Raw genomic sequence first — 54,183 nt, 5'->3', positions numbered from 1 at the left:
CCGGGGGCGGGCTCGGCGGGGGGTTCCAGCGCCTCGCCGATGGCCAGCACCAGCCGGTCGGACAGCACGCGCTGCGCCAGTTCCGGCGGCTGGCTGGTCAAGGCCACCGCCTGAGCGCCGGGGGCGGCCGGCGGCTGCGTCGCCAGGATCAGGTCGACACGGTCGCCGGGGCGCAGCAGGCCGCTGATGCCGCTATCCTCGGCCACCTTGACGGTCATGGCGCGCAGGCCTGCCGGCACCAGCGGGCCGAGGCCGGCGCCGGTGGCGCCGCCCAGCTGCGCCGGCAGGATCGCCTGGCCGGCGAAGATATGCTGCAGCGCCACCTGGCCCAGCGCCGGCTCCAGCGTGGTCAGCGCGCCTTCCGCCGGCGGCCGCTCCATGCCAAGCAGGGTCAGCGCCGCCGCGGTCACCGGGGTGCCGCGCGCGATGTCCTGGCTGGCCACCAGGTAGCGGGTCAAAGCGAGCGGCGCCGCGACCGGGGCCAGGGCGGGCACCAGCGGGGCGACGGCGACGGCCTCCGGCTGGCGCGTGCCGGCCAGGCCGAGCAGGCCGGCGGCCACCAGCAGGCTGCCGCCGCCAAGCCAGATCAGCGCGCGGCCGGATTGCAGCAGAGCGATCACGCGGCGGCTCCGGGGCGAAGGGGGGACAGGCGATGACGGCGGGGGTGATGGCGCTGCTGGGGCTGCAGGCCGGCTGGGCGCTGCTCTGCATGGCGCAGGACCTGCGGCAGCGGCGCATCGGCAACGGGCTGGTGCTGGCCGGCGCCGGGCTGGCGCTGGTCGCGCTGCTGCTGCGCGGCGCGCCGGAGCTGGCGGCGCTGGGGCTGGCGGCGATCGCCTGCCTGGGGCTGCTGCTGCCCTGGCGTGCCGGGGTGCTGGGCGGCGGCGACGTGAAGCTGGCGCTGGTCGCGGCGCTGCAGGCGCCGGCGCCGCTGCCGGCCGCCCTGGCGCTGGCGCTGCTGGCCGCGCTGGCGGTCGGGCTGTGGCGCCGCAGGCGGGCACGCCACGGCGCAGGGGGTCCCCGGGGGCGTCCCCTGCCCTTCGCGCTGTTCCTGCTGCCGCTGTGGCTGGCCCTGGCGCTGCTCGTCGAGATGACAGGCGTGCCGGCGGGCTGAGGCCGCTTGGCCAGACCCTGTCGCCGTCCTTGTCCCCGCGCCGTGGAGACTGAGCATTTTGCCCCTACCCCTTCGCCATCCGCCGCCCGGCGCGTCATTTTTCGACGCTCCGGCGACGAGGTTGATCCGCTGTCGCGGCGCCGGGGGCCGACCCTTTTGGTCACTGCCCCTGCGTCCTCACGAAGCCGTGTGTGCCACGGCAACGGACCGGGAAGGAAATGGTTAAATGTCTGATTATGCTGGCGCGGGGCGGCTTTGCCGCCAGTTATTCACGGTTTCGTGGTCGACATGACGCCTGTGTCGACCCGGGTGGCGACAGCGGGCGACCATCGCCCGCTTTGTCGCCGGCACCACGGATTGTCCGGGAATGTCGCAACGGTCCTGGACCGTTCCGCCCCGGTGCTGACCGGCGGTCCGGCGCCGGCGAGGCCGGCCGCCGTCAGTCTTCCGGGAATCCGGTGAAGACGTAGCCGACCGCGCGGATGGTGCGCAGCGTGCCGCCCAGCCGCAGGTCGCCCAGCTTGCGGCGCAGGCCGAGGATGCTGTTGTCCACCGCCCGGTCGCCGAAATGCCAGGGCCGGCCGAAGGCGATCTGCGACAGCGCGTCGCGGCTGACCGATTGCGGGCTGGCCTGGTAGAGCGCGGCCAGGACGCGGAACTCGGCCAGGCTCAGATGCACGCGGCTGCCATCGGGCCGCCACAGCCCGCCGCCGCGCGGGTCGAAGCGCCAGCTGCCGCCGGGCCTGGCGGGGGTGCCGGGCGCCCCTGCCGGGCGGGGCGGCGCCGGGGTCGCGGCCTCCGGCCGGCGGCGCAGCCGCGCGCGCAGCCGGGCCACCACCTCGCGCCCCGAGATCGGCTTGATCAGGAAGTCGTCGGCGCCGTTCTCCAGCCCGAGGATGCGGTCGACCTCGCTGACATTGGCGGTGATGACCATGATGGTGGCATCCGTCGCCTGGCGCAGCTCCGGCAGGCGGGAGACGGTGTCGACCCGGCCCAGCCGCTGGTCCAGCAGGATGGCGTCGGGCTCCTCCTCCGCCATGATACGCTGCAGGTCGTCCCAGGAATTGCCGGCCCGGCCGCGAAAGCCATAGCGGCCGACGGTGCTGCAGAGCTCCTCCGCCCAGGCGGCCTCGTCATCGACCACCAGCACCAGCGGGTCGAGCGGCATGCCTGCGTCGTCGCCGGGGGGGCTCATGACGCGGCCTCCCGTGGCCTGGACGGCGGGGGCGGCGGCAGGGCGGCAGGGACCGTCCCTGCCAGTGCCGGAACGGCAGGATGGGGCAAGTCTTGCGGCGGCATCCGGGGACCATGCGGCACCATGGTCGCACAAGCAACGATCGATCCCGGAGTTGCACCGCGACCTGCGGCAATTTTTCCGCGCGATCAGTCCGCTATGGCTTGTGTTGCGAAGAGTATCGTGCCGCGTGACTTGTACTGTCGCGCGTCATGTCACGGCCTGGCTTTGCACTGCCAGCGCAACGGATCAGGCCGCAGCAGCAACGAATCGTTCAGCGCGCAATCCAGGCAGCCAGGCGCGGCGCCGCGGGGTTCGCATGCGGCGGCAGCAGCGGCAGCGGCACCACCGGCGGCTGGCCGGGGCGCAGCGACGGATCCTGGGCGAAGCTGCGGCGCCACGAGCCGGCCTGATGGACGGCGGCAGGGGACAAGGAAGGCGCCGGATGCGGCACAGCGATGCGGGTCATGGCGGTGGTCTTTGCTGAGGGTGGCAAAGCCCAGAACCGGCCCGCGATGGCGAGGTTGCAGGGAAAGGTTGCAGGGGCCGGAAAATATCCCGACCCCTGCTGCGCCTCAGGTAAATTCCGCGGCCCTCAGGCCGCGCGCACCTCGGCGACGAAGGTGCCGACGCGCTCGGTCAGCTGCTCCGACTGGCGCGCCAGCTCCGACGCCGCGGCCAGCACCTGGGTCGCGGCCGCGCCGGTCTCGGTCGAGCCCTGGCTGACCGCCGAGATATTCGCCGTCACCTGGCCGGTCGCCTCCGCCGTGTGCTGCACGGTGCGGGCGATCTCGCTGGTGGCGCTGCTCTGCTCCTCGACGGCGGCCGCGATCGCCACCGCGATGCTGCTGACCTCCTCGATGGTGCGCGAGATGGCGCCGATCGCGGTCACCGCCTCGCCGGTGGCGAGCTGGATCTGGCCGATCTGGCTGCTGATCTCCTCCGTCGCCCGGGCGGTCTGGCCGGCCAGCGACTTCACTTCCGACGCCACCACCGCGAAGCCCTTGCCGGCCTCGCCCGCACGCGCCGCCTCGATGGTGGCGTTGAGCGCCAGAAGATTGGTCTGCCCGGCAATGTCGCTGATCAGCTTGACCACGTCGCCGATCTTCTGCGCGCCGATGGCCAGCACCTGCACGACGCTGTCGGTGCGCTGCGCGTCTTCCACGGCGCGCGACGCGACCGCGGTGGCCTGGCCGACCTGGCGGCTGATCTCCTGGATCGAGGCCGCCAGCTCCTCGGCGGCGGCGGCCACCGTCTGCACGCCGCTGCTGGCCTCGCCGGCCGCGCCCACCACGGTGCCGGCCTGGCGGTTGGTCATGGCGGCGGTCTCGCTCATCGAGCGGGCGGTGGCCTCCAGCTCCGACGAGGCGGAGGAGACGATCGAGGTCATCTCGCCGACGCGGCCCTCGAAGTCGCGGACGAGGGCCTCCAGATGCTGGGCGCGGCGGGCGCGCTCGGCCTGGGCCAGGGCCGCGGCCTCCTCCATGCGGCGGCGCTCGACGGAATTGGCGCGCAGCACCTCGACCGCATCGGCCATCTCGCCGACCTCGTCGGCGCGGCCGCGATGCGGCACGGCGATCTCGAGCTCGCCGGCGGCGATCCGGCCGACACCCTCGGTCAGCTGGCGCACCGGCGCGACCAGCCGCTTCAGCAGCAGGACGACCGAGGAAATCGCCGCGGCGCCGACCAGCAGCGCCAGCGCGAGCGCGCCGGAGAAGATCGCGAGCGCCCGGTCGGAAGCGGCATCGGCCAGCGCGATGGCATCGTCCAGCGCGGCGTCACGGAGAGAGAGAATCTCGGCCTGCGAGCGCACCGACCAGGGGCGGAACTCGGCGACCGTGGTGCCCCAGTCGACCTTGCCCTGGATCAGCGCGGTGCGGCCCAGCACCAGCATCTGCCGCCAGCGCGGCTCGAGCTCGGCCTGGATGGCGCGCTGCGCCACCACCGCCTGCTGCAGCCGCTCGGCATTCGGCAGGGTGGCGATCAGCCGCTGCGCCCCGGCCCAGGCCTGCTCCATGCGGCCGGTGAACAGCAGCATGTCGTCATAGCTTTGCGGCGTCACCGCCAGCCCGCCGACCCAGGCGGTGACGGGGACGCTGCGGCGGCCGATGAAATCGCGGAAATCCATGGCGGCGCCGGCCACCTCGACCAGCAGCGCCGCGCCCGGGGCGGTGGCGGTGACGCGGTCGGCGGCCTGGCTGGCCAGGCGGCGCAGCGCCTCGACCGACTGGTTGCGCGTCTCCTGCGTCACATTCGGCAGGTTGGCGTCGCGCTGCTCCAGCGGCCGGGCCATCTCGGCCTGGGCGCGGGCGCGCACCTGCTGGATCCGGGCCAGGGTGTCGCGCGCCAGCGATGCCTGGAAGCCGGCCTCGGTGGCGGTCGCGGCGGCGGCCTGCAGGCGGCGGTCGGTCTGCACCGCGGCCTCGCGCAGCACGTCGAGCTGCGGCTGCGGCATGCGCAGGTTGGAGGCGAAGGCGCCGACCTCGACGGCGATGGCGGTCTGGGCGCGCTGCGCGTCGCTCACCGCATTGGTCGAGCGCTGCGCCTCCTCGGCCCGCTGCCAGGCGGAGAAGGCGTTGGAGGACAGCCAGAGCGAGGCGCCGGCACCGGGCACCGCGACCCCGCAGAAGCAGGCCAGCAGGAAGGTACGGATGCGCATGCGGCGAAGTCCTCGAATTTTGTCGTCCTTTGTCGCCTCTGCGCTGGTTTGGTTTCCCAAATCTTAATCGGATCTGGCGATTGTCGCCCCGGGGCAGGCTGCCGCATTGACAAGCCCGCCCCGGAGGCGCCGAATTTCGCGAGAAAAACCAGCGGGGCGGGTCCGGACATGACACGAATACTGGTGCTCGGCGCCGGCGGCACCGGCGGCTATTTCGGCGGGCGGCTGGCCCAGGCGGGGGCGGATGTCACCTTCCTGCTGCGCCCGGCCCGCGCCGCCGCCCTGGCCAGCGGGCTGCACCTGCTCAGCCCCTTCGGCGATGCCCGCATCCCGGTCCGCCGCATCACCGCCGACAGCGTGGAGAAGCCCTTCGACCTGGTGCTGCTGACCTGCAAGGCCTACGACCTGGAGCCGGCGATCGCCGCGGTCACGCCCTTCCTGGCGGCGGAGGGCGCGGTGCTGCCGCTGCTCAACGGCATCGCCCATATGGCGCGGCTGAACGCGGCCTTCGGCGCCGGGCGGGTGCTGGGCGGCACCGCCCGCATCCAGGCGACGCAGACGCCCGAGGGCGCCATCCGCCAGTTCAACGACTGGCGCTTCCTGACGGTGGGCGAGCAGGACGGCACGCTGTCACCCCGCGCCACCGGCTTCGCCGCGCTGTTCGACAAGGCGGTCGGCGCCGACTGCGAGGCGGTGCCGGATATCCTGCAGCGGCTGTGGGAAAAGCTGGTGCACCTGTCCACCGCCGCCGCCATGACCTGCCTGATGCGCGCCACCGTCGGCGAGATCCTGGCCGCCGAGGAGGGCGCCGCGCTCTTCGCCGCGACGCTGCAGCAGACCGCCGCCATCGCCGCCGCCGCCGGCCACCCGCCGAGCGACGCCTTCATGGCGAATTACGGGAAAATCTTCGCCGATCGCGGCTCGCATTACGCGACCTCGATGCTGCGCGATGTCGAGCGCGGCGGCCCGACCGAGGCCGAGCACATCGTCGGCTTCATGCATCGCCGCGCCCGCGAGGCCGGCATCGCCGCGCCGGTGCTGCAGATGGCGCTGGTGCATCTGCAGGCCTATGCGGCGCGGCGCGACGCCGGGCGGCTATGAGGAGGCCGCCAGCCCGGCCGGGGTGAGGTTCGCCGGGGTACGATCGGCCGAAGTACGATCGGGCAGAGTGAGGCCGGGCGGCGGGTCGTCGCGCCGGCCGCGACGCCGCTCCAACCCGCGCAGCAGCCGCCGGCCCGGCAGCTCGACCAGGCGATAGCTGGCCGCCGCCGCCGCCAGCAGCAGGCCGTAGGTGCCGATGCCGGCCACCCCATAGGCCAGCCAGACCGGCAGCCGCGCCGCCAGCACCGCCTCCAGCCCATGGATGGCGCCGGCCAGCTGGTAGTGCAGCAGGTAGACGGCATAGGAGAGCAGCCCCAGCGCATGCGGCAGCGGCGCGCCGAAGGCGGCGGCGACCCGGCCGCGATTGGTCCCCAGCAGCAGCACCAGCGGCGGCAGCAGCGGATAGATCCAGAGGTCGCCCGGCGCCCAGAGCCAGGCCAGCCCCAGCAGCGCCAGCAGCGCCACGCCCACGGCATCGCCGCAGCAGCGGCCGAGCCAGCCCGAGGCCGCCACACGCCAGGTCGCCATGCCGAGCAGGAAGCCGCCCAGGCAGCGCAGCAAGGCCCCCGGCACCTCGCCCTGCGAGGCGTCCAGCGGCCCGCCATGCGCCAGCCCGTCATGGGCGGTGATCCAGACCGCCGCGGCCAGCAGCAGCAGCGCCAGCAGGCAGCCCAGCGCCGCCCGCGCCGCCGAGCCGCGCAGCATCAGCAGCACCAGCAGCGGGAACAGCAGATAGGCCGCCCATTCGGTGCTGATCGACCAGGCCGGCACCAGCGCGCTGCGCGCCAGGCCCCAGGACTGCATCAGCAGCAGGTTCAGCGGCACGTCGCGCCAGGGCTGGTCGATCATCAGCGGGAAGCCGCCGCGCTCCGGCGCGAAGCGGCCGTACAGCGCCAGCGCCACCGCCATGCAGCCCAGCAGCGTGACGACATACAGCGGATAGATCCGCGCCAGCCGCCGCAGCAGGAAGCCGCGCCAGGCCGCTGTCCAGCCGCCCTCGCCGAAGCGCGCGCCATAGGTCATCGCCATGACGTAGCCGCTGAGGATGAAGAACAGGTCGACGCAGAGATAGAGCCGGCGCAGCGCCACATGGCCGATATCGACCAGGCTGGCATCGAGGTTGCCGTAGTAGTGGAACAGCGTGACCAGCAGCGCGGCCAGGCCACGCAGCCCGGTCAGGGCGCGGATTTCGGCAGGGGGCGTGGGCTCGGGCATGGCGCGGGACTTTCCTGGTCGCCGCCAAGCCTGCGCCGCCGCGCCGCCCGGCGCCCGTCACGGCCGCGCGCGTTTCGTGATGATTGAGCAATCAATCTTGAACGCCGCGCAGCGCCGCGAAAGCCGCTTGCGGGGGTGGCAATTTTGCCGCCCGGCTTGCATCCGGCGCGCATCCCGGCAGGATCGCAGCCGACCGCCGCGGAGCCGATGATGACCGAGCAGAAACGCTATATCCCGACGCCCACCGGCTTCCTGATGGTGCTGCGCCAGGGCGACGACCTCTTCGCCCAGCTGAAGGCCCTGGCCGAGGCCGAGGCCATCCCGGCCGCCAGCATCACCGGCTTCGGCTTCGCCGGCCATGTCAGCTTCGGCTTCTTCGACTTCGACACCGCGCAGTACCGGCCGCGCGACTGGCGGGATGTCGAGATCGCCAGCCTGACCGGCAGCCTGGCCTGGCGCGAGGGCCAGCCGGCGCTGCATGCGCATGGCGTGGCCTCCGATGCCGAGTTCCGCTGCTTCGGCGGGCATCTGCTCGGGCTGGTGGTCGGGCGCGGCTCGCTGGAGCTGACCATCACCCTGCTGCCGAGCTGGCTGGAACGCGCCATCGAGCCGGAGATCGGCGCCCAGGTGCTGCAGCTTGGGCTGCAGCCGGGCTGAGCCAATTTTCGTCACGCGAAAGTGGCGGGCGGCAGGCTTGCCCGGCCGCCGCCCGCGCGGGATTTCCAGCGGATCGCTGCCGGAGTTCCGCCCCCGCCATGCCGCATCGCCCGTCCCTCGCCCGCCGCGGCCTGATCGCCGCCGGCCTGCTGGCCCTGGCCACCACCGCCGTCCAGGCCAAGCCGCTGACCATCCCGCCGGCCGATATCCCGCGCCTGGTCGATCAGGCCGCCACCGCCCAGGGCTTCGCCCCCGCCGGCTGGGCGCTGGAGGAGCAGGCGACCGGCGACCTGAACGGCGACGGCCGCGCCGACCTGGCCCTGGTCTTCCACGGCCAGGACCCGGCGCTGATCGTCGAGAACCGCGACGGGCTGGGCGAGCGCCGGCTGGACACCAATCCGCGCCTCCTGGCCCTCGCCTTCGCCGAGGCGGGCGGCGGCTATCGCCTGGCGCTGCAGGATGCGGCGCTGATCGGCCGCCGCATCGACCCGGTCTTCGCCGACCCCTATGACAAGGGCGGCATCAGTGTGGCGCGCGGCGCCCTGCGCCTGACCCTGGTGCGCTGGGCCAGCGCCGGCTCCTATGGCGCCGAGAATCGCAGCCTGACCTTCCGCTGGCAGGAGGGCCGCTTCATGCTGATCGGCTACGACCAGAGCACCACCCAGCGCAACACCGGCGCCACCGAGGCGCTCAGCGTCAACTACTCGACCGGCCGCGCCAGCATCGAGACCGGCACTATCGAGAGCGAGGCCACCCGCAAGCGCTGGGTGACGCTGACGCAGCGGCCGCTGCTGGCGCTGCCGCAGGTCGGCTACGGGCTCGACTTCCGGCACGGCGTGCCCGGGGTGGACTGACTCAGGCCAGGGTGTAGCGCAGCAGCGGCGGCTGCAGCGTCACCACCCCCGCCACCGCCGAGCTGACCTCCAGCGCCAGGCTGCCGCCGGCGGCGGGCCAGGCCGGGGCCAGGTCCAGCACCTCGCCGGCGATGGCCAGCGGCACCCCGCCCAGCCGCACCGCCAGCAGATCCGGCGCCGGCTTCTGGTCGGTGCCCGCCGCCGGGGACGGCGAGGGGCCGAGCACTTGCAGCCGCGCGGTCAGCCCGGCCGCCGCCGGCAGGGCGGCCTCGCCCAGCAAAGCGGCGCCGCCGGCCCCGGCGACCAGGGGACAGACGATTTCGGCCGGACCGGCGCGCAGCAGGCACCAGATCGGCCCCGCCGGCAGCACCGCGGGCCGCAGCAGCGTCACCGACCGCGCCGCCGGCGCGCCCGCCGCCAGGGCGATCGGCAGCGCCTCGGCCAGCAGCTCGCCGGGCCGGCCCTCGGCCTCGGCGGCCAGGGTCACGGTCGCCGTCGCATCCGCCCCCAGCGCGGCCAGCAGCAGGAACAGGCCGGTGACGGTGCGGGCCTCGGGCAGCAGCAGCCGCACCGCCCCCTGCCCGCCCGCCGGGATGCGCAGCGCCGTGCCGCCGCCGGCCGCCGGCAGCGCGGGCGCGCCTGGCGCCGGCTGGCGGTCGGCCGCCCCCGGCCGCGCGGCGCCGCTGTGCTGGATCAACAGCCGCGCCTGCCGCGGCAGCATGCCGCCAGGGAAGGCGATGGCCAGCTGCTGCGCCTGCAGCCGGCCGCCGGGGAAGCGCAGCACCTGCTTTTCGGTGGCCCCGGCGAAGCCGCGCCGCTCCAGCTCGATGCCCAGGTCCAGCGCGCTGATCGCCACCTGGCAGGGATGGTCGGCGCTGCAGATCAGCTCGACGGAAAGTGGGTTGGGCAGGCTGGCGCGGCCGGCGGCGAAGCGCGCGGCCAGGATGTTCAGCGCCTCCCTCAGCGCCGGCCCGAAGCTGCCGGAGACCGGCAGGCTTTCCCCCGTCGCCAGCAGCTGCTCGCCGGCCGGGTCGCCCAGGATGCGGCAGGACAATAGCGGCAGGGCGACATCGGCGCGCAGGGTGACGCCGGCGATGTCCCCAGGGGTCAGCGCCAGGTCGCTGCCATTGCGCCGGCGCCGCAGCACCAGCTTGGCATCCACCAGGTTCAACGCCGCGCTGCCGGAGAGGACCTCCGCCTCGGCGACCGGGTCTTCCGCGACATTGCTGCCGTCGAAGCGGAAGCCGCGCAGCGTGTCGCCAGCCTGCGCTGCCACCAGGCGCAGCCGCAGGATCGGCCGGGCGGTGGCCAGGCGCAGCACCAGGCCGGGACCTTCATTGCCCAGCGTCACCGGCGCCGGGCCGCTGCCCCTGGCCTCGAATTCCCGCGCCGAGAAGGCGAGGTCGAGCACCGAATCATCGGTCAAAAAGAACCCCTGGGCGCCGGCACCGGTCGGAAAGTCGAGGCGGAAGCGGCGCAGGAAGCGCGTCACGCCGCCGGCCGAGAAGGACTCGTCCAGCGGCTGCGGGCTGCCGGCGCCGGCCACCTGGGCGCGCTGCAGCCGCATCTCAGCGCGGGCCCTGCGGCCGGATCACCGGGCCGGGCCTGATGACATTGTTGCGGATGCGCTGGTCGATGGTGGTCGACAGCTCCTGCCGCAGCCCGGCCAGGCCGGCATTCTGCCGCTCGGTCAGGCTGGCGAGCTCCGCCCGCGTCACCCGGTCCTGCTCCAGCAGGGTCAGCCGCTGGTCCAGCCGGCCGCCGCCCATCTCCTGCCGCAGCCCAGCGATATCGGCGGCCTGGCGCTGGCCGAGCGCGGCGAGCTCGGCGCGGGTCACCCGGTCGGTTTCCAGCGCGCGCAGCCGCGGCTCCAGCGCGCCCGAGAAATCCTGCCGCAGCCGGGTCAGCTCGACCGCCTGGCGCTGCTCCAGCCCGACCAGCTCGGCGCGGGTGACGCGATCGGTCTCCAGCGTGCGGATGCGCTGGTCGAAGCTGGCGCCCATCTCCTGGCGCAGCCGAGTCAGGTCGGCGGCCTGGCGCTGCTCGAGGGCGGCCAGGTCGTTGCGGGTGACGCGGCCCTGCTCGGCCAGCGTCAGCCGCCCTTCCAGCCCCTCGATCCGGGAGTCGAGCCTCGCATCGCCCAGGCCGGTCACCTGGCGCACGTCGCGGGCGCTCTCGATGGCGGTGTAGACGGCGAGGCCGCCGCCGCTGATCGCCGCCCCCGAGGCGCCGGCGGCGCGCGCCAGCTCGACCATGGTCTGGCCCTTGAAGCGTCCGGCATTCTCGCCGAGGTAGCGGTTGACGCTGTCGGCGGCGACCAGGTCGCGCAGCGACTGGCCCAGCACGCCGCGCTCCAGCCCCGCCACCGCCCGCGTCGCGCCGACCAGGTTCTTGGCCAGCTGCGCCGCTTCCTGGTCGACGCCCATTTCCTTCAGCAGGGCGGGCAGCCGGTCGTCGCCCTCGATCGCCGCCTGCAGCGCGGTCGCGAAAGGCCCGAGCCAGTTCACCACCCGCAGCGTCACCAGGGCCAGCACCGGGGCGGCCGGCGGCGGCGGCTCGGCCACCGCGAAGATGGTGGCCGGGATCACCGGCAGGCCGGCGGCATTGCTGGCGGCGGGCGCGGCGAAGCCGGCATGCAGCCGGTCGACGGCCGCGCGCAGCGCGTCGCCCGCCTCGGCGCGATAGGCGGCGGCGAGCCCGGCCAGCAGCCGTGGCATCTTGGCGGCATCGAGCCCGGCCGGGCCGAGCCCCGCCAGCGCCGAGGCCAGGCTGGCGCGCTCGGCGGCCGGCAGCGGCGGGGTCAGCGGCGGCTCGAGCTCGATGGTGGCCAGGCCGGAAGGGCCGCTGGCGATGGCGACCGAGGCGCCGCGCTGCGGCTCCGCCCCGTCGCGCGCCGACAGCACGCCCCAGCCGGCCAGGCAGGTCAGCGGGATGCCGGGCAGGCCGTGGCCCTCGGCATCGGTGACCTGCAGGGTCAGCCGCAGCCCCTGCCCCAGCCAGGGCCGCGTCACCGAGGGGCGGATCGACAGCCGCGCCGGGGCCAGCATGGCAGGCCTCAGCCCGGGCGCAGGTTGAGGAACTGGCCCAGCACCGCCATGTCGGCCTTGCCGCCCAGCGCCGTGTTGGCCTGCTTGGCCACCGAATGCGCCTCGATGGCGATGTTCTCGGCCCGCCGCACCGGCCCGTCCTCGCGCAGCAGCTGGTTGGAGAATTCCGCCGTCTCGGCGCGGACATTGTCGAGGATGCGGCCCTCGCTGCTGGTCAGCTTGCCGTCCATCTCGGCGCGGATGGCGCGGCCCTCGGCGCCGGCAGCGATCGGGCCGCTGGCGGCGGCCTTGCCGATGGCGGCGCCGAAGGCGATGTCCTGCGACATCATCGGCGTCACCGCCTGGCTGAACAGCAGCCCCTGCTGCGCCTGCAGCCCGCCGCTGACGCTGTCGACCAGCTGCTCCATGAAGACCGGGCGGCCGTCGCCGGCCAGGGTCTGCACCGCCTGCTGCGCCGCCTGCAGGATCTTCTGCCGGCCCAGCAGGCCGCGGCCCAGCGTCTCCTCCTGCATCACCTCGAAGATGCCCTTGACCGAATCGCCGAAGTCGGGCCCGACGCGGACGGTGAAGCGGTCGCGGTAATGCGTGACCAGGTCGGGCCGCGGCGGCAGGAAGTCGATGACGGTCCAGACATGCACCCAGTCGCGGAAGATCACCTCGATGGCGCCGACCGCCTGGGCGCCATCGGCGCTGGCCGGGTCGGAATCGGGCTTCAGGAAGGCCAGCACCGTGGTCGGGTAGTCGTGCCAGGTCATCCGGTTGACCGCGCTGGGCAGGGCGTAGTTGGTCACCGAGTTGCGCAGGTGGTGGCCATCGACGAAGGACTGCATCACCGTGGTGTCGGCCCGCTCATAGGCGGTGGAGATGGCGCCGAAGGCCGCGCGCACCGTGTCGGAGGCCGGCGTCGGCGCCGACAGGATCTGCTGCGCCACGGTGGCGCCGCCGACCATGGTCTGCATCACCGCGTTGATCTCGAGCTCCTGCTCCTCGGCGAAGGCCTCGGCCTGCTCGGCGCGCAGCAGCACCCGCGCCTCGCCGGCGGCATTGACCTGCACCGAGACGCTGCGCCCGCCCGAGCCGCTGCGCGAGGAAAACCCCGGCGCCGGCTTCAGCGAGCCCCAGAGGGTGACGAAATCGACCCAGGGGCGCGCGGCCGGATTGGCCAGGTCCATGGCCACGCCGTCGATCTGCGCGACGCGGGCGACGATCTCGCCGCGCTCGCCGACGGCGAAGGTGGCGCGCGTGGTCGCCAGGTCGATGCGCCGCAGCCGCTGCCGCAGGGCGGTGGCCAGCCCCTGCAGCGGCGCCAGGCTGGCGGTCAGCGTGGCGATCTGCGCCTCGGCCGCCGCCGCCCGCGTGGTCAGCGCGTCGATCCGCGCGCCGAGCCCGGTCTCCAGCCCGGTCAGCTGCGTCTCGATCGCCGCGATCAGCCCGTTCCAGTCGGCGGCGCGGACCAGCTCGCCGGCGACCTTGCCGGCATATGTGTCGACCAGCTCACCCATGCTCGCCTCCCCTGACGATACGCTCGCCCAGCGCCAGCCGCGTCCTGACCCCGGCCGGGCGCACCCGGTCGAGCCCCTGCTGCAGCCGGTCCAGCACCGGATCGGCTATTTCTTCCCCTGGCCCCACCGGCTGCAGCCGCAACGTCACCGAGAAGGCGGCGCGCGGCTGCCAGCCGATCCAGATCCTGGCTGACGGATCATAGGAAAACACCTGATCCGCCGCCTCCTGCATCGCCGCCGCCAGGAAGCGCGCCTCCAGCGGGGCGGCGGCCTGGTCGGGCGGCGGCAGCAGCCGGCCCTCCCGCGTCCAGGCCGGCAGGCTGCGCGGCACCGGCGGCGCCGCCTCCTCGACCTGCAGGTAGCGCCAGTGCGACAGACCCGCCGGCAGCCGCGGCAGCGCCGGGATGCCACCCGCCAGGATGCGCGTGGCCTCGGGCTTGGACCGGCGCTGCAAGGCCGCCGGCACGTCCTCGCCGGCGGTGAAGACGGCGCCGTCGAAGCTGCCCAGCAGCGCTTCCGCCCCGTCGGTCCAGGCGATGGCCAGCAGCGGGTCCTCGGCCGTGCTCTGCACCGCCGGCGTCGCCGCCGCGAAGCCGCCGGCATTCTGCGCCTGCCAGCGCGCCGTGTCGCGGTCGAAGCGCCAGTGCCGCGGCGCCGCCTCGGCGGCGCGCGGCAGCCGGGCCAGGCTGCCGCCCTGGGCCTGGCGCCAGTCGAGCCCGTCGAAGGTCAGCAGGCCCCGGCCGGTGGCGAACCACAGCGCCTGGCGCTCATCCTCGGCGATGCCGGCGACCGGCATGGCGCCGAGCTCCGGCCAGGCCTGCAGCAGGGTCGCATAGGTGCCGGCGATGCGCTGCGCCCGGTAGCGGGCGATGCCGGCGCTCGTGCCGATCCACAGGCTGCGATCGGCGCCGCGGCGCAGCGCGGTGACCGGCGGCAGGAAGCGCGCGGCGGGCAGGGCGTCGGCTTCCGGGTCCCATGGCGTCCAGTCGGGCACGGTCTCGTCGCCGCTGCCGCCGCCATAGACATGCCAGAGGCCGCGCGCCGGGTCGTGGCGGAACAGCCCGGCCTCGCCGCCGAAGAAGACCGGGCCATCGGCATCGGCCCAGGCGGCGGCGAAGGGCGCCTCGGTCTCGGCGCGCGCGCCCGGGCCGACCAGCGTGATGGCGTCGCCGGTGCCGAGCCGGGCGCAGCCGGTGGCCGTCGCCAGCCACCAGATGGCGCCGCCGCCGCCGCGCGAAAAACCCTGCACCGCCGGGCCGGCGACCGTGGTGGCGGCCAGCGGCGCCACCAGCACCGGCAGGCGCGCCAGGCCCCCGGCTGTGCCAACCAAAAGAGAATCGCCATCGGCGACCAGGGCGTGCAGCAGCGGCAGGTCGTCCAGCGCCGCCGTCCAGCCCGCGCCGTCGAAGCGCCACAGCGCATTGGTCGCGGCGCCATTCACCGCCGCCCAGAGCGCGCCATCCGCGGCCGGCACCAGGGCGACGACACTGCCCGCCGGCGCCCCCGCCGCGGCGGCCCAGGGGCCGGGCGCCGTCGGGTCGGCGGGCAAGGCCGGGGTCGCTGCATGCCGCGCCGTGGCGACGCCCGTCGCGCCGCCCAGCCACGACGAAAAAGCCGGCAGGATGGCCAGCGCCTGGTCGGGCGCCAGCGGGCCGGCATAGGCGATGCCGACGCCGCGCCCGGTCGCCGGGTCGAAGCGCTCGACCAACGGCTGATCGGTCGCGGCAACCCGGCCCGGCTGCGGCGCGACGCCCTGGATCACCAGCAGCGCCGGGCTGTCCAGCACCGCGCCGCTGTCGAGGGAAAACCGCATCAGCGGGCCCAGCATCCCCTCCGGCGCGCCGCGCGACGCTGCCGGCTGCCAGCGGAAGGCCGCGGGCGAAAATTCCTCCAGCGCCAGGCCGCGCTCGGTGAGCCCCTCGGCCGCTTGGCGATCGGCCGGCGGCAGGCTGGCCAGCGCCATGCCCAGCATCGCCGCCCGGCTGCCCAGCCCCTCGCGATACAGCGCCACCAGCCGGGCGACGCGGCGGCGGAATTCCTCCACCGTCTCCTTCGCCGCATCCGGCTCCCGCCACGGCGCCAGGCCGAGCAGCGAGGCGATGCGCGGCAGGTCGTCCAGATAGGGATGCCGGTCGACCTCCGGCGCCCCCGGCAGCAGCGGCTTCTGCCCCGACAGCTGGCGGCCGCGCGCGACGAAGGGCGAGGTCAGGGCGCTGTCGGCATAGCGGAACCAATGCGCCTGCATGATGTCGCCGGCGGCGATGCCGGCGGAATCGAGCTGCGCCCCGGCGGCGCGCAGCAGCGCCGGCAGCAGCTCGGCGGCGCCGGCCACCGACAGTTCCGGCCGCCAGAGCGAGGGCAGCAGCGCCGCGAGACGATCCGCGCCGGCCATCTCCGTCAGGCCTCCGGCTCGAGGGTGACCTGGCCGATGGCAAGGCGTTCGCCGCCGCTGAGCTCATAGCGGTCGGCGGCGGTGGCCAGGATCTGCGTCAGCCCGTTGGCCTGGGCGATGAACAGCGAGACCTCGTAATCGCCGGCGTCCGCAGGCAGCGCCGGCGGCGTCGCCGCGCCGTCATAGCTGGCGAGGTCCAGCCCCTGCCCGATCGGCGCCGGCAGCAGCCGCAGCAGCTTGCCATAGGAGAAGATCCGCGACGGCGTGCCATCCGTCGCCGGATTCTTCGCGACCGTGGCGAGATGCTCGAAGCCGCTTTCCAGCGCGGCGACGATGAGGTTGCGGTCGGGCGCCGCGGCGGCGGCCGGAAAGCGGATGACCAGGTCGGCCCGCGTCGGCAAAGCGGGGTCGGAAATGCTCAGGCCCCGCAGCACCACCGGCTGGTCGGCCAGGCTCAGCTTGCCGCCCGCCGCGTCCAGCACGTCGACCGCCGCGCCGGTCACCAGCCGCTTCTGCGCGGCCAGGATGGAAACATCTTCCACGCCCTCGACGCGCAGCACGCGGCCGATGATCTGGTTGATGCTGGCATCGGACTTGATCGGCAGCGTCGCGAAGAAATCCTCGATGGACTTGCGCACAGCCTCGTGCGCCGCGGCGATGGCGGTGGGCGCCAGGCCAGAGCGCGTCACCAGGCCGAGGTCGATCTCCACCGCCGTCGGCACCGCCGCGCCGGTCACCTCCAGCCGGATGCCGGCCGGGCGCGCATCCTCCAGCGCCGCCAGCAGCTGCTCCTGCCGTTCCGGCGTCAGGCCTTCGGTCACGGGGGTGACGACGACGACGCCGGGGCGGTCGGCCGGCTCGGTCACCTCGCCCTGCACCAGCTGCCGCGCCAGCGCGCCACGCAGCGCGCCGAGCGTGGCGCGCTCGCCGCCGGTCAGCGCGCCCTGGGCCCGGGCGCGCAAGGCGGCGTCGGTCTCGGCGGCGCTGCCGCGGCGGGCGGGGGCGGGGTTGGTGACGCGGGCGATGCCGGCGATCGGCACGGCGAGCACGGTGAGGATATCGGCGGCGACGGGAGCGTTGCCAGGCTCGACGTCGCGCGCCTCGACCTGGATGCGCGGCTGGCCGGGGGCGAGGGTGATCTCGGCCACCGTCTCGTATTCCACCTGCACCGCCGCATCGATGACGCGGGTGCCGCCAGGGATGGTGATGGCGCCCGGCGCGCCCTCCGCCCGGTCGAAGCGCAATGTCGCCGTCGCCCGATCGGCCGGGATCCGCTGCACGCCCAGGAGAGAAACAACCTTGTCGAGCGCGCCGCCGGCCGCGCTGTCGACGAAGCCGGCATCCTGCACCGCCTCCAGCTGCGCCTGCAGCCGGGCGACCTCGCGCGCCATGGATTCGACGAGCGTGCGGGTGACGCTGCCGACCTCCAGGTCGGTCAGCAGGGCTGCGGTGTCGCGCTTGAGGTAGTTGACCTCGATCAGCGTGCCGGCATCGGGCCGCGCGCCGCCCTTGCGCCAGACCAGCGCGGTGCCGTCGCCGGCCATCTCGAAATCGGCATCCGCCTTGAAGCGGAAGGAAATGCCGTTGCGGGCGCCGTAGACCGAGACCAGGCGGCGCGCCGGCGGCGCCTCCAGCAAGTGTCGCGGCGGCTCGCCGCCGGCCGGCGGCGGATAGGGATGCGGCTCGGCCGCGATGCCGCCGATCAGCGCGGTCAGCATGCCGTCCAGCACTTCCGGGTAGTCGCGTCGCCTGAAGCCCATGGCCCGCGCCCCTTCTCAGAGTTCCAGCGCCAGCGGCCCGAAGTCGAGGACCACATCCTCGCCGACGGGGGTGAGCTGGATGCCGATGGTGATCATGAAGCGGTTGGTCGGATGCGGCGCGACCTGCACGCCGACGATGCGGCCGACGCGGCGCTCCTGCTTCAGCGCCTCGATGATGAAGAGCTTGGCCAGGTTGTGCGTCGTCGGGTTGTTCAGCGCGCCCACCACCTCGTGCAGCCGCGAGCCGTAGAGCGGGTGGCCGAGCGCCGTGAGCTCGCCGCGCGGGGTCAGCAGCCGCGTCACCAGCGCCTGGGCCAGGTTGTCGCGGCCTTCGACGCTGCCCAGGTCGCGCAGCCGCACGCCGCCCGGCCGCCGGCTTTCCCGCTGCCGCGCCCGGTACAGCGACAGGGCGCGGCTGTCGACCAGCTCGAGCGCCACGTCGCGGAAGAGGTTCTCGCCCGCCATTCAGCCCCCGATCATCACCGTGCCGACCGCCACGACCTGCCCGGCCGGCAGATCCGCGGGATCGTTGCAGGTGATCGCCATGTCGCCATTGCGTGCCGCCGGCTTGCCATTGATGCGCACCGTCATGCTGCCCAGCATCACCTTCCCCGAATTCTTCGGCGGCGACTGGAACGGGCCGCCGGCGGGGATGTGGCTCGGCGAATTGGTCGCCGTGCTGCCCTGCACCGCGGCGGCCTTGCCGCCGATCTTGACGTCGCCGCTGAGCCCGCCATCGAGCTTGCCCATGAAAGGGCTGGGCAGCGGCGTCGGCACCGGGCCGCCGGGCGTCGGCAGCATGACGATATGGATATCCGTCGCCATCACCATGTCACCCTCCTTCGCTGCCGGCTGTCCCACGCTGCTTCCCCTCAATTCAGGTCGATGGTGCTGCCCTTGAGCACGAGCTGCCCCTGGGCCTCGATCGTCACCTTGCTGCCCTTCATCGTCAGCTCGCCCCCCTCCAGCGTGATGCCCGCGCTGCTCTTGATCAGCACGGCGCCGTCGCTGGCGATGCTGATCTCCGCCTTGTCGGCCACCGCGATGCGCACCACCGGGTCGTCATCCTGCAGCGTCACCTCCAGCGTGCCGCCCAGCGTCAGCAGCGTGCGCGGCGTGTCCTTCGACTGCAGCGTCAGGTGCAGGCCCTCGCCCTCGCCGGCAGCGGGCGGCAGCACGATCACCGCCTCGCCCTCCTTGTTGACCGGCGGCCGGTCCTCGTCGTTGTAGAAGCTGGCGGTGATCAGCGGCGCGTTGACGTCGCCGCCCAGGAACTGCACCAGCACCAGGTCGCCGACATCGGGAATGGCGGCCAGGCCGATCCGCGCGGTGGCCAGCGGCACGCGCGCCAGCACCATGTCGTCGTCGCGCAGCCGCACGGTGCAGGCGTAATTGTCCTGGTCGCCCTCCGCGGCATGTGGATGCACTTCCTGCACCACGGCGAGCTCCGCCAGGCGCAGCGCGCGCAGCTCCTCGCGGATGATGCGGCGGATGTCCTGGAAGGCCATGCCGGTCACAGCAGGCCTCCCAGCGCCGAGGCGAGGCCACCGAGGCCGCCGCCACCCCGGGCCTCGGCGATGTCGAGCCGCGCGGTCAGCCCATGCCGCGCGTCGAAGCGCTGCTCCAGCCGCGTGATCATCCATTGCCCATCGGCCGGCGTGTCCTTCAGCGCCACCAGCGCCCCGGGGCGCAGCTGCGGCGCGCCCTGCACCAGCAGGCGGCCGAAGCGCTGCTGCCGCGCATTCGCCCGGCCCCGCGCGCCCGCCAGCTCGGCGATGGCCTGCGGCGCGGTCAACCAGGGCGCTGGCAGGCGGCGCTGCGGCGCGCCCTCGCCGGAGGCCGCGCGCAGCGGCCCGACCTGCTTGCGCAGCCAGGCCCAGGCCTCGCCGCCGCCGGCATCCGCCGCACCGGCGCCATCGACCTGCAAGGCGCCAGCATGCGGCAGCCGGTCGGTCAGCCGCATGTCGAGAATGTCGACGCCGAGCGTGAAGGTGGCGACCGCCTCGCCGGTGGCCGTGTCGTCCAGCAACGCCAGCCTGCCGTCATCGTCGAAGCCGGCGAGCCGCCCGGCGGAAGCGGCCAGCACCGCGACATGCTCGTAGAGGCTGCGCCGGTCATCGGCGACATAGCGCGGCAGGCTGCCGCCCAGGCTGCCGACGCTGCTCTCCACCCCCGCCTGCTGCGCCAGGTCGCCGATGATGGCGCCGGCATCCTGGTTGGCATAGCTGCGGCTCAGGCGGCTCTGCGCCAGGATGCGGCCGCCATTGCCGGCCAGCGCGCGCAGCAGGCCATGGCCGCGCTGCTCCACCGCCTCGATGCGGCAGGCGAAGGCGGCGCTGGCATCGGCGGCGGCCAGCGCGATGCTGCCGGTGTCGCCGGGCGCGAAAGGCGGCGCGCCTTCGGGCAGCAGCAGGAACTCGGCGCTGTCCACCTCGGGCGCCAAGCTGCGCACCAGCCGCAGCGAGATCAGCCGGTCGGCCAGCGCCGCCGCCGCGCCGGTCAGCCCGAGCGCCGAGGCGGCATCCGACACCGCGCCCAGCAGCCCGCCGCCATCGCTCGACGCGGCCGAGAATTCCAGCGTCACCGAGGGGCGGAGAATGGCCGGCTGGGTGCCGCCGGCGAGCGAGGGAAGGTCGAGATCCATCACCCGTTCCCCGACATGTACCATGTGCGGCTTTTCAGCACGCCGTCGCCCTCGACATCCTGGAAGACGAAGGGGATGGCGATGCTGGTGTCGGGCTGGCCGGCGCCGTTGTCGGCGACGATGTGCATGTGCAGGTGGTTGTGGAAGCTCATGCCGGTGTCGCCGGCCAGGGCGATGATCTGGCCCTGTGTCACGGCGGCGCCCAGGCCCGCGCCCAGCGATTCCTGCCCCGGCGCCGTGCCGCCGAAAGCGCGCGTCACGCCGTTGGTCGAGAGATGGCCATAGACGGCATAGGTGCGGCGCTGGCCGATGCCGAAGTCGTCATGCACCGCATCGACCGTGTCGTGCTGGATGATGATGAAGTTCCAGTCGCTCTCGTCGCTGTCGGCGATGCTCTCGACGAAGGACCAGACCCTGCCGGCGCGGGCGCAGGCTATGCCGGCGTCGAAGTCGTGCCCGAAGTCATAGGCATAGGTCTGCAGCGGCGCCGAGGGCCCGCCGGTCAGATTGGCGTTGGACAGGTAGTTGTGGCTGAACAGACCGAGATTCGCCTGGATGACGAAGAGCGACTGGTCCTTCGGATAGGGCAGCAGGTAGGGCGACGCGGCCGTCTCCTTGTTGGGATAGCCGGGGAAGCTGCCGCCGCCGGGACGGTAGCGGCCGCCATCGGTGTCGTTCTCCTTCAGCAGGTAGTTCAGGATCCAGAACAGGCCAAAACTTTTCAGCGCCGAGAAGCCGATGGTCTCCAGCCACAGCGCCCAGTCGAAGCGCCGCGCCGCGATCTGCGCCACCAGCGTGGCGCTGCTGCCGGCGGCGATGCCGACCAGCGCCGAGCCCAGCACCCAATAGCCGAGAAGGGCACGGAGCCGGTTGTCGCCGGCGCCCTCGCGGCTCCACAACAGGATGGAATAGTCGTCGCGGCGGTAGAGCGATTGCAGCAGCATGCCGAAGAGCAGATCGGCGACGCCGACGAAGCCGCTCTGCTTCAGCCGGTTCGCCGGCTCCTTCGTCGCATCCGACGGCACCTCGTGATTGATCAGCGTGATCATGTCGAGCACGACGTCGCGCCCCGCGGCCGCCATCTGCCCGGGCCCCGCGACGCGGACGATGTCGGTCAGCACGACGGTCAGCCAGAACTTCAGCGCATTGCCGAAGGGCGCCGCCGTGTGCCTGCCCTGGAAGGAGGCGATGAAGATGCCCAGCCCCTTCGGCCCGATCGCCGAATCGAGCCACCGGCCGAAGCCGCGCGCGCCCGAACCCTCTTCCAGCAGCCAGGCGCCGGTCGGGCGTCCGAACAGGATCTGCTGCAGCGCCTCGGCGATCTCGACGCCGCCGGCGATGCCGTTCTGCGCCTTGTGGCCCGGCTGCATCTGCATCAGGTGGCGCAGCGCCTTGAAGGCTTCCGACCCCGTGCCGAGAATCTGCGCGAAGATCTCGCAGACCTTTGGCGAGATCGTCTTGCAGGCGAAGCCGAGACGCCCGGCGACAGCGGCACCGAAGATCGGCGCCTGGTCCCAGGTGACGTCCGCGCCGGCGAGCAGCGGCATGTCGTCGCACAGGACGAAGCGGCCATCGGCGCTGACGAAGACCTGGTGCCGGGGCCAGGCCAGCGCGCCGCCGATCTTCTGACCCAGCCAGGCGCCGGCGCCGCTGGAATGCGTCTCGAACACCGCGGGGAAGGCAACGTCGAGCACCCTGCGGTTGAACAGCAGCAGCGTGCCATCGGCGGGATGGTTGTCGCGCAGGTCGCGCAGCTCCTCGCTCAGCACGCCAGGCTCCAGCACCGGGAATTCCGCCTGCGGGCCGCGCCTGTCGAGCAGAACGATGGTCTGCATTGCCTGGTTGACCGCGGCCAGGGCCAGGAGCTGCGTGGCACGATCCGACGCAGCCGCCGCACCGGCGGCATCGAGCGGCGGCAGCAGCGCCGGATCGAGCGCAGCCCGCAGGGCGCGTGCCAGCTCGGTCGTCGGCGCCTGCAGGAGCGCCAGCAGGCGACCGGCATCTTTCACATCGCCCAGGCCATAGAGCGGCAGGTCCTGGTCGGCCAGCAGCCAGCTGGCATACCAGGCATAGTTGGCGCTGTCCTGCAGCGGCACCACGCCGGCGCCGACCGGCTGCGGCGTTGGGCGCAGCACGGCGATGACGGCATCCGTCACCTCTGTCGCCGCCTCCATCGCATCCAGGGCGCATTCCAGCTGCGCCAGCGCCTGCTGCAGGCCGGAACGCGACAGCCGGTCAAGCGCCAAGCGCGCCAAGGGCTCGAGATCCAGTGGCGGCAGGACGACAGTGTTCAACCGCAGCCGCAGCCGCGTCAGTACCGCCGCCATCAGCCTCTGCCGCCGCCGCTGCTCGGGCGTGCTGCCGGCCATCGGCGCGGCCAGCCGCGCCAGCGCCGCGTCGAGTAAGGCGCCAATCAGCTGAAGCAAGCGGTCGGGACCGAGCTGCAGATCCTCCTCGACCAGCGCGCGGATCTCGCCGACGATCGTGCGCAGCTTCGGCAGCGTCAGGCTGTCGGTCAAGGCACGCAGATCGCGCAGCACCTGGCGGATCAGCCCGGTGATGGCGGCCGGATCAGCCTCCATCGCCGCGACCGCGCCGGTCATGCGGTCGATCCAGGCACGCAGCGGCGCGATCAGCGTGGTGGCACGCGATCCGGCGGCCGACAGCCGCGGTTCCAAGGCCTGCTGCAGCTGCGGTGCCAGGGATTGAAGCGCCTCCCGCAGAAGCGCCGCGAGCGAACCGCCCCGCGCCGCATCCTCCACCAGCAGGGCAGCCAGCCGCAGCAGGTCATCGGCCAGCGCGGCCTCGGCATCGGCTGCGGGGCGTCCGAAGTTCTGCGGCTGCAGCAGGGCGTTGCGCAGGGCCATGGCGCTATCCCACCGCCAGCCCGGCGCCGGCGGCATCGGCCGAAGGCCGTGCTGCCCACAGCGCCTTATACGCCGTGTTGACCTTGCCGAGCTCGTCGCGCAGCGCGTCATCCAGCCCCTGCATCGAGGCGATCAGCGAGTCGATGACCGGCGTCAGGTCGAGCGCTTCGACCATGGGCAGGATGGTCTCGTCGAAGACGGGTTGGATCAGGTCGGCCACCAGCTTCTGCGGGTCCAGGGCGCGCAGCTGCGCGACCATGCTGGCATAGGCATCGTCGATCGCATCGATCTCGGCCGATGGCAGGATGGTGTCCAGGCTGATGGTTTCCAGCATGGCCGCGAACTCGTGGTCCAGCGCGATGCCGAGCGGCTTCGGACTGAGCGCCGCGATCTGCCCGCGCACCGTGCGGAAGGTATCCTCCAGCGCTTCCCGCAGAAAACCCAGATCGATGCCGCGCAGCGTGTCGACGACCTGCTGCACCGCCTGCGCTATCGCCTGGAACGAGGCCGGCCCCGTCACCAGATCGCCGATCCCCACTTGCAACTTCTGCTGCAACGTCGCCAGAACCTGGGTCAGGCCCTGCAGCGGCGCCAGGGCCGCCGCCAGTCGCGATAAGAGAGGCCGCAGCGGCGCCAATGCCGCATCGAGACCCTCCGCCAATTCGGTCCGCAGCGCAGCGCGATCTGCTGCTGCTGCCGCGACCGAGGTCAACCCACCCTCGTCCCCGTGCAGCAAGCTGTCCCACGGCGACTGAAGGCTTCGCAAGGCCGCCTTGCCGGACTCCAGCGCCGATGCCAGCTGCGCCGCGATGCGCAAGGCCCCGGTCTGCGCCGGATCGAGCGGATCGAAGGCGGCCAGCGCCGCCTGCACCGCGTTGCGCAAAGCACCGGGCGACAAGCCTGCCACCAAAGGGCGAAGCCGCTGCTGCAGTCCCACCAGCGCAGCCAGCCGCGCCCCCGGATCCAAGGGCGCAAGCGCCGCGGCAACCGGCGCCGCCAGGGCATCATATTGCCCCAGCAGATCGGCATGTCGCGTCGCCTGCAGCGCCGATCGCAGATCCTCCAAGGCCTGATCGACCACGCCGCCGGCTGGGATGGCATCGAAGCGCTGCAAGGCAGCGTCACGCCAAGCCACGAGCTGCGCATTCGAATCGGTCAGCGCCGTCACCGCGGCGATGGCTTGCATCATGCAGGACGCGGCCGAGGCCAACATGTTCTGCACCGCCTGGATCGTGGCGAAGACGCCGTTGAGCTCCGCCATGGCCGCATCGATCGGCGCCGCGGCGATGGCATCCTGGATCGCCTGCTCCACCGCTTCTTCCATCGGCGCCAGAACAGCATCCGGGGAGAAGCCGTCGAGACCCTGCAGCAGCGAATCGAAAGCCGTGATCACCGGTGCCAGCGCTTCGGAGGGCTTGACGCTCTGCTGCAGCCGGCGCTTCTGCCGATCAAGCTCTTCCTCGACGCCTTCGAGAAGATCGCTGGGAACGAAACCCTCCAACTTCTGCAGCATCTCTTGATACGGCGCGCCCAGGGTATCGCCGATCAGGCGGCCCGGCTCGAAGCTGCGGATCTGGTCGAGAACCTCGCGCGGCTTGTCGCGCACCGCCATCAGGATGACGATCGGCCCTTCCTCGACCAGCTCGGCGAAGTCGTCGATCAGCGGGTCGGTCACCGGCTCCAGATCCGCTGGCAGCACTTCCATCGCGGCCTCGAGCATGCCGCTGATGGCCCCGTTCAGCGGCGTCGATTGCAGCGCCCGCAGGCCCTTGGTCATGGCCTCGATCAGGGCCACGACCTCGTCAGTGACCGGCGCGAAGGAGAGATTGGCGAGCAGCGCCGCAACTTCCTCGAGCGTCGCGCGCAGCTCCAGGATCGCGCCCCCCAAGGCCGGGTCCTGCAGAACACCGGCGATGCTGTCGACCACCTGCTGCAGCGCCGCGGTGATCGCCGTCGCGTCGAGCAGCGCCAATGCCTGTTCAAGCCCGTCGACCGCCGCGGTCAATCCCTGCCGCATCGGCGCGAAGGCATCACCGATGCCCTGGCGCAGGGCCGTGCCGGTCTGCACGATGCCGTCCTGAAGCCGGGACTCGAGCGCCGCCAGGCCGACCGCGGCAACCGCCTGCTCCACGGCGGCGAAAGCGGCCCGTGTATCGATCGCCAGCCGCGACAGGGCGGCGCTGACAGCATCGGCGATGGCCTGCGCCTCCTCCGCCACCTCGCCGACAGGTCCGCTCAGCGCCGAGAAATCCAGCGCCTCGGCCAGATCCTCGGCGAGGTCGGTGAGCGGCGCGAGGATCGCTACCAGCGCCTCCGCATCGGGGCTGTCGTCCGGGCGAAGCGCGGGAAGCCCAGCCAGGGCGCTGGACAGATCCAAAGGCTCCAGCTGCACCACCAGATGCAGCAGGGCGTCGAGCATCGCCTGCGGCGCCATGGCGAGGCGCGGCAGCAGCGGTTGCAGTGGCGCCACGAAAGCAGGCTCGAGCGCGGCGCGCAGGCCTGCCCACCCGGCAACCGCAGCCTGCATCGCCGCCGCCGCCGTCGACGCCGCGGCCGCGTCGTCTGCGCTGATCGCTGCGGCGAGCGCGGCGCCCGCGGCAAGATAGGCTTCGGCGAAGGCCTGCACAGCATCGGCCTGCAGCGCCGGGACCAGCGCCGCCAAGGGTGTGAAGAGCGCGTCCAGCCTGCCCGGACCGGCCTCCTGCAAACGCAGGCGCAGCGCATCGAGGCTGCCCGCCACATGGGTCGCCATGCCATTCGCATCGAGACCCGTCCAGCGGATGGCGGTCTGCAGCGGCTGCAGCACATCGTCGAGAACGGGGATGCCAGCGGCAAAGTTCCGGCTTCGTTCGTCGGGCTGCGCGGCGCCCAGCAGGCGCTCCAGAAGCGATCCCGCGGTCAATGGCGTGGGGAGGGCCTGCAGCAGCGTCTCGGCGGTTGCCAGCTGCGCCGATACCTGCGCGAGACGTTGGCTGGTCGCAGAGGACGGCACCGCCGCCGCGGGCTCCAGCGGTGGACAGCGGAGATCGAGCGAGCCAAGCCGCTCGATTGCCCGTGCCACCGCGAGCGCCTTGTCGAGCAGCGGGGCCAGCTTCTGCTGCAGCAGATTCGCAAAGCCGGCGAGCTCACCCGCCGCCCCCGTGGTCAGCGCCCCAAGATCCGAAGGCAAGGCCGACTTTGCCCGGCCGATCCCAGCCGCGAAGTTGGCGTCGATCGGCAGCGGCAGCGGCGACAAGGCCGCGATGCGCGCGATGAAGTCGGTGACGCCGCTCGACCTCCCGTCAGCCAGCGCCGCCGCCGCCGTGGCTGCCGCCTGCAGCTTGGCGATCTCGCCACCCAGGCTCTGCTGCAGCGGCGCGGCATCCAGGCTGGCGGACAGGTTGTCGATGAGCGTCGGCATGTCAGCTGCCGCCGAAGAGAGCTTGCAACTTGCCACCGATCTCGCCGAGACGTCCGATGGCCGCCGCGGCTTCTTCTGTCGTGCCGCCCAGCAAGGCCGAAGGATCGGAGAAGTCGGGAAGATCGGCCAGGGCATCCAGCGCGTCGAGCGCCGAGGTCACGCCCTCGACCAGGGCACCGGCCTCGGCCAACAGATCGCCGGCGATGCCGCCAAAGGGATCGGGCGGCGGCGGCGGCGGTGGGCTCTCCCGCAGCCGCAGCCGATAGCCGAGCTCGCCAGGCCGATCTCCCCGCATCTCCAGCACCAGATGCTCGATCAGGACGTACTGGATATCGGTCGCCTCGGTGATGTCGGCGACGAAGGTCAGCGGCTCGCCCGCAGCGAATCGGCTTCTCGCCGCCTGCATGAAAGCGCCGGTCTCCTCTTCGGCGTAGAGCGAGCCTGCAATGTCGATGACGGCCGCCTCGGCATCGAGGTCCTGAAACAGGCTGCCGCGCCGGCCGGGAACCGGAAATTCGGCGAATTTCCGGGCTTCCTCGCTGCGCATCATGGCGATGCGCGGCACTTCCCAATCGCCCAGCATCGGAACGACGGTCATGTCAGCGACACTCCGTGGCGCCAGGCGGCTTCACGCAGCGAGTCGGCGTCGTCATCCAGACTCAACCGCCGCGACGGCGCAGCGGGCGGGGAGGCGGTTGGAAAGGTCGCAGCGATATCGGCGGGCATGGCGCGATCCACGCGGCCTGGCGACGGGCGCCGATCCTCCGAAGGACTGGAGACGGCGGCCGCTGATGCCTCTGCATCTTTGACGGAATGCAGCGCGGCGCGCGCAACCCGACTGTCCACCATCGCCTCGGGCTGCCGGCGCGCTTGCGCGCCGGCATCGATCTCTTCGGAGGCAGTCGCGTCGCTGGTCCCGTTCCGCTGCGCGTCAAAGCCAGGCGTCGCACGGGGCGGACCATCATCCGGACCGCGCTGCCGGCGAGAAGCCATTCGACGCTCGGCCAGGTCGGCGATTTGTGATCTCGCCGAAAGCCGGGGATGGCCATCCGCTGCCTTCTGCAGAAGGGGCCGTAGAGTCGGCACAGCTGCCGGATGATTTCGATCGCTGCTTCTCTCAACAGCAGGATCACCAGCGGCACCGTGTCGCGCCACCATGGGAACGCCTGCGCCGCGCTCAGGATCACGGACATCGCCGCGCCCCCCGCCCGCCGCGGCGGGCATCGGCGCGCCACGCGGCGACGGCGCCTCATCGTGACGGACCAAGGCAGGGCGCCGGTTCTGCACCGCCTGCTCCATCGACGGTGCTGGCGGCCCGGACAAGGCCGCGCGGGATGCCGGCAGCTTCACCTTCCTCGGCGCGCCGGCGGGGACCAGCCCCGTCGCCGGCCCCCGTGCCAGCAACGATGCCAGCACCTGGAAGTCCTGCTGGCGCACCAGCTCTTCCGGCAGTCCCGCGAAGTCCAACCCGCCATCGGCCCGATGCAACGCATGCAGCAGCCCCGTGGAAGGCCGGGCGATGCGACGCGCCAGGGCCATCGCCTGGCGCAGCTCGGCGGGAATGGCGTCGCGCATGTCAGGCTCCACCGCGCAGGGCCGCGACATGCAGCATGACCTCGCCCATGGTCAGCCGGCCGATCTCCTCGGGAGTCCAGCCCAGCTCACGGCTCAGCAGGATCGAGGCGCGGGCCAGGGGGTCCTGCAGCGCCTCCAGCACCTCCTCCTCCGTCGCGCTGATGCCACTGATGCGGTTGACCTCGCGCAGCAGGATCTGCATCAGCCCGGCCGGCAAGGCATTCACCTGCTCCAGGGTCAGGCTCGGCTCGACCATCGCCTGGCGCAGCATCAAGGCGGCCGCCAGCTCCTCATTGTCGCGCGAGGCGCGGGAGATCAGCTTCAGATCACGCACCGTCAGGGCGCGCAGCTGCACGACCCGATCGGCTTCCGCGCGACCGGGCAGCAGCCGCTCCGGCAGCGTCACCGCATGCAGCAGCGCGCCACCGGCCAGCAGATCCTCCGCGCTCAACACCGCTCAGCCCTCGGCGACGGTGATGTAGAGCGCCTGGAAGTCGACCTGCTCCATCAGGAAATCGTCCTCCGGCAAGGTGTAGACCCAGCTCTTCAGCTTGACGTCGTGCAGCGTCAGGATGTTGCTGGCGCCGCTCGCCGGATTGGCGATGCGCAGCGTCACGTTGAAGGCCGGATGCATCCAGTTGGCCGCGGGCCGGGTGCCCGACGCCTCGCCCAGCAGCAGGCCGAGCAGCGCGCCGTTCAGATAGGCACGGCCAAAGGTGCCCGACACCGTGACGTTGCCGGCGCGCAGCTGCGTGGCATAGCGTTGGCCGATCTCGTGATAGGCGCGGATCTCGCTGCGCACCTCGACCCGCGCATCGCGGACACGACCGACCGTCGTCAGCTGCTGCGCGTCGATCACCGCCTGCGCCGCCTCGCCCTCCTTGCCAGGTGGCGCCGAGAGCAGGATCGCGCCATCCGCGCCGGTATAGACATCGGTGTTCATGGCACGCTCCTATTGCAGAACGATGGTGACGGCGACGAAGTCGATGCTGAAGGTCGGTTGCAGCAGCACGTTGACGACCGCCCTGCCCTCGATCTCGTCGCGCCGCGTCGCCGTGACCTCGAGCTGATAGGCGGTGAGCTGCTCGTCGATCCGCATTGAGGTCAGGAAGCCATCGATGGCGCCGGCCAGCGCAGCCCGCACCCGCTCATTGTTCAGATTGCCGATGAAAGGATCGGAGGCCTTGCGGATGCCGGCCTTGGCGAAGTCGACGATGCGGCGCGTCGTCACCTGGGTGAAGCCGGCATTGTCGGTGGTCAATCCACGCACCACGCGGACACCGCCGCGCTGCTCCAGCGCCAGGGTGCGGTTCTGCGTCAGGCCGATGCGCTGCGCATAGGTGTAGCGCTGCGTCAGCCGCGTCACCCCCGGCAGCACCTTGTTCGTCGGGCTGACATGCGGCGCCAGGCTGGACAGCAACCCGGCCACCGGCCCGGCCATATACGTCCCGGCCAAGGCCAGGTCGGTATCGGGGTCGGCCGGGTTGAAGACGTAGTAGCCGGGCGCTGCGAAGATCACGCGGTCATCGGTCGGCGCCTGGTCCTCCACCGCCGCGGCATCGGCGCCATCGCCGCCGATCACCGCCATGATGTCGTGGCCGGCATTCTCCGCCGTCTCCAGGATCGGCGGCAGCACCGAGATCGCCTGGGCGGTGGTCAGATCCGGCGCCACCAGGATCTGCACATCCTCCTTCACCAGCTCGCCGAAGGCGGCCGTGTAGGCGGCCTGGTCGGCATTGTTGGCGACGCCGCGGGCGAAGACCGTGCGCGCGCCGTTGCGGTAGAGCTCGCCGAGCATGGCTGCGAGGTTGAGCGCGCCGCCGGTGACACTCGGCGCACCGAAGGCCGCCTCGACCTCGGCCGCCGTGGAGAGGGTCACCGTGGCGCCGCCCCCCGTCGCCGTCTTTCCGACGATGCCGATATTGCCTGCGGAGATGCCGCCGACACCGATCAGCCCCTCCGACCGGACCCGGATATAGGTCCCTGGCAGGACCAGATTTGCACTGACAAAGGTTTCCGCCACGAGGCCCTCCCGTTCCGATTCTAGAGGCGCGTCACACTGAGCCGCCCGAATCGCGCTTGCGCGTTGCGGCAGCAGAAGAAGCCGACGCCACCGGCCGATGGCAGCCCATCGTCGCGGCCGCTCAGCACGATGCGGTCGTCGATGCGCAGGGTCACCGCGCGGCCGACCACCAGCAATCCGATGCGCATCCACGTCGCCGGCGTGTAGCCCGCCGTGGTGGTCACGCCACCCTCGGCGAAGGCCTGGCCGGTGCCGCCTGAACGCCGCGCCAGGAGGCGCCAACTGCCCGGGCGATCCAGCAGGATGCTGCCGAAGCTGCCGGCGCCGCCGAAGCGGTAGACCAGGCCGATCGCGCCATCGCCATCGGACCGGATCTCGGCCTGCGCGGCAAAGTCGGCGAGCGGCCCGCCCGCCGCCGCGTCGCTCAGCAGCAGATAGGTGCCCTGCTGGCTGCCATCCGGCGTCGCGGCACCGGCACCGCGGCCAGAGCTCTGGCGGATCTCGCGCGAGGCCGCATGCCAGGACCAGGCGCCCGCCGGCCCGCCCACGGCGGCATCGACCACGGCGAAATCGGCCATCGGATCGCGCGCGAAGGCATTCGAATAGACACGCCGCGCGGACGGCCCCAGCGGCGCCGGCACCAGACCCTGCGCCACGTCCTCGATGACGCCATCACCGGTGTCGGGCGCCGGCCGGTGCTCGTAGAGCACGGCGAAGCGCAGATCCCGCCCGGCCGCCGGGACGATGCCGTCTGCCGCCGCCAGCGGCGGTTCGATCGACGCCGTCCGCTCCACCCTGAGGAAGCCCTGGCTGCGGAGGCTGATGGGATCGGCGCCGATGATGTCGGTCGCAGCCCTTTGCTCGACCGCCAGCAAAGCTGCGGGGTTGGCCGCGAAGATCCGCACCACCACCTGCGCCTCGATCTGCCGCGCGAAGCGCTCGGCGCGCGGCGCTGCATCGATGCCCACGAAGCCGCCCAGCCCCGCTGCGCGCAACCGCGTCGGCGTGACATGCACCTCGGGCGTGAAGGCCGGATCCTGCGGCGGCGTCAGCAGCGCGCCGATCTGGGCCGCCAGGGCACTAACCGCCGCGGCCACGCTGCCACTCACGGCGCGCCTCCTGGCCCGGTCCGACGGACGATCCCTCGTAGCATCCTGCGCTCCCCTCCCCCCTTGGCCCGGCATGGTCGACGGCCAAGGTTCGTTTCGACTGCAAGCTAGCGCCGCTTTTTGCTCTTCACGATGAGTAAACAATAATTTGATGATCGTTTCGGAAACCGTCTGGTTGTTTTGTTTTCCTGTACCGTGTCTCGCGACCGGTTCAAGAATAGGACGCTCTGCGCAGTGTCTTGATTTAAGCGGAGGGTCCAAGCCGGCGACGACGGCAAACGCCGCGTTCAGGCTTGCCAGCGGGCGGGCGCCCGCGCTACGGCCTTGCGATGAACGCCCGGCAGCTCGAGATCTTCCGCGCCATCATGCGCAGCGGCACGCTGACCTCGGCGGCGCAGCTGCTGAATGTCTCGCAGCCGGCGATCAGCAAGGTGCTGCGCCACCTGGAGGACCAGCTTGGCTACAAGCTGTTCGAGCGCGTCGGCGGCAGGCTGCATCCGACCGCGGAAGCGCAGCTGCTGTTCATCGATGCCGACCGCGTCTTCCGCGAGATCGAGACGGTGCGGGACCTCGCCATCCGCATCGGCGAGCGGCGCATCGGCCTGCTGCGCATCGGCGCCAGCGCGCCACCCAGCTTCGCCGTGCTGCCGGCGACCCTGACGGCCTTCCGCAAGCGCCACCCGGGTGTGAAGGTCATCCTGCGCACCCTGCCGGCCGAGGAGCTGGCAGAGAAGATCCTTGTCGGCGACATCGATCTCGGCCTGACCATGTCCTCGATCCGCGTGCCGATGGTGCAGGCGGAGCTGCTGACGACGACGCGCGTGGTGGCGCTGATGCAGGAGGATTCGCCGCTGGCGCGCAAGACCGTCGTCACGCCGGCCGACCTGGTCGACCAGGTGCTGATCTCCTACGGCTCGCATGCCGATGTCGGCGTGCCGCTCGATGCCGCCTATGAACGTGCCGGCCTGCCGCGCACCATCGGCATCGAGATTTCGCTGGCCATCTCCGCCCTGCCGCTGGTGCAGGCGGGGCTCGGCGTGGCGCTGGTCGATGGGCTGCTGCCCTGGACGCGCTTCCCCGGCGTCACCATCCGTCCCTTCGAGCCGCGCGTGCTGATGAGCCTGAGCCTGGTGACCTCCGGCATCCGCCCGGCGAGCCGCTTCGTGCGCGACATTTCGGACGATATCCGCGCGGCCATCGCGGCGCTGCCGGGCGAGGCTGCAGCGCCGGCCGCCGTGCCTACTTCTCGGTCGGATCGTAGCCGAGCGCGACGGACATGAAGTTCGAGGCGCCCGCCATGTCCGGCACCATGACGCGGATGGTGTAGCCGTCCAGCCGCTCGACCTGCGGCAACAGCGACAGCGTGTCGGCGGGCGGGCGGTGCTTGAACTCCACCTCCAGCGCGATCGGGCCGTCGATGCGAGAGGGCTTGAAATCGTCGATGCGGGCGATGGCGCGGCGCGCCATGGCATCGATTGCCTCATAGGCGGCGGCCGGCGTCAGGCTGCGCGCGGCCAGATGGCCATAGGCCCATTTCACCACGGCTGCCTCCACATCGCCGGCCAGGCCGCGCGTCTCCTCGACGAAGTGGGCGTCGCCGGAGATGCCGATCAGCGGCACGCCGAAGTGGCCCATCACCGGGTGGTAGAAGCCGGCCTCCGACACGGTCTTGCCGTTCAGCCGGACCTCGCGCACCACCAGGCTGCGCATGGTGTGGCCGAGCACGCCCGAGCGATGCGTGCTGCCGGTGTGCCAGCCGATGAAGAAGGCGCCGTCGAACTTTCCCTCGTCGACGCCCGCCACCATGCCAAGCGGCCGGCGCACGCCCTGCACCAGCTGCACCCGCTTCGGCAGGCGCTCGATCAGGATGTTCTGCGAATTGTAGTGGCTGTCGCAGGCGACAACCTCGTCCGCGCCCATGGCGAAGGCGGCCTCGGCGGCGGCGGCGACGCTGTCGGTCATCCAGCGCCGCGCCGCCTCGTAGTCGATGCCGGGCGGCAGGCTCTGCTGCCGGCTGACGACGCCGGCGATGCCTTCAATGTCGGCGGTGATATAGATCCGCATGGCTCAGCGCGCCTGATGCGCGAGGACAGCGCGGGTGTAGTCGTAGCCGCTGGCCTCATAGGTGACACCGCGCCGCGTCGCCCAGAAATTGGTCAGCTGGTAGAGCGGGATGATGGCGACATCGGTCATCGCCTCGGCCACCGCCTGGCGCTGCAGCGCCTCGCGCTGGTTGTCGTCCAGCGTCGACACCGCGCGCTGGATCAGCGCGTCCAGCGCCGGGTTGGAATAGCCGGAACGGTTGAAGCTGCCGGTGAGCTTCGCGCGATCGTTGCTGGCGATGACGCTGATCAACGGATGGCCGGCATGGCCCGGGCTGGCCCAGCCCCACATGCTGATCGGGAATTCCATGCGCGCCGAGCGCGGCGAATAGACCGACAGCGGCATGGTCTCGATCGTCGTCTGCACGCCGATGCGGGTCCACATCTGGCCGATGGCCTGGGCGGCGATCGGATCGGTCGGCCGCGCATTCTGCGACACCGGCAGCACCATGCGGAAGCCATCCGGATAGCCGGCCTCGGCCAGCAGCTTCTTCGCCGCATCCGGGTCGGCGGCGGGCACGGTGATGTCCGGGTTGTGCGCGAAAAGACCGGGCGGCAGGAACTGCGCAGCGGGTGTCGCGGTGTTCTGCATCACCCGCTCGGCCAGGCCCTCGCGGTTGATGGCGATGGACAGCGCCTGGCGCACGCGGCGGTCGCGCAGCGGATTCTCCGCCAACGGCTGGCCATCATTGCCGGTGATCATCGGCGCGACCGCGGCCGACTGGTTCGGCGCCAGATAGACCAGGCGCCAGCCCTGCGCGGAATAGACGGAGACCTTGGGATCGGTGCGGAAGCGCGGCAGGTCGTTGGGCGAAGGCAGGTCGATGATGTCGACGCTGCCCGACAGCAACGCCGCCGAGCGTGCGCCCGGATTGGGAATGTAGCGGAAGGTGACGCGGTCCCAATCCGGCTTCGGCCCCCACCAGGCCTCGTTGCGCACCAGCTCCGCCTCGGTGCCCGGCGAGAAGCGGCGCAGCACGAAGGGCCCGGTGCCGATCGCGGACTTCAGCGAGTTGTAGTCCTCGGTCGTCGCCGTCGCGCCGATGCTGTGCGAGACGATGCCCACCACTGAGAGGTCGATCGGCAGGCTCGGCGCCGGCCCATCGGTGTGCAGCCGCAGCGTCAGCGGATCGACGATCTCGACACGGCGGACGGCACGCACCTGGCCGGCATAGCTCGCCGTCGCATTCGGCACATTCGGCAGCCGCGCGAAGGTGAAGGCGACATCCTCGGCGGTGAAGGGCGTGCCATCGCTGAAGCGCACGCCGGGGCGCAGGCGGAACTCCCAGACGGTGTCCTCGATCGGCGTCCAGCTCAGCGCCAGGCCCGGCGCCAAGCTGGCATCGGGACGCCGGTCGGTCAGCGTGTCGAAGACATGGTAGGTCAGGGTCTGGGTCGAGGTGCCCTGGTTGAAGTGCGGATCGACCGAGGCGGGGGCTGCGCTGATGCCAAGGGTCAGCGAGCTCTGCGCCTGCGCCGGCAGGGCAACGCCGAGCAGCAGCGCCGCCAGCAGGGCAGGCTTGCGGAGAGGCTTCGACGTCATGCGCAGGCTCCTGGAAAGAACGGGAAGGATCATGGACGCCGCTTCTGCATATAGAGCGACGGGTCGGGGACGGGGCGAAAGCCGAGCGTCGCATAGACGCCATGCGCGTCGCGCGTCGCCAGCATCCAGTTGCGGATGGTTGTCAGGTCCGGATGCTCCAGCGCCGCCGCGCTGATCGCCCGGCCCAGCCCCTTGCCGCGATAGGCGTCGACGACGAAGACATCGCGCAGATAGGCGAAGGCCGCGCCATCGGTGACCACGCGCGCAAAGCCGGCGAGCGCGCCATCCGCGGCATAGGCGCCGAAGGCCAGCGAGCCGGCAATGGCGCGCTCCACCATGTCGCGCGCAATGCCCGGCGACCAATAGGCCTCGTCATGCAGGAAGCGGTGGATAGCGGCGAGGTCCAGCCGCGCACGGTCGGTCGAGATCAGGAAATCACCATGCCGGCGCTCGAAGATGCCGGATTCGAAGGCCAGCGGCGTCATGCGAAGCGCCCGATGTGGAAAGGCCCCAACGGCGTCGTGGTGCTGCCGGTCGCGATCAGCTCCGCCATCACCTCGCCGACGCCCGGACCGAGCTGGAATCCATGGCCGCAGAAGCCAAAGGCGTAGAACAGGCCAGGCACCTTGCCGCTTGGTCCCATCACCGGCCGGTCGTCGCGCAGATAGCCTTCGACGCCGCTCCAGGTGCGGATGATGCGCAACTGCCCGACCGCCGGCACCATGCGGCGCAGCTGCGCGAATTGCTGCAGCGTGATCTCCGGCATCACCTTGGCGCGGCGCGTGTCCAGATCGGCCGGGCCATGGCCGGTGCCGCCGAAGACGATGTTGCCGCGGGTCACCTGGCGCATGTAGATGACCTCGCCGATGGTCTTCGTCGTGACACCCAGCACCGGATGCAGCGCATAGGGCACCGGCTCGGTCACGCCCATCTGCGGGCCGCGCGCGATGATCGGCACCGGCTCGCCGAAGGCCTCGGCGATGCGTCCGCCCCAGGCACCCGCAGACACCTGCAGCACCGGCGCGCGCCAGATTTCCCCATCCGCGCTTTCCAGGCGGAAGCCATCGCTCTCGCGCTCGATGGCGATGACATCGCAATCCTCCACGATGCGCGCGCCGTCGCGCTTCGCCGCGCGGGCGAAGGCCGGCGCCACCAGCCGCGGATTGGCATGGCCATCCTCGACCGAGAAGGACCCGCCCAGCACTTCCGAGGACAGCCACGGGAAACGGTCGCGCGCCGCATTGCCGCCGATGATCTCGAGGTCGAGGCCGTAATCGCGGGCGCCGTCGCGATAGGCCTCCATCATCGCCACCTGCTCGGGATGATAGGCGACGCGCAGATGGCCGGTGGGCAGGAACTCGACATCCTCGCCCAGCAAGGTCGGCAGCCGCGACCATAGCAGGCGCGCGCGGTTCGCTAGCGGCAGCTGCGGCAGGAAACGGCCCTGGCGACGGACATTGCCGAAATTGACGCCGCTTGCCTGCTGGCCGCAGAGGCCGCGCTCCAGCAGCGTCACGGAAACCCCGCGCTGGCGCAGGAAGAAGGCGGTCGCCGCCCCCATCAGCCCGCCACCCAGGATCAGCACGTCGCTCTGGTTCACGCTCGCCATCACGGCGTCTCCAGCTCGATGGCGACGGGCAATGGCTTGACCGGCGCGGCGCTGCGGATGCGGCCGGCAGCCTGCATCGGCTCGCCGCGCGCGGCCGACAGGATCTCCGCCCCCGCGATACCGCAGAATCGGCCCTGGCACCGCCCCATGCCGACACGGGTGAAAGCCTTGGCGCGGTTCATCTCGGGCGCTTCCAGCGTGGTCGCGCCGCGGCGCAGCTGGCCAGCGGTGATCGCTTCGCAGCGGCAGACCAGCGTCTCGTCGGGCAATGCCGCGATGAGCTCGCCAGGCCAGGGAAAGGCGATGGCCAGGCCCTGGCGGAAACGCTCCATCCGCGCCAGGCCACGGCGCAGCGCCGCAGCGTCGACGCCCGCGGGCGCCGGCAATCCCAGATCCTGCAGCACCGCCAGCGCCGCGAGCCTGCCGCCGAGCTCAGCGCCATCGGCGCCGGCCAGCCGCACGCCATCGCCGGCCAGATAGACGCCGTCGACCGAGCTGCGGCCATCGACATCGATGCGCGGCAGCCATTGCCGGCTGACCGGGTCGAAATCGAAGGCGCAGCCGGCCAGGTCGGCCAATTGGCTTTCGGCGCGCAGATGCCAGCCCATGCCGACGGCATCGCCCTCCAGCCGCCGCTCGCGCCCGGTGGAGTCGCGGAAGACCACGCCGGTGACACGGCTTTCGCCCTCGATGCGCAGCGGCGTCACGCCGTGATGCACCGGCACCCCGGCGCGCTTCAGCCGCCACAGCAGCGCGGCACCCTTGACCAGCAGCGAGGGGCGCGAGGCCATCAGCGGCAGCGCCGCCCGGCGGGCCGAGGCCGGCGCCGTGTCCAGCACCGCGGCCACCGTGGCGCCCGCCTTCACGTATTGCGCCGCCACCAGATACAACAGCGGGCCGGAGCCCAGGAAGACCACGCGGCGACCGATGGCGCATGCCTGCGCCTTCAGCGCGATCTGCGCAGCGCCCAGGCTGAAGGCGCCGGGCCGCGTCCAGCCCGGGATCGGCAGCAGCCGGTCGGTCGCCCCTGTCGCCAGGATGATGCGGTCGAATTCCAACCGATGCGCGCGGCCACCACGCTCCACCTGTAGCGCGCCATCGCGCAGCTGCCAGGCCAGGCTTTGCGGCCAATGCTCGATGCGGCCGCGCAGCGCCGAGAACACACCATGCACCGCCCGCGCGCGCCCGGCCTCGGTGCCATACAACGCTTCGGCGCGACGGCGGAAACCGGCGGGCTGCCGGCGGTAGATCTGCCCGCCATTGTCCGCGGCTTCGTCGATCACCAGCGGGCGCAGGCCGGCGGCGACCAGCACCTCGGCGGCGCGGGTGCCCGCGGGCCCGGCGCCGACCACGATCACCCGAGGCGCGGCCATGGAACCTCCAGCGTCACGATGCGCAGCCCCGGCGTCACCGGCGTGCTGCAGGCGCGCAGCCGCGTGCCCTGCTCGGTCCAGACCCAGCAATCCTGGCAGGCGCCCATCAGGCAGAAGCCCGCGCGCGGCCCGTCGCCGAATTCCGACTGACGCAGAACAGCGCCATGCAGCAGCACGGCGGTCAGCACCGTGTCGCCCTCCAGCGCCGTCACCACCTGGCCGTCCACCGCCAGGGTGACGGCGGGTCGTGCCAATTCATCCAGCCGTTGCAGCAACGGCCCTGCCCCGCCCATCGCCATTCGCCCCGCAGAATTCCCGTACCAGGCGCAGCATCGGCCAGCAGCCGCCGCCCGGTCCAATCGCTTTCGCGCGGGAGAGCCAAACCTGAGGTTATGGGCGGCGTGCCACCTGGCGGAAAGACAGGCTGTCAGCACCGGGCATTCCGGGGGGCCATAACCCGAGGTTTGCCCCTGCGTGCCAAAAGTCATTGGCGGCACCGCCGCCCGGCATGGCAGTCAACGGTCAGGACAAGGAGAGACGCATGGGCTGGCGGGTTGGCGTGGATGTCGGCGGGTCCTTCACGGATTTCGCCGCGCTGGACGAGACGAGCGGGCGACTGGTCACGCTGAAGGTCTTCTCCCGCCCCGATGCCCCGGGCGCCGAGATCGAGGCCGGTCTGGCGCAGCTGGCGCAGCGCCATGGCGTCGAGGCCACGGCCGTCGACTACTTCACCCATGGCACCACGGTCGGCATCAACACCGTCATCCAGCGCAACGGCGTCCGCCTGGCGCTGCTGACCACGGCCGGCTTCGAGGATGTCCTCGAGATGGCGCGGCTGAAGATCCCCGAGATCCACAACCTCTATTCGACGCGGCCGGCGCCGCTGGTGCCGCGCGACCGCGTCTTCGGCATCCAGGGCCGGCTGCGCGCCGATGGCAGCGAGCATCTTCCTGTCGACCGCGCCAGCGTCGAGGCGGCGCTGGCCGGCGCCCGCGCGGCAGGCGCCGAGGCCATCGTCGTCGCGCTGATGCATGCCTGGCGCAGCGATCTGCACGAGAAGCAGGTCGAAGCCATTCTCGCCGAGCTGGCGCCGGGCGTGCCGGTGTTCCGCTCCGGCGCCATCTGGCCGATCATCCGGGAGTACGAGCGCAGCATCACCGCCTGCATCAGCGGCTATGTGCAGCCGCGCGTCGCGCATTATCTCGACCGCTTCGCCGCGACGCTGTCCGGCCTGGGCGTTCCCGCGGCGCCGCGCATCACCAAGTCCAATGGCGGCGTCATGGGCATTGCCCAGGCCAAGGCCGAATGCGTGCAGATGGTGCTGTCCGGCACCGCCTCGGGCGTCATCGGCGCCGGCTTCATTGCCCGCGAATGCGGCTTCCCGCGGCTGCTGACGCTCGACATCGGCGGCACCAGCGCCGATCTCGCCGTGCTGCAGCAGGGCGAGGCCGAATACGGCACCGGCGAGATCATCGGCGACTTCCAGATTTTTATTCCTTCTGTCTCGGTGACATCCATCGGCCAGGGCGGCGGGTCGATCGCCTGGGTCGATGCGCTGGGCGTGCTGAAGGTCGGGCCGCGCAGCGCCGGCTCGACGCCGGGCCCGGCCTGCTACGGCAAGGGCGGCCAGGAACCCACGGTCACCGACGCCGCCGCGGTCTGCGGGCTGATCGGCCATTCGGCGCTGGGCTATGACGCGGTGCGTCTCGACCTCGACGCCGCCCGCGCGGCCGTCGGCGGCATCGCCGGGAAGCTCGGCTGCAGCATCGAGGAAGCGGCGGCCAGCATCCTCGACCTGTCGGTCAGCGCCATGTATGCCGATGCCAGCGGGTTGATCTCCCGCTTCGGCCTGGATGCGCGCGACTTCCAGATGCTGGCCTTCGGTGGCGCCGGGCCGATGCTCGCCTGCTTCCTGGCGCGCGAGCTCAACCTGGCCGGCGTCGTGGTGCCGCCGACGCCGGGCGTGCTCAGCGCCCTGGGCGGGCTGGTGGCCGACCTGAAGAGCGATTTCATCCGTACCATCTACGCGCCGCTGGCCGAAGCCAGCCTGCCCTTGCTGCAGGACAGCCTGGTCGCCATGCGCCACGAGGCCATCGCCTGGCTGGTCGACGACCAGAAGTTCGATGGCGCCCCGCGCCTCAGCCTCTCCGCCGAGCTGCGCTACCAGGGCCAGTCCTTCGAGGTCGACACGTCGCTGCAGGAAGACTGGATCGTCCAGGGCGACCTGGCAGCCCTGCGCGCCGCCTTCGACGCGCAGCACCAGAAGCTCTACGGCCATGCCGATGACGGCGCGCCGGTGCAGGTGGTGACGCTGCGCCTGGCCATCGCCGGCGCCACGCCGAAGCCCGCCTTGCCCCGGCTCGCCGCCGCCACGACAGCCGCCGGTCCCGCCGCAGAGGTGGACACCTATCTCGACGGCGCCTGGCAGAAAGTCCCGTTGTACCAGCGGCAGACCCTGCTGGCGGGCCACGCCTTCGCCTCGCCGGCGATCATCGCCCAGCCGGATTGCACCACCTGCATCCCTGGCGGCTTCACCCTCGCCGTCGACGACCACGGCAACCTGCTGATCACCCCCGCGGCGCGCTGAGAGGATCCCGCATCATGCCGATCGATCGCCGCAGCCTGCAGATCCTGGCCAATCATTGCGGCGCCGCCGCCGATGCCATGGCCTTCACCCTGATGCGCACCGCGCATTCCACCTTCGTCAAGGAGACCGAGGATTTCTCCTGCACGCTGCTGACGGCGGAAGGCCAGGCCTTCGCCTCGCCGCGGCGCTTCGGCGCGCCCTGGTACAGCGGCATCGACTACGGGCCGATGATCGCGCTGATCGCCGACTACGAGGACGGCGACATCTGCATCTGCAACGACCCCTATAGCGGCAATGTCGCCACCCACACGCCGGACCTGCATATCTGGAAGCCGGTGTTCCGCGAGGGCCAGCTGGTCTGCTTCGTCGCCGGCCATATCCACAACACCGACATCGGCGGCGCCGTGCCGGCCTCGCTGTCGCGCACCCTGACCGAGATCGAGCAGGAGGGCATCCGCGTGCCCCCGCTGAAGCTCTTCTCGCGCGGCCGCATGAACGACGACGTGCTGCGCATCCTGCGCCTCAATGTCCGCGCGCCGGAGCAGAACTGGGGCGACCTGAAGGCGCAGATCGCCTCGGTCAATGTCGGCGAGCGCAAGATCCAGGAGATCATCGGCCGCTTCGGGCTGCAGACCTTCCGCGACGGCATCGCGGCCATGCTGGACTATGCCGAGGCCCAGGCCCGCGCCGCCATCCGGCAGATCCCCAATGGCGAGTATTTCTTCGCCGATTTCGCCGACGAGGATGGCGAGGGCGGCGTGCCCTGCCGCGTCGCGCTGACCTTGCGCGTCGCCGATGACAGCGTCGAGCTCGACTACACCGGCAGCGACCCGCAGGTCGCCGCCTCGCTCAACATGCCGCTCGGCGGGCGGGAACGGCACCCGCTGGTGCATGTCGGCCTGACCTATGTGCTGTTCACGCTCGATCCGACCATGCTGCTGAATGCCGGCACGCTGCGCGCGGCGCGCGCCGTGCTGCCGGAAGGCTCGGTGGTCAACTGCACCGCGCCGGCGGCGGTGGGGATGCGCTCGCTGACCTGCATGCTGACGCAGATCGTCACCTTCGGCGCCTTCTCGCTCGCCATGCCGGGGCGGCTGCCGGCGACCTCGCCGGGCGGCAATTCCATCATGAATGTCCGCACCGCCGGCGCCGACGGGCGGCCGGTGATGGCCTCGATCGGGCCGGTCGGCGGCGGCGGCGGCGGCACGCCCTTCGCCGACGGGCCGAACGGCGCCGGCGGCGCCCAGGCCTTCCTGAAGAACACGCCGATCGAGATCTCCGAAGCCGAGGTGCCGGTCCTGTTCAACCGCTACGGGCTGTGGCCGGACAGCGCCGGCCCCGGCCAGCAGCGCGGCGGGCTGTCGGCGGTGATGGAATTCCAGGTCTTCGCCCCCGGCACCGTGGTCACCGCGCGCAACCGCAACCGCTCGGTCTTCGCCTCCTGGGGCGTGCTGGGCGGGCGGGCCGGCGCCACCTCGCGCTTCCTGCGCAATCCGGGCACGCCGCAGGAGCTCAGCCAGGGCAATACCGACATCATGCGCTGCGGCCCGGGCGATGTGGTGCGCGTCGTCGGCGCCGGCGCCGGCGGCTATGGCGACCCCTTCACCCGCGACCCGGCGCTGGTCGCCGAGGATGTGCGCTGCGGCTTCGTCAGCCAGGCGGCGGCCGAGGCGGATTACGGCGTGGTGCTGCGCGACGGCGCCGTCCATCGCCCCGCCACCACCGCGCTGCGCGGCGCCCGCCCGACGCCGGCGAACCAGGACCATTTCGACATCGGCCGCGCCCGTCGCGACTTCGAGAAAACCTGGTCGCCGGCGCGCTATGCCCTGCTGACCGCGTTCCTCTCGGCGCAGCCGGTCGACTGGCGCCACTATCTGAAGCACCGCTTCTTCGCGGCGGTGGCCGCCGGCGAGGCGGCGGAGCTCGGGCTGGAAGGCCAGATGCGCCGCATCGGCGCGCGGCTGTCGAATTCGGCGGAACTAACCCGGCGCTAGATTTTTCCCGGGCAGGTATCGCCAGGCGCACAGGGCGGGCCCGCAGGATGATTGGCGCGGCGGCCGGCAGCGGCTAGGCTGCCGGCCGAGGTCGCGCCAGTCACCCCGTGAGGCGCCGACGGCCCCGCCGGTCCCGCTTCGAGGACCGCTGGACCGAACGGCGCCCGCAGCGACACTCCCGCCCAAGGATTCCGCCATGCAAATCGGCGTCTTCATTCCCATCGGCAACAATGGCTGGCTGATCTCGTCCAACGCGCCGCAATACGCGCCGAGCTTCGCGCTCAACAAGGAAGTGGCGCAGAAGGCGGAGCATTACGGCTTCGACTTCCTGCTCTCGATGATCAAGCTGCGCGGCTTCGGCGGCCAGACCGGCTTCTGGGACCAGAACCTGGAATCCTTCACGCTGATGGCGGGGCTCGCCGCGGTGACCAGCAAGATCAAGCTGTTCGCGACGGCGGCCACCCTGGTGCTGCCGCCGGCGATCATGGCGCGCATGGCCATCACCATCGACAGCATCGCGCCGGGCCGCTTCGGGGTGAACCTGATCACCGGCTGGCAGCGGCCGGAATATTCGCAGATGGGCCTCTGGCCGGGCGAGGAGCATTTTTCTCGGCGCTACGACCAGCTCGACGAATATGCCACCGTCATCCGCGAGCTGTGGGCGACCGGAAAATCGGATTTCCGCGGCGACTTCTACCAGATGGAGGATTGCCGCCTGGCGCCGCTGCCTTCCAGCCCCATCGAGGTGGTCTGCGCCGGGCAGAGCGCCGCCGGCCTCGACTTCATGGCGCGGCATGCCGACTATAATTTCTGCATCGGCCAGGGCCAGAACACGCCGAAGGCCGTGGCCGGCATGACCGAGCGGGTGCAGGCCGCCGCCGCCAAGACCGGGAGGAATGTTTCTTCCTTCGCGCTGTTCATGGTGATCGCCGCCGAGACGGATGAAGAAGCGCAGGCGCGCTGGGATCACTACCAGGCCGGCGCCGACCGCGAGGCCATCGCCTGGATGGCCGACCAGACCTCGGCCGACAAGCGCTCCGGCGACGACACCAATGTGCGCGGCTATGCCTTGCCGGAGGGTGCCATCAACCTGAACATCGGGCGGATCATCGGCTCCTACGCGACCGTCGCGGCGCTGCTGGACGAATTGGAAGACGTGCCGGGCGTCGGCGGCGTCATGCTGACCTTCGACGACTTCGTCGAAGGCATCGAGGCTTTCGGCCAGCGCATCCAGCCGCTGATGAAAAGCCGCCGCGCCGTGGTGGAAGGCCTCGCCGCCACCGCGTGAGCGGCGACGGGCGAGGACTTCGGCGGGAGAATCAGCGCGGCGCGCGCACCCCCGCCGCGACGATCAGGGTGGCGGCCAGCAGCAGCGTGCCGCCGCCCGCGAAGACGCTGCCGATGCCGCCCAGGTGGAAGGCCAGCCCGCCCAGCGCGGCGCCACCGGCGATGGCCAGCTGCACCGCGGCGACGATCAGCCCGCCGCCGCTTTCGGCCTCGTCCGGCACGGCGCGGGCCAGCCAGGTCGACCAGCCCACCGGCACGCCGCCGAAGGCCATGCCCCACAGCGCCACCAGCACCGCATGCAGCGGCAGGCTGGCCGGCAGCAGCAGCAGGGCGAGCGCCGAGCCGCCGATCAGCAGCGGCATCAGCGTCAGCGTCAGCTTGATGCTCCGCTGCAGCAGGAAGCCGGCCAGCAGGGTGCCGGCGAAATTGGCCAGGCCGAAGGCCAGCAGCAGCAAGGCCATGCCGCCGATCTCGACCTCGCTGACCTGCTCCAGGAACGGCCGGATATAGGTGAACAGGGCAAAATGACCGCCGAAGACCAGGACGGTGCAGACGATGCCCAGGCCGATATTCGGCCGCCGCAGCACCGCCACCAGCGTCGACAGCCGCGCGACGCCCTGCGGCGGCAGCCGCGGCAGGGTGGCCAGCTGGGCCACCAGCCCGACCACCGCCAGCGCCGTCGCCGCGTGGAAGACGGCGCGCCAGCCATAGAGCCCGCCCAGGTAGCTGCCCAGCGGCGCCGCCGCGATGGTGGCCACCGAGACGCCGCTGAACACCATCGACAGCGCCCGCGGCACCTGGTCGGGCGGCACCAGCCGCATGGCGGTCGCCGCCGCCATGCTCCAGAAGCCGCCCAGCGCGATGCCCAGCATGACGCGGGCCAGCAGCAGCACGGTCAGGCTGGGGGCCGTCGCCACCAGCAGGTTGGAGGCGATCAGCAGCACGGAGAAGAACAGCAGCACCAGCCGGCGGTCGATGCCGCGGGTGGCCACCGCCGTCAGCAGGCCGGAGGCGAGCGCCACGGCGGCGGTCACCGTCACCGCCTGGCCGGCCACGCCCTCGGCGATGCCCAGGCTTTGCGCCATCGGCGTCAGCAGGCTGGCCGGCAGGAATTCGGCGGTGACCAGGCCGAAGACGCCGAGCGTCAGGGAAAACACCGCAGCCCAGGCTGGAGCCGTCGCCGGTGCTGAGACCGGCGCGGCGGGCAGGGCCGCCGACACAGCGTCGCTCATTCACCAATCCTTTTTGTCAATCAAACAGGTTGGTGCGGAAGCTAGGGTGGAAAACCCGGACGATCCATGCCAGATCATCCGTCTTCCTTGACCGAAACGCCGGGACCCGCCGCCGATGCAGACCCCCGCCCCCGACCTGATGAGCGAGCTGCTGCAGGGCATGCGGCTGCGCGGCATCCAGCACCGCCGCATCCGCCTGGCCGCCCCCTTCTGCCTGGATTTCCCCGGCGATCCCGGCCGCGCCCAGTTCCATTTCGTCGCCGGCGGCGAGGTCGAGCTGCAGACCCCCGACGGCGCCAGCCACCGCCTGGCCCCGGGGGCGGCCGTGCTGCTGCCGCATGGCCGCGGCCACCGGCTGGTCTCGCCGGGGCAGCATGCCGGCATGGTGCAGTGCCATGACATCCGCGACCTGATCGCCGCCCCGCTCTGCGAGGATGTCGCCGCCATCGATTCCTGCGACGGCGCCGCCTGTGGCGCGCTGCTGTTCAGCAGCTGCATGGAGCTGGAGCTCGGCGCCATGCAGGGGCTGGTGCGGCTGATGCCCCCCGCGATGCTGGTGACCACCCTGCTGGACCAGCAGCCGGAGCTGCTGCCGATCCTGACCGCCATGGAGGCCGAGGCCTGCGGCCAGCGCCTGGGCCATGCCGCCATCCTGGCCAGGCTCGCCGATGTGGTCGCCGCCACCATCCTGCGCGGCTGGGTCGAGAGCGGCTGCGGCCGCGCCTCCGGCATCGCCGAGGCGATGCGCGACCCCCGCCTGGCCCGCGCGCTGGCCGCCCTGCATCGCGACCCCGGCCGCGCCTGGACGGTGGCCGAGCTGGCGGCCGAGATGGGCAGCTCCCGCTCGATCTTCGCCGAGCGCTTCCAGGCGGTGACCGGCGTCAGCCCGCTGCGCTATGTCACCGAGCTGCGCATGCGCCTGGCCCAGCAATGGATCGGCCGCGAGCGGATGCCGATCGAGCTGGCGGCGTCGCGCCTCGGCTATGCCTCCCAGGCCGCCTTCAGCCGCGCCTTCAAGCGGGTGACCGGCCATCCGCCCGGGGCGTCGCGGCGGCCTGAAGCAAGGATCGGGTGACGCGCCGGCCCCGCCTCGGGTCTTCACCCGATGGGCGGGGGCCGCGCCACGCCGACAGACTGGCGCTCCCTCACCCGCGGAGCCCTTCGATGCAGAACGACCTGTCGCGACGCCTGCTGGCCGAGGCCCTCGGCACCTTCTGGCTGGTGCTCGGTGGTTGCGGCGCCGCGGTGCTGGCGGCGGCCTATCCGATGCTGGGCATCGGCTTCACCGGCGTGGCCCTGGCCTTCGGCCTGTCCGTGCTCAGCATGGCCTATGCGGTCGGCCACGTCTCCGGCGGGCATTTCAACCCGGCGGTGACGCTGGGCCTCTGGGCCGCCGGCCGCTGCGCCCCGCGCCATGTTTTTCCGTACGTGGCGGCGCAGCTGTTGGGCGCCTTCCTCGGCGCCATGGCGCTGTGGGTGATCGCCAGCGGTATGCCGGGCTGGGTGCCGGCCGGCTTCGCCTCGAACGGCTATGGCGCGCTCAGCCCGGGCAAGTACGGCCTGGCCGCCTGCTTCCTGACCGAGCTTCTGCTGACCTTTTTCTTTCTGTTGATCATCATCGGCACCACGGCGAAGGGCGCGGCGACCGGCTTCGCGGGCATCCCGATCGGGCTGGCGCTGACGCTGATCCACCTGATCTCGATCCCGGTCACCAACACCTCGGTCAATCCGGCGCGCAGCACCGCCCCCGCCTTCTTCGCCGGCGGCGAGTATGTCGGGCAGCTCTGGCTGTTCTGGGTGGCGCCGCTGCTGGGCGCGCTGGTGGCCGGCGTCGTCGCCCGCCTGCTCTACGAGCCGAACTCGCTGGAAGACACGCTGGTCATCGAGGAACGCCGCAGCCGCCCCGCCTGAAGACCGAGGCGCGCCCGCTTAGATCGAGGTGAGCTGGGCGCGCAGGGCGTAGCGCACCAGGTCGACCACCGAATGACCGTCGATCTTGCGCATCGCCGCGGTGCGGTGCGTCTCCACCGTCTTGACGCTGATCGCCAGCCGCGCGGCGACCGCCTTGTTGCTCATCCCCTCCGCCAGCAGCTGGACGATCTTCTTTTCACGGCCGGTCAGGTGGATCGCGTCTCCCCCGTCGCCGGCGCGCAGGAAGCCGGCCAGCACCGTGTCGCCGATGGCCGGCGAGAAATACGGGCGGCGCGCCGCCAGGGCCTCGACGGCCGCCAGCACGGCGCCCTCGGCATCGCGCTTCAGCAGATAGCCGCGGGCGCCGGCGGCCAGCACCTCCCGCACCAGGGAAGCGCTGTGCTGCAGGGCGAAGATCAGCACCTCGGTCGTGGGCGCCGCGCGGCGGATCGCCCGCGTCGCCGCCAGCGCATCCAGCCCCGGCAGGCCGAGATCGAGGATGGCGACCGCCGGCCGCAGCCGCAGCGCCAGATCCACGGCGGCGCAGCCATCGGCGGCCTCGGCGCAGACCTGCCAGCCGGCACGCTCTTCCAGCAGGCTGCGCAGGCCCCGGCGCAGCACGGCATGGTCGTCGGCCAGCAGGATGCGCAGCGGCATGGCGAGCACCCCCCGAGGGTTCGCCGCATCCTGGGATCGGCGTTTTCGCCCCGTCAAGCCAAGGCCGCCGCCGGGCTTTCCAACGCCGCGACAGGGGTTTTCGCGGGACGCATCGGCGGCGCGACATGCCGCGCAAACCCGTCTCGCGCCCTGGTTTTGGAACGAATCCGTATCATTCCTGCTGCCGTTCCGCGCGGATTGCGACGCCCGCGCTGACGCGAAGTTCACCCGCCTTGCCTTGATGACCTGGCAGGTCATCGACCGCTGCCCTGCCGCGGGCCCAGCCTGGAACGGCACCACGGAGGAAAGCCCGCCATGACCGCCATCACCACCCGCGACGGCGCGACGCTGCATTGCCAGGACCAGGGCGCCGGCCCGCCCGTGGTGCTGCTGGCCAGCTGGAGCCTGCCCGGCGCCTCCTGGCGCCACCAGACCGAGGCGCTGCTGGCCGCCGGCTTCCGCTGCCTGACCTATGACCGCCGCGGCCATGGCGCCTCCCCCGACCCCGGCGGCCCCATGGATTTTTCCACGCTTGCCGACGACCTCGAGGCGGTGCTGGAGGCGCATGACATCCGCGACGCGACCGCCATCACCTTCTCGGCCGGCAGCGGCGAGGCGGTGCGGCACCTGACCCGGCACGGCGGAAACCGCATCGCCCGGCTGGCGATGATCGCGCCGACCACGCCGCTGCTGGCCCGCCGCGACGACCACCCCGAAGGCATCGACCCGGCGATCTTCCGCGCCTTCATCCAGGAAGAACTGCGCCCGGACTGGCGCGGCTGGCTGGACCGCAATGCCCGCCCCTTCGCCGGGCCCGAGGTGCCGCAGGCCGAGCTGGACTGGCTGATCGGCCTCGCCCTGCAAGCCAGCCCGCGCGCGCTGGAGGCCTTCCACGCCGCGCTCACCACCACCGACTTCCGCGAGGACCTGCCGCGGCTGCGCCTGCCGGTGCTGGTGCTGCAGGGTGACCGGGACGAAACCTGCCCGCTGCCGCTGACCGGCCAGGCCACCGCCGCGCTGATCCCCGGCGCCCGGCTCAGCCTGTTCGAGGGTGCGCCGCATGGCCTGCCGCTCAGCCACCGGGCGCGGCTGAACGCCGAGCTGCTGGCTTTCGCCACGGGCTGACGCGGCCCCCCCTTGCCCGCCGCCCGCGCCTGCCGCAGCATCGCCGGGCAGGGAAGAAAAAATGCCGGTCGCGGCCCCCGGAGATGGCGCCGCAGACCGGCGCGGGTGGAGGCGCTGCTGATGATGAACCTGATGACCAGCCTGATCGGCCTGGGCAGCCACCTGGCCGGCTGGCGGCACCGCGACGCCTGGTCGCCCACCACCATGAGCCTGGACAACGCCATCCACCTGGCGAAGCTGGCCGAGCGCGGCAAGTTGGACATGCTGTTCCTGGCGGACGGCAATGCCGTGCGGCAGATGGACGACCCGATCCTGTTCTCGGCCACCAGCCGCTCCGACCGCCCGGCCGCCTTCGAGCCGCTGACCCTGCTGGCGGCGCTGTCGCAGCACACATCGAAGATCGGGTTGTTCGCCACCGCGACCACGACCTATGACGAGCCCTATCTGCTGGCGCGCCGCTTCGCCTCGCTCGACCATCTGAGCCAGGGGCGGTCCTGCTGGAACATCGTCACCGGCTCCTATGCCGGCGACGCAGTGAATTTCGGCCGGGTCGCGCATGTGCCGCGCGCCGAGCGCTACAACCGCGCCCGCGAATTCGTCGAGGTCTGCAAGGGGCTGTGGGATTCCTGGGCCGAGGACGCCTTCATCGAGGACAAGGCCAGCGGCCGCTTCCTCGATCCCGACCGCGTCCAGCGCCTGAACCACGTCGGCAAGCATTTTTCCGTCCAGGGCCCGCTGAACGTGGCGCGCATGCCGCAGGGCTATCCGGTGCTCTGCACCGCCGGCCAGTCGGAAGCCGGGCGCGAGCTGGCGGCCGAGCATGCCGAGCTGATGTTCTCGGTGGCCCAGACCAAGGCGGAGGCGCAGGAATTCTACGCCGACGTGAAGTCGCGCATGGCGAAGTATGGCCGACCCACCGACAGCCTTCGTATCCTGCCCGGCGTGACCCTGTATATCGGCCGCACCGAAGCGGAAGCCGAAGAACAATTCCAGGAGCTGCAATCGCTGATCCTGCCGGAGCTCGGCCTCGCCTATCTGTCGCGGCAATGCCAGATGGATCTCTCGGCCTATCCGATCGACGGCCCGCTGCCGACGATGGAGGGCGAGATCGCCGGTGTCGCCAGCTACCGCGACTCCATCGCCGCCATGGCCCATGCGGAAAACCTGACCATCCGCCAGACCTATGAGCGGATCGTGCCCTCGCTGGGCCATGTGATGTTCAAGGGCAACCCGGTGCAGATCGCCGACCAGATGGAAGACTGGTTCAAGGGCCAGGCCTGCGACGGCTTCAATGTCGACATGCCGGTGGTGCCGCGCTCGCTGCAGGATTTCGTCGATCTGGTGGTGCCGGAGCTGCAGAAGCGCGGGCTGTTCCGGAAAGACTATGCCGGCGGCACGCTGCGCCAGACCATGGGCCTGGCCACCCCGCAGCGCCGCGTCTTCGCCACGCCGACCCTGGCCGCCGACTAGGTCAGGCTGTCGATCCAATCCGGCAGCTCGGCAAGTCGAGAAAGCTGCCGGAAGCGCGGATGCGCTTCCGGCGCCGCCGCCGCCTCATGGCTCCAGACCTGCTGCTGCGGCACGAAGGCGGCCCAGGCGCCGGCCTCCAGCGCCGGCAGGATGTCGGAGCGCATCGAATCGCCCGCCATCACCGCGCGCCCCGGCACGACATCGTAGCGGGCGAAAAGGCGCCGGAAGGTCTCGGCATTCTTGTCGCTGACGATCTCGATGCCGGAGAAGCGGTCGCCGAGGCCGGAGGCGGCCAGCTTGCTCTCCTGGTGCAGCAGGTCGCCCTTGGTCACCAGCACCAGCCGGCCGCGATCGGCGAGCGCCGCCAGCGTCGCCTCGATCCCGTCGAACAGCTGCACCGGATGCCGCAGCAGCACCCGCCCCGCCTCCAGGATTTTTTTCAATGCCGTCGGCGGCAACGCGTCCCCGCCCAACTCCAACGCCGTCTCGATCATCGAGAGCGTAAAACCCTTGGCGCCGTAGCCGTACAGGGCAAGATTTCGGATCTCGCAGGCTTCCAGCGCCGCGCGCGCGATCCGCGCCTCGGCGAAGGGCTGCAGGATGGCCAGCAGCGCGTCCTCGGTCGCCTGGAAGTGGCGCATGTTGTGCCACAGCGTGTCATCGGCATCGAGGCAGATCAGGTCGATCGGCATGGCACCCCTCCTACCATGCGGCACCCCCCGGTCCCAAGCGGGCGGCCCCGGCTGAGGCTCAGCAAAACTGAGCCTCAGGCCGAGCTTAACTGTGTTGCCTCAAGCAGGGCGAGGTCTCACTCTGCCGCCAAGCGCGGCGTCCAAGCCCGCGCGGCAGGGAACCAGACAGCACGGCCTTCACAGGGGCGGAATTCCGCCCAGCCCCGAAGGACGCCATGCGCCGCCGTTCCCTCCTGACTGCCTCGCTCGGGGTCACCACCCTGGCGGCGCCCTTCCTCGCCCGTCCGGCCTCGGCCCAGGCCGCGACCCGCGTGCTGCGCTTCGTCCCCCAGGGCGACATCGCCAATCTCGACCCGATCTGGGGCACCTCCTACAGCGTGCGCAACGCCGCGCTGCTGGTCTGGGACACGCTCTACGGCATCGACACGCGCATGCTGCCGCAGCGCCAGATGGTCGAGCATGAGGAGGTCTCGGCCGACGGGCTGACCTGGCATTTCCGCCTGCGCCCCGGCCTGGTCTTCCATGACGGCGCCCCCGTCACCGCGCGCGACGCGGTGGCCAGCCTGCGCCGCTGGGCCGCGCGCGACGTGATGGGGCAGAACATCGCCGCCATCGAGGACAGCCTGACCGCGCTCGACGACCGCAGCTTCCGCTGGGTGCTGAAGCGCCCCTTCCCGAAGATGCTCTATGCGCTGGCCAAGTCGAACACGCCCTGCACCTTCATCATGCCGGAGCGCATCGCCCGCACCGACCCCAGCAAGGTGATCACCGAATATATCGGCAGCGGCCCGATGCGCATGGTCACCGCCGAATGGCGCGTCGGCTCCCGCGTCGTCTTCGAGCGTTTCGAAGGCTACCAGCCGCGGCCGGAGCCCGCCTCCTGGATGGCCGGCGGCAAGCGGATGCTGGTCGACCGCATCGAATGGCTGATCATCCCCGATGGCGCGACCGCCGCCGGCGCGCTGCAGACCGGCGAGGTCGACTGGCTGGAAAGCCCGTTGCCCGACCTGGTGCCGCAGCTGGAGCGGCATCGCAGCATCCGCACCGGCATCGCCAATGACCTCGGCGTCGTCTCCGGCGTGCGGCTGAACCACCTGCAGCCGCCCTTCGACAAGGTCGGCATCCGCCGCGCCATGCTGGCCGGCATCCGCCAGACCGACTATCTGAGCGCGCTGGTGGGCGAGGACACGGCGCTGCGCCGCCCGATGAACGGCTATTTCACGCCCGGCACGCCGCTCTACACCGAGGCCGGCGACACCACCCTGGCCCGCGGCGGCGATTTCGAGCTGGCCAAGCGGCTGCTGTCCGAGTCCGGCTATGCCGGCGAGAAGATCGTCATGCTGACGGCGCAGGATTCCTTCGCCGCCAAGGCGGTGGGCGATGTCGCCGCCGACATGTTCCGCCGCATCGGGCTGAACATCGACTATATCTCGACCGACTTCGCCACCATCCAGACCCGCCGACTGAACCGCCGCGCGCCGCCGGAGCAGGGCGGCTGGCACACCTTCCAGGTCAGCCATGCCGGTACCGACTGCATCAACCCCGCCGCCTATCTCGGCCTGCGCGCCAATGGGGAAAAGGGCTGGTTCGGCTGGCCCGACAGCCCCGGCGTCGAGGCCGGCATCGCCGAATGGTACGACAGCGCCTCGCTCGAGGACGAAAAGAGAATCGCCGAGAAGATCAACGCGGCGGCGCTGAACGACGTGATCTTCCTGCCCACCGGCTTCTTCCTGGCCAAGCAGGCCTGGCGCAGCAACGTCGCCGGCGTCGTCACCGCCCCCATCCCGGTCTTCTGGGACGTCTCCAAGTCGGCCTGAAGGGTCTCGCTCAATGACCAGAAAAATGCACCTGAACCTGTTCATCCAGGGCATCGGGCATCACGAGGCCGCCTGGCGCCATCCCGGCACCGATCCGGCCGACATGATGGATATCGGCTACTACCAGCGGCTGGCGCAGCAGGCGGAGGCGGCGAAGCTCGACGCCGTCTTCATCGCCGACGCGCTGGCCATCAACCACCATGTCGAGCACGGGCCTTTCAACAACTTCTTCGAGCCTTTCACACTGCTCGCCGCCGTCGCCGCGGTGACCAGCAAGATCGGCGTGATCGGCACGGCGTCCACCACCTATCACGAGCCCTATGACCTGGCGCGGAAGTTCGCCTCCCTCGACCGCGTCAGCCGCGGCCGCGCCGGGTGGAACATCGTCACCTCGGGCAACGAGATGGCGGCGCAGAATTTCGGCCATGACCAGCATATGCAGCACGCCCAGCGCTATGCCCGCGCGACCGAGTTCGTGGACGTCACCCGCGCGCTCTGGGACAGCTGGGAAGACGACGCGCTGGTCGCCGACCGCGCCAGCGGCCGCTTCGTCGACCGCAGCAAGCTGCATCCGATCCACCATGAGGGAAAATTCTTCAAGGTGCGCGGCCCGCTCGACTTTCCGCGGCCGCCGCAGGGGCATCCGGTGCTGGTGCAGGCCGGCTCCTCCACCGACGGGCGCGAATTCGCCGCCCGCTTCGCCGAGGCCATCTACACCGCGCAGAACAACCTGGCCGATGCGCAGGAATTCTATGGCGACGTGAAGGCGCGGATGCGGAATTACGGCCGCCGCCCCGACCAGCTCTGCATCCTGCCGGGCCTGGCCGCCGTGGTCGGCGCGACCCGGCAGGAGGCGCGCGACAAGGCCGCGGAGCTCAACGAATACATCGTGCCGCAATACGGGCTGCACCAGCTGTCGAACAACCTGGGCGTCGACCTCTTCACCTATCCGCTGGACGGCCCGCTGCCCGAGCTGCCGCCGATCGAGGCGATCAATGGCGGCAAGAGCCGCTACCAGGTCTTCGTCGACCTGGCGCGGCGCGACAACCTGACCATCCGCCAGCTGATCCACGCCATCGCCTTCGGCCGCGGCCACGACACCTTCGCCGGCACCCCCGCCGACATCGCCGACCACATGCAGGAATGGTTCGAGGGCGGCGCCTGCGACGGCTTCAACCTGCTGCCGCCCAACCTGCCCGGCGACATGGGCGTCTTCGCCGAGACCGTGCTGCCCGAGCTGCGCCGCCGCGGGCTGTTTCGTGAGGACTATGGCGGGACCACGCTGCGCGAGCATTTCGGCCTGGACCGCCCGGCCAACCGCTTCACCGCCCAGCCGGCGATGGCGAACTGACGAAAGAATGCGCCGCCGCCTGCCGCCGCTGAACGCGCTGCGCGCCTTCGAGGCCGCCGCCCGCAATGGCGGCTTCGCGGCGGCGGCGGAGGAGCTCGGCGTCACCGCCGCCGCTGTCAGCCGCCATGTGCAGCTGCTGGAGGCGCGGCTGGCGCGGCGCCTGTTCGACCGCGGCCCGCGCTCCCTGGCGCTGACCGCCGAGGGCCGGGCGCTGCTGCCGGTGCTGGTCGACGCCTTCGACACGCTGGAGGCCGGCATCGGCCGCGCCCTGGCGGAGCGC

Annotated in this window: 47 protein-coding genes (1 of these 47 running past the window's edge); 16 read left to right on the top strand and 31 right to left on the bottom strand. The window is 71.7% G+C overall.

All coding sequences use genetic code 11. The annotated features are described in order from the left end of the window. Nucleotides 1-620 (bottom strand): Flp pilus assembly protein CpaB (gene cpaB, locus GVN67_RS00480; protein WP_159992287.1); only part of this gene is annotated, 620 nt, incomplete at its 3' end. Between the two features lie 32 nt (nucleotides 621-652). Here cpaB and GVN67_RS00475 point away from each other — a divergent pair. Continuing rightward, nucleotides 653-1,114 carry a prepilin peptidase gene (locus GVN67_RS00475; protein ID WP_159992286.1) on the top strand — a complete coding sequence of 154 codons (462 nt, stop codon included), beginning with the start codon at nucleotides 653-655 and terminating at the stop codon, nucleotides 1,112-1,114. 439 nt (nucleotides 1,115-1,553) lie between these two features. Here the strand turns inward: GVN67_RS00475 and GVN67_RS00470 are convergent, their stop codons facing one another. The 3 genes from GVN67_RS00470 to GVN67_RS00460 form a co-directional block, all read right to left on the bottom strand. Further along, complete coding sequence (locus tag GVN67_RS00470; protein ID WP_159992285.1) at nucleotides 1,554-2,309, bottom strand: response regulator transcription factor; 756 nt, start codon at nucleotides 2,307-2,309, stop codon at nucleotides 1,554-1,556. Between the two features lie 313 nt (nucleotides 2,310-2,622). Then, on the bottom strand, nucleotides 2,623-2,817 hold the full coding sequence (locus tag GVN67_RS00465) for a hypothetical protein (protein WP_159992284.1): 195 nt from the start codon (nucleotides 2,815-2,817) through the stop codon (nucleotides 2,623-2,625). A gap of 126 nt (nucleotides 2,818-2,943) precedes the next feature. Next, nucleotides 2,944-5,007, bottom strand: coding sequence for a methyl-accepting chemotaxis protein (locus GVN67_RS00460; RefSeq protein WP_159992283.1), 2,064 nt, complete (start codon nucleotides 5,005-5,007; stop codon nucleotides 2,944-2,946). 168 nt (nucleotides 5,008-5,175) lie between these two features. Here GVN67_RS00460 and GVN67_RS00455 point away from each other — a divergent pair, with 168 nt between their 5' ends. Next, nucleotides 5,176-6,108 carry a 2-dehydropantoate 2-reductase gene (locus tag GVN67_RS00455; RefSeq protein ID WP_159992282.1) on the top strand — a complete coding sequence of 311 codons (933 nt, stop codon included), beginning with the start codon at nucleotides 5,176-5,178 and terminating at the stop codon, nucleotides 6,106-6,108. Here GVN67_RS00455 and GVN67_RS00450 read toward each other — a convergent pair. Next, on the bottom strand, nucleotides 6,103-7,323 hold the full coding sequence (locus GVN67_RS00450; RefSeq protein ID WP_159992281.1) for an acyltransferase: 1,221 nt from the start codon (nucleotides 7,321-7,323) through the stop codon (nucleotides 6,103-6,105). The genes GVN67_RS00455 and GVN67_RS00450 overlap by 6 nt on opposite strands. A 210-nt stretch (nucleotides 7,324-7,533) precedes the next feature. Between GVN67_RS00450 and GVN67_RS00445 the strand changes: the two genes are divergently transcribed. Both GVN67_RS00445 and GVN67_RS00440 read left to right on the top strand, forming a co-directional pair. After that, on the top strand, nucleotides 7,534-7,980 hold the full coding sequence (locus GVN67_RS00445; RefSeq protein WP_200845058.1) for a PPC domain-containing DNA-binding protein: 447 nt from the start codon (nucleotides 7,534-7,536) through the stop codon (nucleotides 7,978-7,980). A 98-nt stretch (nucleotides 7,981-8,078) separates the two neighbouring features. Continuing rightward, nucleotides 8,079-8,834 carry a hypothetical protein gene (locus tag GVN67_RS00440; RefSeq protein WP_159992279.1) on the top strand — a complete coding sequence of 252 codons (756 nt, stop codon included), beginning with the start codon at nucleotides 8,079-8,081 and terminating at the stop codon, nucleotides 8,832-8,834. 1 nt (nucleotide 8,835) lies between these two features. On the opposite strand, the gene GVN67_RS00435 is transcribed toward GVN67_RS00440, so the two are convergent. The 17 genes from GVN67_RS00435 to GVN67_RS00355 are packed head-to-tail and all read right to left on the bottom strand — an operon-like array spanning nucleotide 8,836 to nucleotide 31,153. Continuing rightward, nucleotides 8,836-10,401 carry a hypothetical protein gene (locus GVN67_RS00435; protein WP_159992278.1) on the bottom strand — a complete coding sequence of 522 codons (1,566 nt, stop codon included), beginning with the start codon at nucleotides 10,399-10,401 and terminating at the stop codon, nucleotides 8,836-8,838. 1 nt (nucleotide 10,402) lies between these two features. Next, nucleotides 10,403-11,881 (bottom strand): hypothetical protein, encoded by a 1,479-nt coding sequence (locus GVN67_RS00430; protein ID WP_159992277.1) that lies wholly within the window; start codon nucleotides 11,879-11,881, stop codon nucleotides 10,403-10,405. An 8-nt stretch (nucleotides 11,882-11,889) separates the two neighbouring features. Next, complete coding sequence (locus tag GVN67_RS00425) at nucleotides 11,890-13,383, bottom strand: hypothetical protein (protein ID WP_159992276.1); 1,494 nt, start codon at nucleotides 13,381-13,383, stop codon at nucleotides 11,890-11,892. Beyond that, the gene (locus GVN67_RS00420) at nucleotides 13,376-15,775 is read right to left on the bottom strand and encodes a hypothetical protein (RefSeq protein WP_159992275.1); all 2,400 of its coding nucleotides are present in this window, start codon (nucleotides 15,773-15,775) and stop codon (nucleotides 13,376-13,378) included. Before GVN67_RS00420 ends, GVN67_RS00425 begins: the two co-directional genes overlap by 8 nt. Nucleotides 15,776-15,780: 5 nt before the next feature. Then, entirely contained in the window at nucleotides 15,781-17,535 is a 1,755-nt protein-coding gene (locus GVN67_RS00415) for a hypothetical protein (protein WP_159992274.1), read from the bottom strand. 15 nt (nucleotides 17,536-17,550) lie between these two features. Next, a complete protein-coding gene (locus GVN67_RS00410) occupies nucleotides 17,551-18,000 on the bottom strand; it encodes a hypothetical protein (RefSeq protein WP_159992273.1) in 450 nt (149 codons plus the stop codon). Continuing rightward, nucleotides 18,001-18,366, bottom strand: coding sequence for a PAAR domain-containing protein (locus tag GVN67_RS00405; RefSeq protein WP_200845057.1), 366 nt, complete (start codon nucleotides 18,364-18,366; stop codon nucleotides 18,001-18,003). Between the two features lie 41 nt (nucleotides 18,367-18,407). Continuing rightward, the gene (locus GVN67_RS00400) at nucleotides 18,408-19,043 is read right to left on the bottom strand and encodes a phage baseplate assembly protein V (protein WP_159992297.1); all 636 of its coding nucleotides are present in this window, start codon (nucleotides 19,041-19,043) and stop codon (nucleotides 18,408-18,410) included. 5 nt (nucleotides 19,044-19,048) lie between these two features. Then, complete coding sequence (locus tag GVN67_RS00395; protein WP_159992271.1) at nucleotides 19,049-20,179, bottom strand: hypothetical protein; 1,131 nt, start codon at nucleotides 20,177-20,179, stop codon at nucleotides 19,049-19,051. After that, nucleotides 20,179-23,046, bottom strand: a complete 2,868-nt coding sequence (locus tag GVN67_RS00390) for a M23 family metallopeptidase (protein WP_159992270.1) — start codon at nucleotides 23,044-23,046, stop codon at nucleotides 20,179-20,181. The genes GVN67_RS00395 and GVN67_RS00390 overlap by 1 nt, the downstream gene beginning before the upstream one ends. Before the next feature lie 4 nt (nucleotides 23,047-23,050). Then, a complete protein-coding gene (locus GVN67_RS00385; protein WP_159992269.1) occupies nucleotides 23,051-26,446 on the bottom strand; it encodes a hypothetical protein in 3,396 nt (1,131 codons plus the stop codon). A 1-nt stretch (nucleotide 26,447) separates the two neighbouring features. Next, the gene (locus GVN67_RS00380) at nucleotides 26,448-27,029 is read right to left on the bottom strand and encodes a hypothetical protein (RefSeq protein ID WP_159992268.1); all 582 of its coding nucleotides are present in this window, start codon (nucleotides 27,027-27,029) and stop codon (nucleotides 26,448-26,450) included. 11 nt (nucleotides 27,030-27,040) lie between these two features. Further along, nucleotides 27,041-28,021 carry a hypothetical protein gene (locus GVN67_RS30415; protein ID WP_159992267.1) on the bottom strand — a complete coding sequence of 327 codons (981 nt, stop codon included), beginning with the start codon at nucleotides 28,019-28,021 and terminating at the stop codon, nucleotides 27,041-27,043. Between the two features lies 1 nt (nucleotide 28,022). Next, nucleotides 28,023-28,475: a hypothetical protein gene (locus GVN67_RS00370; RefSeq protein WP_159992266.1), complete on the bottom strand. Its 453-nt coding sequence runs from the start codon at nucleotides 28,473-28,475 to the stop codon at nucleotides 28,023-28,025. A gap of 3 nt (nucleotides 28,476-28,478) precedes the next feature. After that, a complete protein-coding gene (locus tag GVN67_RS00365; protein WP_159992265.1) occupies nucleotides 28,479-28,964 on the bottom strand; it encodes a hypothetical protein in 486 nt (161 codons plus the stop codon). 9 nt (nucleotides 28,965-28,973) lie between these two features. After that, nucleotides 28,974-30,044, bottom strand: a complete 1,071-nt coding sequence (locus GVN67_RS00360; RefSeq protein WP_159992264.1) for a phage tail sheath C-terminal domain-containing protein — start codon at nucleotides 30,042-30,044, stop codon at nucleotides 28,974-28,976. 20 nt (nucleotides 30,045-30,064) lie between these two features. Next, nucleotides 30,065-31,153, bottom strand: a complete 1,089-nt coding sequence (locus GVN67_RS00355; RefSeq protein ID WP_159992263.1) for a hypothetical protein — start codon at nucleotides 31,151-31,153, stop codon at nucleotides 30,065-30,067. Nucleotides 31,154-31,482: 329 nt separating this feature from the next. On the opposite strand from GVN67_RS00355, the gene GVN67_RS00350 reads away from it, so the two are divergent. Then, nucleotides 31,483-32,433 carry a LysR substrate-binding domain-containing protein gene (locus GVN67_RS00350; RefSeq protein ID WP_159992262.1) on the top strand — a complete coding sequence of 317 codons (951 nt, stop codon included), beginning with the start codon at nucleotides 31,483-31,485 and terminating at the stop codon, nucleotides 32,431-32,433. On the opposite strand, the gene GVN67_RS00345 is transcribed toward GVN67_RS00350, so the two are convergent. From GVN67_RS00345 to GVN67_RS00320, 6 genes are read right to left on the bottom strand one after another with little or no spacing between them, the layout of a single operon-like run. Then, on the bottom strand, nucleotides 32,393-33,217 hold the full coding sequence (locus GVN67_RS00345; RefSeq protein ID WP_159992261.1) for a M55 family metallopeptidase: 825 nt from the start codon (nucleotides 33,215-33,217) through the stop codon (nucleotides 32,393-32,395). The two genes, GVN67_RS00350 and GVN67_RS00345, sit on opposite strands and share 41 nt — an antisense overlap. 3 nt (nucleotides 33,218-33,220) lie before the next feature. Then, nucleotides 33,221-34,798: an ABC transporter substrate-binding protein gene (locus tag GVN67_RS00340; RefSeq protein ID WP_159992260.1), complete on the bottom strand. Its 1,578-nt coding sequence runs from the start codon at nucleotides 34,796-34,798 to the stop codon at nucleotides 33,221-33,223. 29 nt (nucleotides 34,799-34,827) lie between these two features. Continuing rightward, on the bottom strand, nucleotides 34,828-35,283 hold the full coding sequence (locus GVN67_RS00335; protein WP_159992259.1) for a GNAT family N-acetyltransferase: 456 nt from the start codon (nucleotides 35,281-35,283) through the stop codon (nucleotides 34,828-34,830). Further along, entirely contained in the window at nucleotides 35,280-36,407 is a 1,128-nt protein-coding gene (locus GVN67_RS00330; RefSeq protein ID WP_159992258.1) for an FAD-binding oxidoreductase, read from the bottom strand. Before GVN67_RS00330 ends, GVN67_RS00335 begins: the two co-directional genes overlap by 4 nt. After that, nucleotides 36,407-37,780, bottom strand: a complete 1,374-nt coding sequence (locus GVN67_RS00325) for an NAD(P)/FAD-dependent oxidoreductase (RefSeq protein ID WP_159992257.1) — start codon at nucleotides 37,778-37,780, stop codon at nucleotides 36,407-36,409. Before GVN67_RS00325 ends, GVN67_RS00330 begins: the two co-directional genes overlap by 1 nt. Beyond that, complete coding sequence (locus GVN67_RS00320; RefSeq protein ID WP_235034879.1) at nucleotides 37,762-38,055, bottom strand: (2Fe-2S)-binding protein; 294 nt, start codon at nucleotides 38,053-38,055, stop codon at nucleotides 37,762-37,764. Before GVN67_RS00320 ends, GVN67_RS00325 begins: the two co-directional genes overlap by 19 nt. Before the next feature lie 266 nt (nucleotides 38,056-38,321). Between GVN67_RS00320 and GVN67_RS00315 the strand changes: the two genes are divergently transcribed. The 3 genes from GVN67_RS00315 to rutA all read left to right on the top strand — a co-directional run bounded on the left by GVN67_RS00315 (nucleotide 38,322) and on the right by rutA (nucleotide 43,649). Next, nucleotides 38,322-40,367, top strand: a complete 2,046-nt coding sequence (locus tag GVN67_RS00315) for a hydantoinase/oxoprolinase family protein (protein ID WP_159992256.1) — start codon at nucleotides 38,322-38,324, stop codon at nucleotides 40,365-40,367. A 14-nt stretch (nucleotides 40,368-40,381) separates the two neighbouring features. Next, nucleotides 40,382-42,361 (top strand): hydantoinase B/oxoprolinase family protein, encoded by a 1,980-nt coding sequence (locus GVN67_RS00310; RefSeq protein ID WP_159992255.1) that lies wholly within the window; start codon nucleotides 40,382-40,384, stop codon nucleotides 42,359-42,361. A gap of 196 nt (nucleotides 42,362-42,557) precedes the next feature. Continuing rightward, nucleotides 42,558-43,649 carry a pyrimidine utilization protein A gene (gene rutA / locus GVN67_RS00305; RefSeq protein ID WP_159992254.1) on the top strand — a complete coding sequence of 364 codons (1,092 nt, stop codon included), beginning with the start codon at nucleotides 42,558-42,560 and terminating at the stop codon, nucleotides 43,647-43,649. Nucleotides 43,650-43,680: 31 nt separating this feature from the next. On the opposite strand, the gene GVN67_RS00300 is transcribed toward rutA, so the two are convergent. Further along, the gene (locus tag GVN67_RS00300; RefSeq protein ID WP_159992253.1) at nucleotides 43,681-44,880 is read right to left on the bottom strand and encodes an MFS transporter; all 1,200 of its coding nucleotides are present in this window, start codon (nucleotides 44,878-44,880) and stop codon (nucleotides 43,681-43,683) included. Between the two features lie 115 nt (nucleotides 44,881-44,995). Between GVN67_RS00300 and GVN67_RS00295 the strand changes: the two genes are divergently transcribed. Further along, the gene (locus tag GVN67_RS00295; protein ID WP_159992252.1) at nucleotides 44,996-45,955 is read left to right on the top strand and encodes an AraC family transcriptional regulator; all 960 of its coding nucleotides are present in this window, start codon (nucleotides 44,996-44,998) and stop codon (nucleotides 45,953-45,955) included. Between the two features lie 89 nt (nucleotides 45,956-46,044). Beyond that, entirely contained in the window at nucleotides 46,045-46,791 is a 747-nt protein-coding gene (gene aqpZ / locus GVN67_RS00290) for an aquaporin Z (protein ID WP_159992251.1), read from the top strand. 18 nt (nucleotides 46,792-46,809) lie between these two features. Here the strand turns inward: aqpZ and GVN67_RS00285 are convergent, their stop codons facing one another. Beyond that, nucleotides 46,810-47,448, bottom strand: a complete 639-nt coding sequence (locus tag GVN67_RS00285) for a response regulator transcription factor (RefSeq protein ID WP_159992250.1) — start codon at nucleotides 47,446-47,448, stop codon at nucleotides 46,810-46,812. On the opposite strand from GVN67_RS00285, the gene GVN67_RS00280 reads away from it, so the two are divergent. From GVN67_RS00280 to GVN67_RS00270, 3 genes are all read left to right on the top strand, one after another. Beyond that, complete coding sequence (locus GVN67_RS00280) at nucleotides 47,447-47,767, top strand: hypothetical protein (RefSeq protein ID WP_159992249.1); 321 nt, start codon at nucleotides 47,447-47,449, stop codon at nucleotides 47,765-47,767. The genes GVN67_RS00285 and GVN67_RS00280 overlap by 2 nt on opposite strands. Further along, nucleotides 47,764-48,573 (top strand): alpha/beta fold hydrolase, encoded by an 810-nt coding sequence (locus GVN67_RS00275; RefSeq protein ID WP_159992248.1) that lies wholly within the window; start codon nucleotides 47,764-47,766, stop codon nucleotides 48,571-48,573. The genes GVN67_RS00280 and GVN67_RS00275 overlap by 4 nt, the downstream gene beginning before the upstream one ends. A 120-nt stretch (nucleotides 48,574-48,693) precedes the next feature. Further along, nucleotides 48,694-50,043 (top strand): LLM class flavin-dependent oxidoreductase, encoded by a 1,350-nt coding sequence (locus GVN67_RS00270; RefSeq protein WP_159992247.1) that lies wholly within the window; start codon nucleotides 48,694-48,696, stop codon nucleotides 50,041-50,043. Here the strand turns inward: GVN67_RS00270 and GVN67_RS00265 are convergent. Beyond that, the gene (locus GVN67_RS00265) at nucleotides 50,040-50,735 is read right to left on the bottom strand and encodes an HAD family hydrolase (RefSeq protein ID WP_159992246.1); all 696 of its coding nucleotides are present in this window, start codon (nucleotides 50,733-50,735) and stop codon (nucleotides 50,040-50,042) included. The two genes, GVN67_RS00270 and GVN67_RS00265, sit on opposite strands and share 4 nt — an antisense overlap. A gap of 215 nt (nucleotides 50,736-50,950) precedes the next feature. Between GVN67_RS00265 and GVN67_RS00260 the strand changes: the two genes are divergently transcribed. The 3 genes in view from GVN67_RS00260 to GVN67_RS00250 are tightly spaced (at most 25 nt apart) and all read left to right on the top strand, a layout consistent with a single transcriptional unit that may run on beyond the window. Beyond that, nucleotides 50,951-52,552, top strand: a complete 1,602-nt coding sequence (locus GVN67_RS00260) for an ABC transporter substrate-binding protein (RefSeq protein WP_159992245.1) — start codon at nucleotides 50,951-50,953, stop codon at nucleotides 52,550-52,552. A 25-nt stretch (nucleotides 52,553-52,577) separates the two neighbouring features. Further along, nucleotides 52,578-53,903, top strand: coding sequence for an LLM class flavin-dependent oxidoreductase (locus tag GVN67_RS00255; RefSeq protein WP_235034878.1), 1,326 nt, complete (start codon nucleotides 52,578-52,580; stop codon nucleotides 53,901-53,903). Between the two features lie 7 nt (nucleotides 53,904-53,910). Further along, nucleotides 53,911-54,183 carry the 5' end (the start) of a LysR substrate-binding domain-containing protein gene (locus GVN67_RS00250; protein WP_159992243.1) on the top strand. The gene runs 630 nt beyond the window's last position, so 273 of the gene's 903 nt are visible here — the first part of the coding sequence; it begins with the start codon at nucleotides 53,911-53,913; its stop codon lies beyond the right edge, outside the window.

It is taken from the genome of Roseomonas sp. 18066, from assembly GCF_902706185.1.
Lineage (GTDB): Bacteria > Pseudomonadota > Alphaproteobacteria > Acetobacterales > Acetobacteraceae > Pseudoroseomonas.
This window is presented reverse-complemented; position numbering and strand designations above follow the sequence as displayed.

What these genes read in the sequence shown, in the direction of transcription:
- GVN67_RS00380 (WP_159992268.1), bottom strand. Translation starts at nt 27,029, where the DNA reads ATGCTGGGCGATTGGGAAGTGCCGCGCATCGCCATGATGCGCAGCGAG.
- GVN67_RS00340 (WP_159992260.1), bottom strand. Translation starts at nt 34,798, where the DNA reads ATGACGTCGAAGCCTCTCCGCAAGCCTGCCCTGCTGGCGGCGCTGCTG.
- aqpZ (WP_159992251.1), top strand. Translation starts at nt 46,045, where the DNA reads ATGCAGAACGACCTGTCGCGACGCCTGCTGGCCGAGGCCCTCGGCACC.
- GVN67_RS00325 (WP_159992257.1), bottom strand. Translation starts at nt 37,780, where the DNA reads ATGGCCGCGCCTCGGGTGATCGTGGTCGGCGCCGGGCCCGCGGGCACC.
- GVN67_RS30415 (WP_159992267.1), bottom strand. Translation starts at nt 28,021, where the DNA reads ATGCGCGACGCCATTCCCGCCGAGCTGCGCCAGGCGATGGCCCTGGCG.
- GVN67_RS00270 (WP_159992247.1), top strand. Translation starts at nt 48,694, where the DNA reads ATGATGAACCTGATGACCAGCCTGATCGGCCTGGGCAGCCACCTGGCC.
- GVN67_RS00410 (WP_159992273.1), bottom strand. Translation starts at nt 18,000, where the DNA reads ATGGCGGGCGAGAACCTCTTCCGCGACGTGGCGCTCGAGCTGGTCGAC.
- GVN67_RS00265 (WP_159992246.1), bottom strand. Translation starts at nt 50,735, where the DNA reads ATGCCGATCGACCTGATCTGCCTCGATGCCGATGACACGCTGTGGCAC.
- GVN67_RS00445 (WP_200845058.1), top strand. Translation starts at nt 7,534, where the DNA reads ATGACCGAGCAGAAACGCTATATCCCGACGCCCACCGGCTTCCTGATG.
- GVN67_RS00350 (WP_159992262.1), top strand. Translation starts at nt 31,483, where the DNA reads ATGAACGCCCGGCAGCTCGAGATCTTCCGCGCCATCATGCGCAGCGGC.
- GVN67_RS00420 (WP_159992275.1), bottom strand. Translation starts at nt 15,775, where the DNA reads ATGGCCGGCGCGGATCGTCTCGCGGCGCTGCTGCCCTCGCTCTGGCGG.
- GVN67_RS00345 (WP_159992261.1), bottom strand. Translation starts at nt 33,217, where the DNA reads ATGCGGATCTATATCACCGCCGACATTGAAGGCATCGCCGGCGTCGTC.
- GVN67_RS00275 (WP_159992248.1), top strand. Translation starts at nt 47,764, where the DNA reads ATGACCGCCATCACCACCCGCGACGGCGCGACGCTGCATTGCCAGGAC.
- GVN67_RS00330 (WP_159992258.1), bottom strand. Translation starts at nt 36,407, where the DNA reads ATGGCGAGCGTGAACCAGAGCGACGTGCTGATCCTGGGTGGCGGGCTG.
- GVN67_RS00430 (WP_159992277.1), bottom strand. Translation starts at nt 11,881, where the DNA reads ATGCTGGCCCCGGCGCGGCTGTCGATCCGCCCCTCGGTGACGCGGCCC.
- GVN67_RS00285 (WP_159992250.1), bottom strand. Translation starts at nt 47,448, where the DNA reads ATGCCGCTGCGCATCCTGCTGGCCGACGACCATGCCGTGCTGCGCCGG.
- GVN67_RS00435 (WP_159992278.1), bottom strand. Translation starts at nt 10,401, where the DNA reads ATGCGGCTGCAGCGCGCCCAGGTGGCCGGCGCCGGCAGCCCGCAGCCG.
- GVN67_RS00475 (WP_159992286.1), top strand. Translation starts at nt 653, where the DNA reads ATGACGGCGGGGGTGATGGCGCTGCTGGGGCTGCAGGCCGGCTGGGCG.
- GVN67_RS00405 (WP_200845057.1), bottom strand. Translation starts at nt 18,366, where the DNA reads ATGGTGATGGCGACGGATATCCATATCGTCATGCTGCCGACGCCCGGC.
- GVN67_RS00395 (WP_159992271.1), bottom strand. Translation starts at nt 20,179, where the DNA reads ATGGATCTCGACCTTCCCTCGCTCGCCGGCGGCACCCAGCCGGCCATT.
- GVN67_RS00300 (WP_159992253.1), bottom strand. Translation starts at nt 44,880, where the DNA reads ATGAGCGACGCTGTGTCGGCGGCCCTGCCCGCCGCGCCGGTCTCAGCA.
- GVN67_RS00460 (WP_159992283.1), bottom strand. Translation starts at nt 5,007, where the DNA reads ATGCGCATCCGTACCTTCCTGCTGGCCTGCTTCTGCGGGGTCGCGGTG.
- GVN67_RS00315 (WP_159992256.1), top strand. Translation starts at nt 38,322, where the DNA reads ATGGGCTGGCGGGTTGGCGTGGATGTCGGCGGGTCCTTCACGGATTTC.
- GVN67_RS00260 (WP_159992245.1), top strand. Translation starts at nt 50,951, where the DNA reads ATGCGCCGCCGTTCCCTCCTGACTGCCTCGCTCGGGGTCACCACCCTG.
- GVN67_RS00450 (WP_159992281.1), bottom strand. Translation starts at nt 7,323, where the DNA reads ATGCCCGAGCCCACGCCCCCTGCCGAAATCCGCGCCCTGACCGGGCTG.
- rutA (WP_159992254.1), top strand. Translation starts at nt 42,558, where the DNA reads ATGCAAATCGGCGTCTTCATTCCCATCGGCAACAATGGCTGGCTGATC.
- GVN67_RS00255 (WP_235034878.1), top strand. Translation starts at nt 52,578, where the DNA reads ATGCACCTGAACCTGTTCATCCAGGGCATCGGGCATCACGAGGCCGCC.
- GVN67_RS00415 (WP_159992274.1), bottom strand. Translation starts at nt 17,535, where the DNA reads ATGGGCTTCAGGCGACGCGACTACCCGGAAGTGCTGGACGGCATGCTG.
- GVN67_RS00465 (WP_159992284.1), bottom strand. Translation starts at nt 2,817, where the DNA reads ATGACCCGCATCGCTGTGCCGCATCCGGCGCCTTCCTTGTCCCCTGCC.
- GVN67_RS00365 (WP_159992265.1), bottom strand. Translation starts at nt 28,964, where the DNA reads ATGAACACCGATGTCTATACCGGCGCGGATGGCGCGATCCTGCTCTCG.
- GVN67_RS00335 (WP_159992259.1), bottom strand. Translation starts at nt 35,283, where the DNA reads ATGACGCCGCTGGCCTTCGAATCCGGCATCTTCGAGCGCCGGCATGGT.
- GVN67_RS00385 (WP_159992269.1), bottom strand. Translation starts at nt 26,446, where the DNA reads ATGCCGACGCTCATCGACAACCTGTCCGCCAGCCTGGATGCCGCGCCG.
- GVN67_RS00425 (WP_159992276.1), bottom strand. Translation starts at nt 13,383, where the DNA reads ATGGGTGAGCTGGTCGACACATATGCCGGCAAGGTCGCCGGCGAGCTG.
- GVN67_RS00440 (WP_159992279.1), top strand. Translation starts at nt 8,079, where the DNA reads ATGCCGCATCGCCCGTCCCTCGCCCGCCGCGGCCTGATCGCCGCCGGC.
- GVN67_RS00400 (WP_159992297.1), bottom strand. Translation starts at nt 19,043, where the DNA reads ATGGCCTTCCAGGACATCCGCCGCATCATCCGCGAGGAGCTGCGCGCG.
- GVN67_RS00310 (WP_159992255.1), top strand. Translation starts at nt 40,382, where the DNA reads ATGCCGATCGATCGCCGCAGCCTGCAGATCCTGGCCAATCATTGCGGC.
- GVN67_RS00295 (WP_159992252.1), top strand. Translation starts at nt 44,996, where the DNA reads ATGCAGACCCCCGCCCCCGACCTGATGAGCGAGCTGCTGCAGGGCATG.
- GVN67_RS00455 (WP_159992282.1), top strand. Translation starts at nt 5,176, where the DNA reads ATGACACGAATACTGGTGCTCGGCGCCGGCGGCACCGGCGGCTATTTC.
- GVN67_RS00470 (WP_159992285.1), bottom strand. Translation starts at nt 2,309, where the DNA reads ATGAGCCCCCCCGGCGACGACGCAGGCATGCCGCTCGACCCGCTGGTG.
- GVN67_RS00390 (WP_159992270.1), bottom strand. Translation starts at nt 23,046, where the DNA reads ATGGCCCTGCGCAACGCCCTGCTGCAGCCGCAGAACTTCGGACGCCCC.
- GVN67_RS00280 (WP_159992249.1), top strand. Translation starts at nt 47,447, where the DNA reads ATGGCGAGCACCCCCCGAGGGTTCGCCGCATCCTGGGATCGGCGTTTT.